Below are 41,395 nucleotides of genomic sequence, written 5' to 3' on the forward strand. Positions count from 1 at the left end.
GATGCAGGCTGCCGCTCTGGCCTGCATCGGCGAACCGCGCCGACTGCCTGAGGGAGCTCGCACGAATCCGCGACCCGGCGAGCCCCGTTCAGCTCCCCGCTGTAAAATCCAAGAAGACTCCCAAATAGCGTAGATCCTGACTGTCCGGCAGGTTACGCATGGGAATCATGCCGTCGGTGGTGGAGAGGGTCAGGCGGTAGTAGTACTCCGGCTTGCCGTACACGAAGCCATCCAGACTGCGCGCGTAGGGCTCCCCTAAGGGCAGGACAATGGGGGTGCCCTGGCGCTTGGCGGCGGTGTCGAAGCGCACCCGCACCTCCGCCACCCCGCTGTCCAGGGTCAGAACGTTGCGACCGGAGAGCGACTGGACGCTGAAGCGCAGGGCGTCCAGCGGCTCGCTGGAGACCACGAAGACCTCTGACTGCGAGCCACCGCGCACCCACACGCCGGTGGGATTGTCCTCTTGAGCAAAGAAATTCTGCCGCGGAGTGATCCACACCCCGCCCCCCCAAGGCTTGATCCAATAGCCGGGAATCATCCCCGAGCGCAGCAACGTCAGCTCCAACGGCAGCGCCTGGAATGCCGCCGTGCGGGCATGGACCTGCAACCCGAACTCCGGCGCGATCTGCTGCACCGGTACCGCCAGCACCGGCGCGATCCACAACGCCGCCGCCGCGAACGGCGCCACCAGCGCCCCCCGGACCTTGAAGGTCGCGGGCAGGAAGAAGAGCGCCGGGTAAATGCTGGCGAAATAGCGATTGCCGATGAACCCAGCACCGCCGTGGTAGTTGTGCGAACGCACCAACAAGAGCAGCAGGCAATAGCCCGCTACCGCTCCCAACAACAGCCATCGCCCGCGATCCCGGGGGCCGGCGAGGAAAAGCGCTAGAGCAAAGAGGGCGAAGGGGAAATACGGCAGCAGACCGGTGTGGCGACCGACGAAGAAATACAGCACGTCCCGCGCGATGACCCGCGGGTTGGTCTCGATGGGCAGCCGATTCCACGAGCCAAAGCTGGTGCCCTTGTACAGATCCCACGGATCACCGGCCATCTCCAGCGGATAGCTATTCTCGAAGGATCGGCGCTGCACGTCCCGATAGGGGCTCCAGCGGTCGCTCTGCTGAAGCTGGAGCCCCACCAGCGCCGTCAGCCCCAGGATCCCCGCCAGCGTCGCCACCCCCAACGCCGGCAAGGCCTTGAGCCTCCGCGACCACAGCAGATCGATGCCGATGGGCAAGGCGAAGATCGCCACCGGCTCCTTGGAAACGAAGGCCGCCGCCAGCAGCAGCCCCACCAACCCCATGCCCAGATAGTGGCGGCGGGTCCAGGTGGCGGCCGCGCGCACCTGCAGCCAGATCGCCAGGGAGAAAAAGACGCAGGCCATGTTGAAGACTTCCGGCTGGATCCAGAAGACATAGATGAAGGCCGCGGAGGCGAAGAAGAACCCAGCGACGTAAAGCCCGCCGAGCCCCTCCTGCCGCCGCAGGAACCACCAGCCGTAGCCGGCCATAGCGAGGAAGAGGAACATGTTGAAGATCAACATGCCCTGCACCCCGAAAAGTCCATAGAACGGCAACGCTGCCAGGCTGTAGACGAAGGGCTTGCCATAGAACATGGTCTCGCCGCCGTCGGTGGTGAAAAGGATCAGGCCGTGGGGGCCAAAATCCCAGAGGTTGTAGGCCCGGGCCAGATCCCGATCCTCGTAGCGCAGATCGTGGTCATGCCACAGGCTCTGGGCCATCATCACGTAGGTGGCCTCGTCCGCCACCGGACCAGGAGGAAAGTGCACCTTGTACAGGCCGCCGGCGATGCCCAGGAGCACCAGAGCGGCACACAGAGCCGGGATCAACCTCTGATTCATGGCCGGGAATGTAGCACGGGGGGAAGTAAGATACCCACCCATGACCGCCCTCCCCACCGTCGCCGTCGATCTGCGGGCCCTGGTCCCGGAGGCCACCGGTATCGGCGTCTACACCCGCTCCTTGCTCGAAGCTCTAGTAGCCCGGGGCGGCGCCCGCTACCTTGGGCTGAGCCATGCCCCGCCCCGGGATCCCCAGGCCTTGGAGGGAGCCGGCGTTCCCTTCGAGGTCCAGTCGGCGCCCCTGGGAGTCCTGTGGCAGCAGATTCGCCTCCCCCGCCGGCTGCGTCAGGGCGACGTGGACGTCTTCTGGTCGCCCCTCCACACGCTGCCCTGGAGGACCCCGGTCCCCAGCGTCATCACCGTCCACGATCTCACCGTGTGGCTCTACCCCGAGGCCCATACCCGCAAAGTCCGCCTCAGCCAGCGCCCCTTCTTCCGGCGCTCCCTGCAACAGGCCGAAGCCGTGATCTGCGTCTCCCAGGCCACCGCCGACGACCTCCAACGCTTCTTTCCCGACGTCGCCCGCCGGGTGGAGGTGGTGCTCTCCGGGGTCGATCCCTTCTTTCATCCCGCGGAGGAGGAAGAAATCGCCGCCATCCGCCACGACCTGGGCTGCCCCGACGGCTATCTCCTCTACGTCGGCACCCTCGAGCCGCGCAAAAACCTGGACCTGCTGCTCACCGTCTGGGAGCGGCTGCGTCGAGACGACGAGAACACACCACCCCTACTGCTGGTGGGCTCCTCCGGCTGGCACAGCGGCCCCCTGCGCCAGCGCATCGCACAGCTCGAGCCCCTCGGCCTGCGGCACCTCGGGCACCTCGACCGACTCGGCCTGCGCCGCGCCTACCAGGGCGCCCGCGCCTTTCTCTACCCGTCCTTTTACGAGGGCTTCGGTCTACCGCCGCTGGAGGCCATGGCCTGCGGGGTGCCGGTGGCGGTATCCAACGTCTCGAGCCTGCCGGAAGTCGTCGAAAACGCTGGACTGCTGCTCCCACCCCAGGATATAGACGCCTGGGCCACGGCCATTCGTAGACTCCTCGATGAGGAAGCCTTGGCCCAAGACCTCCGCCACCGCGGCCTCCAACGCGCCGCCACCCTCACCTGGCAGCGCACCGCCGAGACCATGGAGCAGATCCTCCTGGCGAGCTGCTGACAACCTGCGCCGACGGCCCGAGGGAGTGCGAGACAGGAATCCGCTCCGCGGCGAGCATCCTCCAAGTGGGCTACAATAGGCTGGATTCAGGGGCCTGCGCCGGACTCCTGCTTCATTCGAAACTCAGCACCGCTCGCCCAACACCATCGGAGCCCCCCGACCTTGTCCTACACCATCGGTATCGACGCGCGCAAAGTCCTCGACTTCGGCATCGGCACCTACATCCGACACCTCGTCTTCGCCCTCGCGGAGATCGATTCCGAGAACCAATACATCCTGTTCAGCGGTGCCCAGCGGCAGGAGGTTTGGAAAGGGCTGCCGGAGAACTTCCGGGTCGTCACCACCCGTTCTCCGGTCTACTCCGTGCGCGAGCTCTTCAGTCTCTCCTGGAGAATGTTCCGCCTCGACCTGGATCTCTACCACTCCACCCACTACGTGCTGCCGGCCATCAACCCCTGCCGTATCGTGGTCACCATCCACGACATCATCCATCTCCTCTACCCCGAATATCTTCCCAACCGCCTAGCCTTCTTCTACGCCCAGCAGATGATCCGCCGCAGCCTCACCCGCGGCGACCGGATTCTGGCCGTTTCCCAGAACACCCGCACCGACCTGATGGAGTACTTCCGGGTCAGCGGACGCAAGATCCAGGTCGTCTACAACGGGGTCGACGACTCCTTCCGCGAGAAAGTCCCCGACGACGAGCTCGAACGCTCCCTGCGCAACCTGGGGATCCGCCGCCCCTACCTGCTCTTCGTCGGCAACCCCAAGCCCCACAAGAACCTCGACAACGTCATCAAGGCCTACGCCCAGGCGCTCAAGATCCACGACTTCGACGCTCCTCTGGTGTGCGTCGGCGACCGCGGGGACCGCGAGTTCAAAATCCGCCAGCGGGCGGAGCATCTGGGCATCGGGGACCGCATTCAGCTCCTCGGTCACGTCGCCCAGGAAGCGCTGCCGGCGATCTACCAGGGAGCGTCCCTCTTTCTCTACCCGACCCTCTACGAGGGCTTCGGGCTGCCGGTGGTGGAAGCCATGGCCTCCGGACTGGCGGTCATCACCTCCGACAACTCCTCCCTCAAAGAGGTTGCCGAAGGCTATGCCCACCTGGTCAACCCCCTCGACGTTCAGGGCATCGCCGAAGCCATCGCCCACTGCATGGCCGACGACGAGCACCGCGCCGCCCTCGCCAAGCTCGGCCTGCGGCGCTCGAAAGATTTTCGCTGGCGGCGCACCGCGGAGAAAACCCTGGAGGCCTATATGAGCGTGCTCCACGGTGCAGACCGCAGTGGGGAGCGTAGCGGCAAGCGCCGTAGCGGAGACGGCGGCTGATGACCCCGCCTCCACCTCAGGAAGAGCTGTCTCGGAAAGAACCGTCTCAGAAAGTGGGAGCCACCTCTGCCAACGATCCGGCGAACCCCCGGCGAGTCGCCCTGATTCACGACTGGCTCACCGGCATGCGCGGCGGCGAAAAAGTCCTCGAAGCCATGGCGGACCTCTTCCCTGACGCGCCCATCTTCACCCTCTTCCACTTCCCCGGCAGCGTCAGCGAGGCTCTCGAAAGCCACCCCATCCACACCAGCTTTCTCCAGCGCGCTCCGGGGCTGCGGCGCCACTATCGTCGCTTCCTGCCCTTCTTCCCGGCGGCGGTGGAAGATCTCGACCTGGCGGGCTATGACCTGGTTCTCAGCTCCAGCCACTGCGTCGCCAAGGGTGTGGTGGCGCCACCGGGCTCCCAGCACGTCTGCTACTGCCACACCCCCATGCGCTACGCCTGGGACCAGGAGCGCGCCTACTTTCCTCGCCGCCGCGGCCTCACCGCCCGCCTGCGGGGCCAGATCCTCAGCCGTCTACGCAACTGGGACGTCGGCTCCAGCCAGCGGGTGGACCGCTTCATCGCTAATTCCTCCTTCGTCGCCGAGCGCATCCGCCGCTACTACCGTCGCCAGGCGGAGGTGCTGCCGCCGCCGGTGGACGTGGGCTTCTTCACTCCCGGAGAGGGTAGGCAAGGAACGGATCGAGACGACGACTACGCCCTGGTGGTCAGCGCCCTGGCCCCCTACAAACGGGTCGACCTGGCCATCCAAGCCTGCGAAGCCCGTGGCCTCGAGCTGCGGGTGGTGGGGAACGGCCCCGAGCGCCAGCGGCTTCAAAGCCTCAGCAAAGGGGGCACGCGCTTCCTCGGCCGAGTCGATGACCAGCAGCTCCGCGAGCTCTACCGCGGCGCCCGCTTCTTCCTCCAGCCGGGCATCGAGGACTTCGGCATCGCCGCCGTCGAAGCCCTCGCCTGCGGCACGCCGGTGGTAGCGGTGGGACGCGGCGGCGTGCTCGATATCGTCGATTCCGGCGTCCACGGAGTGCTCTACGAAGAGTGGGATAGTATCGATTCGATACAACAGGCAATTGACATGGCGCGAGAGATCCGGTTCAATATCTTGGACCTTCGCCAGCGGGCGGAGAGCTTTTCCACCTCGAGATTCACCGAACGTTTGCGCCAATACCTCGGGGTCGGCTCGCCGCCGACAACGCCCCGACGCCAAGCGCCCGCTGGATTGGGGAACCGACACCCTTGATTAGCCAACGACATCGCCAGACGTCCGCGCTCTATCTGATCGGCGATCTGGTGGCCCTCACCGGCGCCTTCTTCCTCGCCTGGACCCTGCGCTTCGAGCTGCAGGTGGTGCCCCTGATCAAGACGCCGCCGGACTTCGGTCCCTATCTCGAGCTGCTGCCGGTGATCCTGGTGTCGTGGCCGGTGGTCTTCTACTTCCACGGCCTGTACCAAATTCGCCGCTCCCGCAGCCGGGTCGACGAGTCCCTGATGGTGGTCTCGGCGGTGGCCCTGTCGAGCATCGTGCTCCTGGCCTTCACCGCCGGCTATCGCCCGACGGTGGCGCCGGACAGCCAGGAATACTTCACCTTCAGCCGCGCCTTCCTCGCCCTGCTGGCCTTCTGCTCGTTGGCGGTGGTGGTCTTCACCCGCATGAGCATCCGCGAGGTCCTGCGCTGGCGCCGGCTGCACGGTCACGGGCTGCAGCGTATCCTGGTCATCGGCGCCGGCAAGCTGGGCAAAGAGATCACCCAGAAGCTCATCGCCCACCGCGAGTTCGGCTTCGAGGTCATCGGCTTTCTGGACGACGATCCGGGCAAAGCCGGCTCGTCCTTCTACGACGTGCCGGTGCTGGGCAATCTGCGGTCGGTGGACGAGGTGTTGGAGAACCACCGGGTGGACCAGGTCTACATCGCCCTGCCCCTGGAGGCCCACCGCAAGATGCTGCGCCTGCTGCAGCGCTTCGGCCGCGAGTGCGTCGAGGTCAAGCTGGTCCCCGACATCCTCCAATTCGCCACCCTCAACGCCGCCATCGAAGAGCTCGACGGCTGCCCCATCATCAACCTCTCCCAGGTGCCCATGCAGGGCTGGCAGAGCTTGGCCAAGCGCGGCATCGACATGGCCATCGCCGCCGCCTGCCTGCTGGCGCTGCTGCCCTTGCTGCCCATCGTGGCGGCGATTATCTGGTTCGAGGATCACGGCCCCATCTTCTACAGCCAGGAGCGCATGGGCCTCGACGGCCAGCCGTTCATGATCTACAAGCTGCGCTCCATGCGGGTCAACGCCGAGGCCAGCACCGGCCCGGTGTGGGCGGTCAAGGACGACCCCCGCCGCACCCGCTTCGGCAGCTTCATCCGCCGCACCTCCATCGACGAGCTACCGCAGCTGTGGAACGTGCTCAAGGGCGACATGTCCATCGTCGGCCCGCGCCCGGAACGCCCCGCCTTCGTCCACGAGTTCAAGCACAAGATCCCCCAATACATGATGCGCCACCGGGTCAAGGCCGGCATCACCGGCTGGGCCCAGGTCCACGGCTGGCGCGGCAACACCTCGATCAAGAAGCGCATCCAATACGACCTCTACTACATCGAGAACTGGTCCCTCGGCCTCGATCTCAAGATCCTCTGGATGACCCTCCGCAGCGGGCTCTGGCATAACGCGCACTGAAGCCAGCCTTCCTGTCTCAGCCTTACCTCTCTCTCCCACCTCCAGCCCAGATCTTCGCCGCACCCACCAAGACCAAGCCTAGGCTTGGATCGACTAGCTAGATGTAGAGAGCTCCCCCATGGGCCCCTGCTTGCTATAGTTCTAAGAGATGCTGAGACTCACCTGAAAGGTAATCAATGCAGCGATTCACTCCTTACCTCGGCCTCTTCGCCCTAGCACTCCTGATGCCCTTCGCCAGTCACGGAGAGACTGAAGAAACATCAACGTCGCAGAGACCGATCGAGCTTTCCGTCGAGCAGATCGAGCAGATCCTGACGCCAGGAGTACTCGAAGAGAAGAGTAGCTACCGAGGTGACCTGCCGCAGGACTTGGTTGACCGGGTAGTGCACCGAGCACAGTCTCTCCTCCACTTCAAGACTGTCCACGCAGCAGATGGCAACCTCGATGCCAATGAGTGCGTGATGGGCACTTGGGACGAAGCAGCCTATCGCTACGCACCGGACGATCTTCAGGGCAGTCTCGAAGAGGTCGTCAGCGCCGCCGATCTAGTTTTCGTTGGAGAAGTGCTTTCCAGAGAGACCTTCTTTTCCTACCGGAACTTCAAGACCAGGGTGTTCGTGCAGATCGAGGAAGTCTGGCCGCCTGCCCCTGAGGCAATCGAGCCAGGAGATATTGTGCGGTATACGACCTTGGACTACGACTTGATGGCTGGGGAGGAACGGCTTTGCACTACCCCCCGCGAGGGAGCTTTGCCATCTCCTGGAGAGCGGCTCCTTTTTCTGGGGTTTCCCATAGATGAAGCCGTACGTAGCAAGGGCCACTTGCCCAAGTCAGAGCTGGCGGTCACCAACTTTTTTCGGATCGATGGATCTTTGGCCATCCCAACCCAGTATCTTTTCCTACAAGATGCGGAGCCCCAATCCCTAGAGCACTTGCAAGACGAGCGCGCGGGGAGCGCGCCAAACCCGAAGCACGAAGACCTGTCCATCGGATCGGAGCAATGAAGCCGCTTGTGGCGTTCGGTTCAAAATCGATTCTGATCCCTTCCACGCTGGCGCTATGTCTGCTCTGGTTGCATCCTGCAACGGGCCATCCGGTCGCCTCCATAGGCTCCTGCACCGAGCAGGCCATCGTCACAACCTTAAAGGGCGACTCAGAATTGGACGTCTGCGGCTGGGCTCATCGGGAAAAGAAGTGGCAGAAAGGCCGTCGCGGACAACCCTTGAAGGTGTACATCCCCAACTCGGGGCCTGATTCAGACACCTACGACAACCTAGCCTGCCTGTTCGAAGCTGCCAACGATCTCTGGCAGGAAGCTTGTCCTCCACCGGGCTCTTTGCCCGTCAATCCCATCGTACCTACCTTGGAAATCGTACGTGGTGATCGACCTGCCGGTGAAGACCACAGTCTGCTGGTCGATTATGACCCAGCCTATACCGGCGCAGTCGCAACCTGGGGATCCAACAGCAACAGCATTACTTTCTCGGCTAGTGAAGACTGGAACTGTGCCGGTGCCCCAAGCACGGCGGACCCCCACCACAAGGTCATCACTGCCCACGAGATCGGCCATGCCCTGGGCCTGGAGCATGACTTCTGCACCACTCCCTCTACCCCGAAATCCATCATGACGACCAAACCCGAGCGAGGCACCGACTACGGCGTCCGCCCCGAGCACTGCGAGGCCATCGAGGAGATCAACTGCCGGGAGGATTGCAGCTCGAATCTCACCCTGACCGAGGGCGAGGATTGCCCCTGCTGCTTCTTCTGCACCATCCCGCCGCTCCAGGACCGCTGCCTGCTGGCGCCGGCGCTGTGCAGCGGTGGGTATGCGGATCCGTCGGAGGGGTATTGCATCTATCGGGAGACCACCTGGGTGGTCATCGGCGTGGTGGAGGAAGAGCATCTCATCGGCACGACCCTGACCTACTTCACCCTCTCCGAGATGACCTCCACCTCCATCGACTGCTACACCTGGAATTTGGGTGGAGATCCACCCCAGGAGACGTCCCAGGAAAGCGTCCAGCCGGGAGAGGGACCGCTGCTTTTCGTCCGCAGCCGCTACCCCGAGGGGCTTGCCGGCGCCATGCCGCTGAGCGGCGTCGCCCGCGACGACACCTACGGCATTGCCTCCTTGAGCTTCTGGATCGATGGCGTGCCGGCGGCGGTGAGTGGATTGCAGATGGGGCTGTACGATCCCCACACCTGCACGGAGCGACCGGCCACCGGCTGCGACGCCAATAGCCGCTTCGAGGCGATGCTCGATGTCTCCGGCCTGGCGGACGGAACCCACACCCTGCAGGTGCTGGCGGTCAATAACCGAGTCGTGGATCCCATCCCCACCTACTACGAGATCCCCATCGAGGTGCGCAACGCCGGCTCATGCTCCGGGGACGGAACAGGTCCTACGGTGAGCCTCAACCAGCCGGCGGCGGGCGCCAGCATCCAGGGTACGGTGGGCGTCACCTGCTCCGCCTCCGATTCCTCCGGCGTCGAGCAAGTCGAGCTCTACGCCGCCGGTGCCTGGAAGCAGAGCGACCCGACGGCGCCTTACTCCTTCTCCCTGGACACCACCGGCTACCCCGATGGCCCCCTCGAGCTGCGCTGCCGAGCCGAGGACGCCTGCGGCAACGCCAGCTTCTCGGCTCCAGTCGCGGTGACGGTGGCCAACGGAGCTCCCACCACCGTGACCTTCAGCCCCACCGACGACACCTTCGCCCACCAGGACCAGCCCACTTCCGTCTTCGGTGCCTACAACTTCCTACGCCTGCGCACCTTCGACGGCGGCCATGGACGCCACGGATACTTGAAGTTCCAGCTCAGCGGCATCACCGGAGCGGTGACCTCCGCCAAGCTGCGATTCCGGACCCAGGACATGGTCCTTCCCGAAGCCCTCAGCCTCTACAAGCTAGCCACCACCGGCTGGAGTGAGCAAACCCTGACCTGGAACAACGCTCCCCTCGACGTAGTCCAGTCGACCACCCTTCCCGGTCCCTTCGCCGCGGAAACCTGGCACGAGCTCTACATCACCCCGCTGGTCACCGGCGACGGAACGCTCTCCCTGGGCCTCGCCACCACAGCCAACCAGGGCAAGCTCGACCTGTGGACCAAGGAGTCTCTCTATCCTCCGAGGCTGGACGTCACCTTCGTGCCCTCGGCGATACCGGTCGATCCGAGCGGTCAATAGGCATCCCGACCAGTGAGCCTACAGACGAGGACGGGTACCTTGACCATTGGTTCTCTGCACCTACTCGTCAGCGTACGCAAGGCCCTATAGCAGCCTGCTCAAAAGCCATCTGCAGAAGTCAGAGACGAAGTCGCTGCGAGCCGAAGACCGAAAGACTTGACGAGGGTCGCGCATCAATATACTTTTTCAGAATGAATAATATTCCTACAATTTGGATCCTTCTCGTCATTATTGTCACCTCAATGGCCCCCGCTGTCGTCGCCCAGCAAAACCCTGACCACTGCCAAGGAGACACTCATCACTTCTCCCACGACTTCGACGATGGCTGTGGTTTCCAGGTCAATCCTCATTACCCGGTCACCATCGCTGATGATCAGGGCGGCCAGGGCTGTCAGCAGCGTGGTAAAACCTGTGTCGGCTGCGAGGATTGTTGTGAAGGCCAAGAGTCCGAAGCCATTGAATGCGAATGCAAGTCTATGACTGCTACCGGCCAGGGAGTATGCATCGATTACGCCGTGAGAGCTGCAAGTCGTTGTCGTCAGCTCTGCCAAGGCCACTTTGCTGATCTCGGTGGATGTCCCGCCTCATGAACCCAATCATCCAACCAGGTCACCGACTCTTCGTTTGGCTATTCCTAGGGACTTTGATTTCCAGCGGACCCTCGGCCGCCATCGACATACCCGACGTCGAGCGCCATCTTGTCTTTCGCGATTCAGAAGGAAGCGTCTTGGCGGAATGCATCGAGACCCTCACAGCCGACGACGAGGGCGGCGCGACCACCTGGAAAATCCTCACTCCAGAAAAACATCGTGCGATCTGGGTCTCCGACTACGTGGCCGACGAAACGCTCTTTTCTGGGAAGTTCATGGATCTTGAAACCGGGTGGACCGCCAGTCTGGCTATTGTGAGCGACACTCCGAGCGGGCATCCCAACACACCCTCTGTCGGCACCTTCCTATCCGATTTGAAGGCACGAGATGCGATGCTCACGGTGAGCCTGGAAACCAGCGACGGCTTCTATGCGGAGCACCAGGCGTCTATCAATGCTTCACCGGACGAGGATGTCGATTGGCAACCTGCTTTTGGGCACAAGTTAGCGCAGAGTGATATTGGGCTGGACCTTCCTGCCTCGGTTTCAGAGGAGATCCGTTTCATCCACAAAGTCGGCTCGAACTTGACTCGGGAAGGATCGCTGGCTTTCAAGCTCATCGAGCTCCTTTACCAAGAGCTGGAGCGGGCTCGGGAACGCGATTCGCTGAACGATTCCGACCCCTACGAAGCCTCGAGGTGGGAAGTTGGAGTCGGGACCGTCGAAGTGGGTAGCGAGGACGAGCCGCGCGCCACTCATCGCGAGCTCGCAGAGCGCTTCAAAGAAGCCTCGAGCGACGCGACGCAGTCGTCCGACGAGCAGTCCCCCGAGGAGCAGTCCCCCGACGGGTAGTCGCCGGTCGGCACGACGGAACGCTCTCCCTAGGCCTCGCCTCCGGGATCCATCAGGGCAAGCTCCACCGGTAGAAAAAGAGTCGATTTACGCTCCGTAGCTGGTGGGGGGCACCTCGGTGCCCTCCACCTCGCCGGTTCAGCTCGCCTTGCGCTGCCGCAGGCCGCGGCGGGTCTGGGAGAGGGCTTCGTTGAGCTCGCGGCGACGGGTTTCGTCGAGGACTTCGCCGCCGAAGCTTTCGTGCAGATAGAGATCGACGACCCGGGCGGTGGGCTCTGCCACTTCGGGGAATCGCTCGCCGGCCCGCTCACCGAGAGTGCTGGCGGTGGCGTTGGGGGGCAACTCCAGGCCATGGTGTTCCAGAAGCCGGCGGAGGCGCTGGAAGGCGCGGAGACCATCGGGAGAACCGCGGCGAGTGTAGAACCAGGAGATGACGCCCACCGCCACCGCCAACAACACCCACAAGGCCGTGAGCCCACGGCGCCGCGGCGGCTCCGATGGGGCGATCTCTTGGGCGTCGGGGGCTGTCTCCGCAACCGCTGGAGCTTCCGCCGCGGCCGGGCTCTCCTCGGAGTCGTCGCCGAAGCCCCGCAGCCAATTGCGTACCTTGTACCAAAGCTCCCGGGCTCCCCAAACGAAGGAAAGCTGGTCATCGAAGCCGTAGGTGATGATGTAGCGATCCCAGCGGAAGAGGATGTAGTCGTAGGCCTGACGGAAGATGCTGAAGCCGGTGAAGTCGCCGGAGGCGGGACGGCCTGCCGGCGGCGTCGGATCGAAGATGGTCCAGCCTTCGTCCGGCAAATAGGCCTCGACCCACGCGTGAGCGTTGCTCTGCCGCACCACGTAATAGCCGGTGAGGGGGTTGAGCTCCCCGCCCAGGAAGCCGGTGGCCAAGCGCGCCGGGATTCCCTGGGAACGCAGCATCAACACCATGGAGGAGGCGAAGAGCTCGCAGTGGCCTTGCTGGTGGCGGAAGAGGAACTCGTCGATGGGCGCCTGACCGGTGAGGCCGACGAAGTCCAAGGAGAACGAATACGCTTCCGTCAAGTGCCGTTCCAGCCGCCGGGCCCGTTCCTTCGCCGAGCCCTCCCCCGCCACCTCCGCCGCCAGCGCCGCCACCTGCGGGCTGACCTTGGACGCGTTGAGGGTCGGATCCTTGAGGTCCGGCTCCATGGCCAGGATCTCCGGAATCGCCGACAGGGGACGATGGCCGAAGAGCACCGGTTCCCGGGCCAGCCCGACCCGGTAGGCGGTGACCCCCGTCGGCTTGCGCCACAGCGACGCAACGCCGCCTCGTTCGAGGTTGAGCACCGGGGCCTCCAGCTCCACCGTCAGCGCCTCCACCGGCAGGATCAACGCCTTGCTGCCCAAGGGCTGGAGCCAGATCTCCACCCACTCCCGAGGCTCCCGGCCGCTGAGCTGGAAGAGGCCGTCGTTGGAGCTCAGCACCGACGCGTCGCTGCTCCCCCCGTTGAGCCAGCGCCGACCATCGAAGCGATCGAAAGTACCGCCCTTGAGGCGTAGCTCGGGACGCGGCGGGAACGAGCCGGAAAATTGCAGTCGCACCGCCACGTTGGGGTTGTTGCGCTGCCCGCCGATGGAGTCGAGATTGACCTCGTCGGTAAACCCGGCGGCGTAGATCTGGGTGCCGGTGCCGGTACCGCGGAAGCCCACGAAGGGATTCGCCATGCGGGGGAAAAGCACGAAGAGAGGAATTCCCATCAGGACCATGGCACAGGTGGCCGCCGCCACGAAGCCTGCAACGGGGGTGCGTTCCAGCACCTCGCCGGCGCGATCGTAGCGGCTCAACACCCGCAGCATGGCCAGCCGTACCAGCAGGATCAACGCCGGAACGGCAAACCCCAACAGATAGAAGAGGATGGTGGGATGCACGCTGGTTCCCATGGCGGCGAGGAAGAGGAAGAAGACGGCGCCGAAGGTTTGCCATACGTCCCGGGGACTACGAAGGGCGAAAAGCTTGACCACCACCGTGAACAGGCAGATATGGATGACGGTCTGGACGATCTGCCCACGAAACGCCACCATCTGGAGGTCCAAGAAAAGAACCGGCAGATAGATCAGGCCCAACAGGTTCATGGCCCACTTGGGTAGCGGCGGGGCCTCTCGCCGGGCGCGCCGCAGGTAAAGCACGATGAGCAGCAGATAGAGCCCCAGCACCGGCCATTCGAGGACGCTGTTGAGGGGGAGCGGCAGCGGCGCCAGCAACGCCAGCAGACCCAGCAGCCGAGGTACCGAAGGCAGGGAAATCATGCCGCCACCCGCCGATCCATCACCAGCCGCAATTCCGGGGCCCGAGGGTCCCCGGCCTGCAACGGCTCCGGCTCCGGGGGCACCGCCTCGACCAGCGCCAACACCTCCAGCAGAGCGAAGCGCTGGCGCCGACCGGTGGCGAAAGGCAGCCGCCGGTCGCGGGTCACCAGCTCCACCTCGTAGCCTTGCTCCAGATGCTCGCAGGCGGCGGTGGCGGCCTCGCTCACCAAGCGCTCGAAATGCGCGGCCTTCTCCTCGTCGCCAGCGGCGTCGAATCCGTTGTCGAGCAGGATCGACAGCCGCCGGGCCTCCTCGTCCTCGCGCTCGACGAAGATCTGGCGGCCGGTCTTCGCGGTTTGCTTCCAGTGGATGTCCCGCGGGTCGTCGCCGGGCTGGAAAGCTCGCAGCTGGTGCAGCTCATAGCCACGCCCCCGCCGCGACGATCCCTCCTCACCGAAGGAGCCGGAAGCCCGAGGCACGTTGCCGGCGGCATCGAAGAGCTCCGGGTAGACTAGCAACTCGCTGTCCAAGGAGTAGCGCTGGGCTTTGGTGAACAGGCCAAAGGGAAAGAGGCTGGTGACGGTGGCAGAGGTCAGCCGGTGGACGCCGCGGGTGGGAATCAGCAGCTCGAGCTCACCCCGGCTCCGCCCCCGGCGCGGCAGGTAGGGGATCAACCGCGGCCGGTCGTGCCCCTCGAGGGAGAAGAGGAGCAGCCAGCGGGGCAACCACCAGCTGCGGTTGGTGACCTTGAAACGTAGACTCGCGGGACGCTGGGCGTAGATTTCTCCCGGCTCTCGCAGCTCCACCCGCAGACCGCGGACGTTCCAGCGCGAGACCAGGCCGGAAACCACCAACATGCCCAACATCAGAGCCAGCACCATGAACAATGCGTTGTTGCCGGTGTTGGTAGCCGCCACCGCCACCACCAGGGCCAGCAACACGAACCACAGACCGGTACCGGTGACCCGTACCGACTGGGGCCGGGAGGTTTGGCGCTTGCTGCCTGAACGCTGGGCAAGCCGACGAGGGGAGGTCGAGGGTGGGACCTTCGGACGCTTCCGGTCCGCTTGCTCGCTGTGGGAGCGCTTCCGCCGTCTCATCGATGGATCATCCCTTCGCCACCTCCCCGTGAACCGCGAGGCGCGGCTTCAACAAGCCTTCAACGCGGGACCGGAACCGACTCCAACAGGCCTTCGATGGCCTGACGTTGGGCGGCCCGGTCACCGGCTCCCCGGCGCAGCAGGATGCGGTGAGAAAGCACCGAGACCGCCAGCCGGTGTACGTCCTCCGGAATGGCGAAGGTGCGCCCCTCGCACAGCGCATGGGCCTGCACCGCCCGGTACAGACTCTGCACGCCGCGGGTGGAAACGCCCAACAAGAAACTGCCGGTCTTGCGCGTTTCCACCGCCAGATCGAGGATGTAGTCGGCGAGCTTGTCCGCCACCTGCACTTGCGGCACCTGCTGCTGCAATTCCAGCAGCTCCTCCCGACTGAGCACCGGCTGGAGATCGTGCAGCAAGGCCTCCACGCCACCGCTGAGCAATAGATCCCGCTCCTCGTCCCGAGGCGGGTAGCCCAGCTCCAGAGACATCAGGAAGCGGTCCAGCTGCGACTCCGGCAGCGGAAACGTTCCGTGATACTCCAGCGGATTCTGAGTGGCGATGACCAGGAACGGCTGGGTCAAGGTGTAGCGCTTGCGATCCACCGACACCCGCCCTTCGCTCATCGCCTCCAGCAGCGCCGACTGGGTCTTGGGGGTTGCCCGGTTGATCTCGTCCGCCAGCAGCACGTTGGCGAAGAGCGGTCCGGGAACGAATTCGAAGCGCTCGTCCCGCTGGCGGTAGATGGAGACCCCGATGATGTCCGAGGGCAGCAGGTCGCTGGTGAACTGGATGCGCTGGAAGGACACCCCGAGAGAACGGGCCAAAGCCTGGGCGAGGGTGGTCTTGCCGACGCCGGGGACGTCCTCCATCAGCACGTGGCCCCGAGCCAGCAGGCACACCACCGCCTGGCGGATCACCTCCTGCTTGCCCCGCAGCACACGGCTGACGTTGGCCTCCAGGCGGCGAATGCGCTGCCACGGGGAGGCAGCGGTTTCGGTCTCCGGTGTTGCGGAGAGCTCGGGGGAAGCGGATGGAGTGGGCTGGGCGGAGCTCGCGGGCTTGGAAGTCAATGTCATCGTTGTGGTCTACGGCCGAAGCCGCCAATTGGTTTATCGCTCCCGTCGGTGATGGAGTTCGCGCGCGGGTCTCGCCGCGAAGGGCTTACATGCTATCAGGCGACCGCGGGCCGGAACCGCCATGGCCAGCTCTGGAAAGCGCCACAACGAAGAAACCCTCCCCTCCGCCCAAGGGTTCCGCAGAACCGAACGACGGAGTCGGGAGGGTTTCGACAGGCCCGGGAGCGGGCGGCCTACTCAGTTGGCGCTGCCGTACTCGGGGTAGTCTCCCCGCTCCTCCGCCGGCACCTGACGGATCTCGGCGGTGAACATGTCGCCCTCCTCGTAGGGAATGCCCTTGAGCTCCTGGCTGAACTGGGAAGAAGCGCCGGGAAGCACGTTGGAGGTGTCGAAGACCACCTGCAGGCGGCCCCGCTCGTTCTGGTTCGAGTCGGCGTGGATCAGGTCCACGGTGAGCTCCTGCAGGGAGTCGTCGCGGTTGCCGTTCTTGATCAGCAGGTCGAGCACCACATCGTAGCTCTCGGGCTCCATCTGCTCCTGAGCCATGTCGCCCTCGCCGGCCATCTCACCGTCACCCATCTCATCGGCGGCCATCTCATCGGCGGCCATCTCGTCGTCGGCGGCCATCTCCTCATCGGCGCCCTCTTCACCCTCTTCCATCGGGGGCGGCTCGGGATAGTTCGGGGTGGCGGAGAAACCGCTGGGGTTGACCTCGACCTCATATCCGGCCCGGAGCTCGTCGATTCGCTCCGCGGGGGACTGAGGCTGGCAGGCGACGAGGGAGCCGAGGAGCAGAACCGCGGCCAGAGCGACGAGCAATTTGGGAGTTTTGGCTTGTAGCAGGGTCATAGAGATCTCCTTCCAAGGTATTTCACAAAGTACAGGCGAGGAACCTGGGTTGCACACCGACCTCAGCGAGACCGACCTCCAGCGAGGCCGGAAGCGCGGTCGCAAACCTGGCGAGGACTGGGGAAGGCGTCGGGTCCAGCATCACGAACGCTCTTCACGTCGCTCCTCCGATGAGCTCCTCTCACCGGTTCTTCTCTCACCGGCTCTTTCGCATCCCCCGCCAGCCAAACCGGCGGGGACAAACAGAGCTCGCATCCCAGGCAAATAAGCCTAATTCGGACCTAGATTATAGCGAAGGATGGCCCAGATGGCCGCAAAGCCGTCGCGCCAGCCGATTTTCTTGCCCTCGGCATAGGTCCGGCCGCAATAGGAAATAGGCACCTCGAAGATGCGAGCTCCCCCCTTGGCCACCTTGGCGGTGAGCTCCGGCTCGATACCGAAGCGGTTGGAGTACAAATCCAGCTCCTGCAGCACCTCGCGGCGAAAAACCTTGTAGCAGGTCTCCATATCCGACAGGTTGAGATCCGTCAGCATGTTGGAGAGGGTGGTCAGCACTTTGTTGCCGACGTAATGCCAGAAGAAGAGCACGCGATGCGGGCCGCCGAGGAAGCGAGAGCCGTACACCACATCCGCCTCACCGGCGAGGATCGGCGCCAGGAGCACCGGGTAGTCCCGCGGGTTGTATTCCAGGTCGGCGTCCTGAACCAACACGATGTCACCAGTGGCGAGGCCGAAGCCGGTGCGCAGGGCTGCTCCCTTGCCGCGATTCTTCTCGTGCTCCCGGTAGATGAACGGTACCTCGCTCTCGTCGGCGAGACGCCGCAGGATCTCCCGGGTGCCGTCCTGGGAGCCGTCGTCCACGACCACGATTTCCAGCTCCATCCCTTCCGGGTAGGGAGCGTCCAGAACCCGGTCCAGCAGCTCCACGATGGTCGCTGCTTCGTTGTATGCTGGAATAACTACGGAGAGTCGCGGCATGGCTTCGGGAATGTTAGCTGAAATTCCGCGTCGGTTCTGGAATTCTTGGCGAGAGTTCCTGTTTGGAGTGTAAGTGAGAGCGTGGAAAGCGGGACTGGAAGGGATAGGAGCAACGGTACTCTTCGCCGCCTGGACCCTGGTCACCCTCAGGCCGCCGTGGAGCCTCCTGGACCGGCGCATCGCCCACGACGTCGGCGATCCGGTCCTCAATCTCTACCTCCTGCGCTGGGTCTCGGAGCATCTCGGTGCCGGTTTCGAGGCGCTGTGGAACGCTCCGTTCTTCTATCCTACTCCCAACACCCTCTCGCTCTCCGACCACCTCCTGGGGCCGGCCCTGCTGGCTCTGCCCCTGCGCGCCCTGGGGACTGACGCCACCACCGCCTTCAATCTCCTCTTCCTGCTCAGTTTCGTGCTCAGCGGTCTCGCCGCCGCATGGGTCGGACGAGCCGCCGGCCTCGGGCGGACGGGAGCCCTGATCACCGGTTTGGTCTTCGCCTTTGGGCCGGGCCGCTGGCTGCAGGTCAGCCACTTCCAGATGCTCCAAACCCAGTGGATCCCCATCCTCCTCTGGGCCTTTTACCGCCAACTCCACCGTCCCACCGCCGGGCGTTGCGCCGTCTTCCTCGGGATCTACGGCCTGCACCTCACCGGCAGCCTCTACCTGGCGCTGATGATCCACCCGGCGCTGGCGGTGATGGCCCTCGACCGCTGGCCCCGGCTCCGGCGGTCCTCACCGCAGCGGCGGCGCCTGCTGGGCATCACGGCCTTGCTCGCCCTCGGCCTACTGGGCACCGTGATGCTGCCCTACCTGATCTTCGACAGTGGCTTCGAGACCCACCGTGGGGCCCACGAGTGGCGCTACTACTCCACCACCTTCGCCAGCTATTGGACGGCTCCGGAGTTCGGCCGCTGGTCCGGCGCTTGGAGCGAGCGGTGGCAGCGACCGGAGAACGCCCTGTTCCCGGGAGTGCTGGTCACCTTGCTCATCGCCGGCTGGATCCTCTACCGGCGCCGACGCATGCGAGCCAAGGCCAGGGCGCTGGACGCCAATCCGGCCCAGTTCCCACCACCGCTGCCGCTGCCCAGAAGGTTCATCGTGGGAGGCCTCACCGTCGCCGGGCTCGCCCTCCTGGTGGGAGATCTCATCGTGCTGGGCACCGCGGGAAAGCTACCGGCGGTGCTGCCCCCGAACAAGATCCCCCTGCTGGCAGGCCTCGGCCTCCTGGGCCTCCTCATCGCTGGATTCGCCTACCGCAGCGGCACCGACATCTGGCCGTGGCCCCGCCTGCCCTGGCTACGCCCCTGGGATCGGGGCCTCCTCCTGGCCGCCGGAATCAGTCTGCTCCTCGGCCACGCCGTCGCCTTCGAGGCGCTGGCGTGGTTGGTGCCGGGCTTTGATCACCTGCGAGTACCGGCCCGCTTCTTCCTGGTAGCCAGCTTCCCCATCGCCTTCTTCGCCGGCCGTGGAGCCGATGCCCTGATTCGCCGGCTACGGCCCATCCGGGGCGGACTCCTCGCCGTCCTGTTGATCGCCGGTGTCGCCCTCGAGACTCTACCCCTCGGGATACCCTGGATGCCGCTGCCGGAGGCCGGTGACGCCGCTCCCGCCTATCGCTGGCTGGCCGGTCGCCAGGACGTCAGCGCCCTGGTCGAGTTGCCCTGCCGCAACCGCGACGAGGATCTGGCCTGGATGTACCTACAGCCGCACCACGGCCATCCCCTGGTCAACGGCTTCAGCGGCTTCTATCCGCCCTACTACGCAGAGCTGCGCGAGCATCTGTGCTCGCCGGTGCCGGACGACCGGGCGGTGCCCCTGCTGCGGCGCTTGGGAGTCAGTCACCTGCTGGTACACCACCCCCGGGTCTTCCACCGAAGATGGATGCGCCGCACCCTCTGGGCCCTCTCCGATGACCCGGAGCTGGAATTGGTCTTCGAGCAGAACGGCGTCCAGGTCCTCCGCCTCCTACCGTCCGCGGAGGTCCCCCCTCGACCTGTTGACCCGCCGCCCTGAGGCGGGGTATCCTACGCCTGCTTACCGCCTGTCCCTCGGGCGCTCGACCACCGGCGACGAGACACCAGTGACGGGACACCAGTGACGAGATACCGGTGCAGAGACACCCTCAGGCCCTGAAGGTCGCCTCCACAGGATACTTGCCGCGACGCTACTCGCGGGAGACGACCCCTTCCGGACCCGCCGGCAGGCCGCCCACGGTGTCCTCCGAGCAGGTCGCCTGCTACCAGTCGCCTAAAAAAAGACTGCACTCCAAGCTCAACCGATACGAATCAACGCTGTAGGAGCAAATACTCATGGCAAAGTCCTCCGCCCAGAACGACAAAGGCAAAGCTGTCGAAAGCGCCCTGACGCAGATCGAGCGCCAGTTCGGCAAGGGCGCCATCATGCGCCTGGGACAGCAGGAAACGCTGTCCATCCCCGCCATCCCCACCGGCTCCATCGCCGTCGACTACGCCATCGGCATCGGCGGCTTCCCCCGCGGCCGCGTGGTCGAGGTCTACGGGCCCGAATCCTCGGGTAAGACCACCCTCGCCCTCTCCGTGGTAGGCCAGGCTCAGAAGGCTGGCGGCGTCGCCGCCTTCATCGACGCCGAGCACGCCCTCGACGCCGAATATGCCACCAAGCTCGGCGTCGACATCGACAACCTGCTGGTCTCTCAGCCGGACAGCGGCGAGCAGGCCCTGGAGATCGCCGAGATGCTGGTGCGCAGCAACGCCATCGACGTGGTGGTGGTGGACTCGGTGGCGGCGCTGGTGCCGCGGGCCGAGCTCGAGGGCGAAATGGGCGACTCCCACGTCGGCCTCCACGCCCGGCTCATGTCTCAGGCCCTGCGCAAGCTCACCGCCATCGTGGCCAAATCCAAGACCTGCCTGGTGTTCATCAACCAGATTCGCGAGAAGATCGGCGTCATGTTCGGCAACCCGGAGACCACCACCGGCGGCCGGGCGCTCAAGTTCTACTCCTCGGTACGCATCGACATCCGCCGCATCGCCGCCCTCAAAGACGGCGACCAGGTGGTGGGCAGCCGCGCCAAGATCAAAGTGGTGAAGAACAAGACCGCCGCCCCCTTCCGTCAGGCGGAGTTCGACATCGACTATGGTGAGGGCATCTCCCGCTTCGGCGAGATCCTCGACCTCGGCGTCGAGCACAAGCTGGTGACCAAGACCGGTGCCTGGTATAGCGTCGGCGACGTGCGGCTGGGGCAGGGCCGAGAGAACTCCAAACAATTCCTTCGGGAGAATTTGGACCTCGCCGACGAGCTCGAGGTGAAGCTGCGGGAGAATCTGGGTTTGCCCCAGCGGGTAGCTTCCGCCGACGAAGGCAAGGACGACGCCAAAGACGACAACGGTAAAGACAAAGACGGCAAAGACAAATAACACCGCGGCTCACCGGACTGAACGGTGAGCCGCGGCGCAGGGAGACGAAGATGGGTGGAGCTAGCAGCTCGAGGATTGCGTCGAGAAGCCGAGTCCCCGGGTGGAACCGGGGCCGGCTACCCACCCACCGCTGGGCCGGAGCCTTGGCTCTGCTCCTCCTGTTGCTCGTCGCCGGCATTCCTGCAGTCGCCCAAGGCACCACAGAGGGCGCCGAGGGCCCTGGGAGCGCAAAGATCTCCGTCCGGGCCGACGGCGCGGCGCTGCGGGGCGGCCCGCTGCACCTCGTCGTCGGTCTTCAGAACCTGCCCGGTGAAGACGAGCAGGCGGTGCGGGTGCTGGCGGACGGCGAGCTTCTGGAAACCCTGCGTCTGACCGAGGGCGAGCACACCGTCAAGGTAGCGGCGGACCTCGGCGGTGGGGACCACGTCATCAGTGTCCAGGCCGCTGGGAGCAGCGCCGAGACCACCGTCCGTCCGCTCCCCGGCTGGCTGTCCATCCTGCCGCCGCTGGCGGCCATCCTGCTGGCGCTGATCTTCCGCGAGGTCATCCTCTCCCTGGTCGCCGGCATCTTCCTCGGTGCCCTCTTCCTCACCGGCGGCAACCCCTTCGCCGCCTTCGGCCGCACCATCGATCAATTCATTGCCCCGGCCCTGGCGGACCCGGACAACGCCAAGATCCTCATCTTCTCGGCGCTGCTGGGGGCGATGGTGGGAGTCATGGCCAAGAGCGGCGGTACCCGCGGCATCGTCGAGCGACTCAGCCCTCTGGCCACCAACTCCCGCCGCGGCCAGGTAGCCACCTGGCTCATGGGCGTGGTGATCTTCTTCGACGACTACGCCAACACCCTCATCGTCGGCTCCACCATGCGCCCCATCACCGACCGCCTGCGCGTCAGCCGCGAGAAGCTCGCTTACATCGTCGATTCCACCGCCGCGCCGGTGGCCAGCGTCTTTCCCATCTCCACCTGGATCGGCTTCGAGGTCGGCCTCATCGCCGCCGCCTTCGCCGACCTGGGGCTGGGCTACGACCCCTACGTCACCTTCGTGGCCTCCATCCCCTACCGCTTCTATCCCATCCTGGCCCTGGTGCTGGGCTTCACCGTCGCCTTCTCCGGCCGTGATTGGGGACCCATGCTGCGAGCGGAACGCCGGGCCCTACACAAGGGAGAGGTGATCGCCGAAGGCGAGGTGGCGCTGGCGGACTACTCCACCTCCGAGCTCGAGCCGCCGGAAGGGGTGAAGCATCGGGCCCGCAACGCCTTGCTGCCCATCCTGGTGGTCATCGCGGTGACCGTCTGGGGGCTCTACCACACCGGTTCCAGCGGGCTGCAGCGAGCCGACTATGACGGCCTGGGGACCTGGCTGCGCACCGTCTTCTCCAACGCCGACAGTTTCAACGCGCTGCTCTGGGCCAGCTTCGCCGGCGTCGCCACCGCCATCGCCAGCTCCATGCTGACCCGTGCTCTGGGCGTTGCCGACGCCCTCAAGGGCTCCATGGAAGGGCTCAAGGCCATGACCATGGCCCTGGTGGTGCTGATCCTGGCGTGGTCCATCGGCGACGTCTGCGGCGCCTTGCACACCGCCGACTATCTGGTAGGGCTGACCCAGGGCGTGCTGGCGCCTCAGTGGCTGCCGGTGCTGACCTTCCTGCTCTCGGCGGCGGTGGCCTTCGCCACCGGCACCTCCTGGGCCACCATGAGCATCCTGGTGCCGCTGGTCATTCCCATTCTCCACGCCCTGGCCCTGAACGCCGGCCACGCCGCCGGCAGCAGCCAGTACACCGGCTTGCTCCTGGGCACCGTCTCCTCGGTCCTCGCTGGCGCCGTCTGGGGCGATCACTGCTCGCCCATCTCCGACACCACCATCCTGTCGAGCATGGGTGCGGGCTGCAATCACATCGCCCACGTACGCACACAGCTGCCCTACGCCCTGAGCATCGGCGTGGTAGGCATGATCGTCGGCGACATCCCCACCGCCTTCGGCCTCAGCCCGTGGCTCTCCATCCTCGCCGGCTGCGCCGTGGTGGTGGGAGGCATGCTCTGGCTGGGAAAGACGCGGGCGGAAGCGGATGCGGAGGCAGAGGCGAGCAGCGAAGCTTGAGGGAGCTTCAATCCCCCGAAAACAACCGCTGCCACCAGCCCTTGGTCTCCCCCTGGGCACGCTTGATGAGCGCCTTGGGAGGCAGAGGAATGAGGGCCAGGTTGCCCTTCTTCAGCTGCTCCAGCAGATAATCCCAGGCTTGGCCGTCGGCCTCGTCCTTCTCGATCAGCCGGCGGAGAGGCCGGTGGCCGTTGAAGGCGGTGGCCACTTCTTGGAGCTCGGCGGGCAGACGGGCCAGCTCGTCGGCGGTGGGCTCCTGGACCCACAGAGGACGGAAGCTCTCGAGGATCCCCATGGGCACCGCGGGCTCGGGCTTGACGGCCCGGTTCTGCTCCTCCACCGCCTGCTCCAGAAGCAGGTCGTAGACGCTGATCTCCAGGCTCGTGCTCTCCGTCGCCTCCCCCATGGGCCCGAGGTCCAAGACCTCGCTCAGGCACAGGTCGTAGGCCGCTTCCAGGAAACGGAAGTAGGCGCCCTTGACCTGCCAGTGGATGCGCTCCAGGGTGGTCTCATTGTCCACCGCTTCAGCGATGCGCTGCTGGAGGAAGGAGAGATCTTGCCCCGGCCAGGCGGGGCCGCGCCGCAGCACCAGGTTGTCGTGGGGAAAGACCTTGCGGATGCGGTCGAGCTCGTCGATCCAGCGCGTGCCCTCGAGCACCAGGGTCATGACGTCCACCGGCCGCGGGGTGATCTCCGCCGGTGCCGGAGCAACCTCCTCGTAGTAGAAGACGCCGCTACGCCATAGAAAAAGCCCGCAGACGGAATCGATGATCTGGCGCCGCAGGGAGGTACGAACCTCGTCCTCGGAGAGCAACTTGAGCTCCGCCAGCACCTGCCCCAGCTGGTTGCCGGTGCGCACGCACTCCCCCAGGGCATCCACCAGCTGAGGCTCGGTGAGATAGCCGTTGAGCAGCAAGTGCTGGCCGTAGTAGTCCGCCGGATCGTCGGAAAGGCACCCTACGACCTTGCCGTCGTCGAAGTAAACTCTCTTCTGGCGGCGGCTGCGCCGGAAGACCAAGCATCCGGTGCGGCGCTCATTTTGAGCCCACTGAAGCAACTCGCCAGGAGGAAATGCGTTTAGCCGCCCGGAAAATTCCATATCCAATCAATCATATCCTCCAGTCCCGAAAGGTGACAATCGGGTTCGCGATCAATATCCTCACGCCTATGGAATCATCCCTCTCGACACGAACGCCGTCGGCCCGCCGGAGTCGCCATCGCGAAGCCGGGCCCTGGTTCGATGTCGCTCGGGCCGCGGCGCTGGCCCTCCTGCTCTTGGCCACCGCCTCGGCCTCGGCTCAGGGACCGCCGTGTCTGCCCTGCATCGGTGTAGTCACCGACGACCCGGCGAAGCTCGCCGCCGTCCTCGCCGTGCCGCCGCGGGTGGCAGGGGAAGCGCGGCTCTATATCGCCTGGGATGTTGCCGTCGCCTGGGATGTTGCCAGCAACGCCGCCTCCAGCGAGGCTGTGGCCGCCACCGCCCAGGCCGTGCGCGACGCCGGCGCCCGGCCGTGGCTGCGGCTGATCTTCGAGACTCCCCGCCCCCTGGACGAGCACCGTGAGGAGCTGGCTCAGGAGCTCGAAGCCGCTGCCGGCCTCGCCCGCGCCGCCGGTGAGCATGCCCACTTCCAGATCCTCTGGCAACCGAAGGAGCCACCGGCCGAGGGCGACGCCGCGGCAGTGGCTCCGGTTCCAGCGGAGGGAGCCCAGGCTCCCCCCGAGGACTATGCGCGCCTCTTCCAGCAGGCGACCGCCGTGCTCGCCGCAGCCCACCCGGGAGCCCCGGTGATCAGCCGTGCCCTCGATCCCGATCCGGAACAGCTCCACCGCCACCAGCCGGAGCTGTTGGCCACCAGCGGCCGGGGCATCGCCCTCGATCCCCGGTCTCCGGCCGGACTGGCAGAGCTCGAACCGTCCGTGGGCCGGCTGGCGGAGCTCGGGCCGCGGCGGCCGGTGGTGGTGGACGCCATCCCCTGGCCGGACGACCCACGGGAGGTCTTGGTCCTCGCCGCCCGCAGCGCCGAGGCGAAGCTTTCCCTCCTCTTCTTCCGGTTGGCGAAAGGACAGACCGAGACTCTGGCCCCCGAAGACTTGACACCTCTCGAGCTGCTGGCGCGGGAGTTTCAGGGTGGTGGATTTCTCGATCAGCGGCAGCGGCCGGCGGGTGGTGAGGAAGCCTGGAGCTTCCTCCACGGCGAGGCGGGCCGGCTGCGCACCGTGGTTCGCCTTGGCGCCGCCAAGGGAGGTGAAATGCTACGCTTCTCAGATCCACATCTCGGCGATCCCGTCGTCCTCGACCTCGCCACCGGCGAAGCGCGGCCCGTGCCGGGGATTCGGCGCACCGAGGAGGAGCTGTTGGTGCCCCTCGCCACCGACGATCCGGTGACGCTGCTGGTCTTTCCCGAGACCGCGGTGGGCTCCAGCGGAGGCTGAGGTTCAACGGGCTGCCGCAAGAGCGAAGGAATCGAGCCATGCCCCATCGTTCAGAGACCGAGGCCGGTGAAGAGATGATGCCGGAGGAAACCTTCGAAATGGAGATCACCGACATCCTCGATCTCCACAGCTTCCCACCGCGGGAGGTCAAGGATCTGGTGCAGGAGTATCTGGAGGTCGCCTACCAGCGGGGCCTGAGAAACCTGCGCATCATCCACGGCCGAGGCATCGGCGTACAGCGCAAGACCGTGCGCCGCATCCTCGAACGCCATCCGCGGGTCCAGGCCTATGGCGACGCGCCGGCGGAGGCCGGCGGCTGGGGCGCCACCTGGGTCGAGATGGAATGAAGCCATGGCGCTTTCCCGCTGGCTCCACCCCCTGCTCCGCAGCTGCCGGCTGCTCCGCCGCCATTTGTGGCCCGTACCGGTGGACGTGGTGTACTCCGAAAAGTACCAGCTGAGCCACTCCACCGCCCCCCACGACCCTCAGCGCTCGGAGCACATCCTCACCTTTCTCCTCGCTGAAGGTCTGGTACTGCCCAAACGCCTGCATCGTCCTCGCATCGCCTCCGTGCGCAACCTGCGGCGAGTGCACACCGACAACTACCTCGAATCCCTCCGGGATACCGCGGTGCTGCAGAAGATCACCGGTATGACCGCCTCCCAGGCGGACCTCGACTCCTACGTGGACATCCAGCGCTACATGGTGGGGGGCACCCATCAGGCGGTGAAGCTCGCCCTCGAGCAGCACAACACCGTGATCCATCTGGGGGGCGGGCTGCATCACGCCCACGCCGACCGCGGCCGGGGCTTCTGCATCCTCAACGATGTGGCGGTGGCGGTGCGTGACGCCCGCGCCGGCGGCTTTGCGGGCCGAGTGCTGATCATCGACCTCGACCTGCACCACGGCGACGGCACCGAAGCGATCTTCGCCAAGGACGAGACGGTCCACACCTTCTCCATCCACAACCGATCCTGGCAGGACATACCGGCGGTGGCGAGCACCAATATCGAGCTCGGCAGCGACGTGGACGACGATACCTACCTACGGGCGCTCCGCCGCCACCTGCCGCCACTGCTCGAAGAGCTGCGGCCGCGGCTGGTGATCTACCTCGCCGGCGTCGACCCGGCGGCCACCGACGCCCTGGGAGACTGGCGCATCACCACCCAGGGCATGCTCGCCCGGGACCGCTTCGTGGCGCAGCAGATCCACCGTCTGCGCCAGGGAGCCACCCCGTGGGTGATCACCCTCGCCGGCGGCTACGGCACCCGGGCCTGGCGCTACAGCGGCCGTTTCTTTTCCTCGCTGCTCAACGGCGGCCGGGCACTGGAGCCCCCGTCCACGGACGAGATCACCCTCGAGCGCTATCGGCGTCTCTCCAGCCTGCTGCAGCCGGAGGAGCTCACCGGCATCCCTAGCACCGGCAGCTCCGGCGGCGACGATTGGCAGCTCACCCCCGAAGACATCTACGGCGCCCTCGGTGACCGCCGGGAGAGTCGCTTCCTGAGCTACTACTCCAAACACGGCATCGAGCTGGTGCTGGAACGTTCCGGCCTGCTGGACCGCCTGCGCTCCCTGGGCTTCCGACACCTGACGGTGGATTGGGATCTGGACAACGCCGCCGGACAGACCATCCGGGTGCTGTGCATCGACCGCGGCCAAGAGCTCTTGGGAGAGCTGCGAGCCCAGCGGGAGCGGCGGCTGATTCCCGGGATGGAGCTGCTGCAGGTGGAGTGGTTGCTGCTGCAGAATCCCCGCGCCACCTTCGAAGATGGGCGGCCACCACTGCCCGGCCAGGAGCACCCGGGGCTCGGCATGCTGCGGGACGTCGTCGCCATGCTGCTAGTGATGTGCGAGCGCCTTGGGCTAGACGGGCTCTCCTTCGTGCCCTCCCACTACCACCTGGCCGCCACCTCCCACAAAGTGCTGCGTTTTCTGGAGCCGGAGCACGAGCGACTGTACCGAGGCCTCCACAAGGCCCTGGCGGAGCTCTCCGTCGCCGAAGCCAGCCGGGCAGTAGATGAGGAGAGGATAGTGGACGCCGAAACCGGGGAGCCCTTCCGCTGGCGCCCCATGCCCATGGTGCTGCCGGTGAGTGACCGGCTCAAGGAGGAACTCGCCAACCGCTGGCAGAAGATGGACGAGGAAGAGCCTTCGGCGACGCCACGATTCATCCTGCGCCGCTGACCCTTCGCGCCCTGGAGAAAGGGAATCACCGGGAGAGCCCGGCAAAGCCGAGGAAGCTATCGGCCGCAATACTCTTGGTTGGAGTGCACCCCGCGCACCGTCACCGGCGAGCCGGCGCGGATGATGAACTCGCTCAGCCCAACCTCGGTGCGCGGATTGCCCCAGTCATAGGTGTAGCCCAGGCGGGTCCATGGGTAGCCGTCGTCGGAGTAGGAGGTGCTGTGGTACTCCTCGAACCATGCGCGGTACTCCTCGCTCACCGCCACCACCGCCGGCGGCCCCGGAAAGACCAGCCCGCATTGGGTATCGGTGATTTCCGGATCCGGGCAGGGACGCATGAGATCGTCGGGAAAGACCCAAAACTCGACGAAGCGATCCTTGCCGACGAGCGGCGGCAGGCCTAGCAACTGCTCCAGCCGGAGCTCCAGACCGACACCGTTGGTGGGCTTGTAGTCCCGGCAGAAATCCTGCACCTCCGGCACCAGGGTCACCCAACGCCCCGTCGGCAACTGGATCTCGTTGCCTACCTCGTCGTCGAAGCTGCGGCTGCGGGTCCAAGTGACCACCAGTACTTCGCTGGCGCCGGGCTCGCCGCGCCACACCAGCCCCGGCGTGTAGGGCATCACCGCCCGCAAGCGGCGGGAGATCTCCCACGGCTCGGCGGTGGCGGCGTCGCGGATGGCACCGAGGTAGCGATTGCGGAGTTGCTCCGGGTCCGGAGCTCGCTGGGCAGAGCAGGCAGCGAGGAGCAGCACCGCCAGCAGCGACGCCAGCAGCGACGGGACCCGCGGGAACGACACCCAGGCGAAAGAAGATCCTTGCGGCTTCACGGGCCGAGTCTATACCCTCGGAGCAAGAATGCTGAATCGTAGGTAGGGGCCTGACCTGAGACTTCCCGGTCAGGCTAGTGGGCTGGCGCCCACCCTACGGCCCGCTGGTAGGACTCCGCGAGTAGGGTGGGCGCCAGCCCACCATGCTTCGCGCTCATCTTCGGCAACTTCGCACCGTTCGACCCGGCAGGCTCCTAAGCGCCCGTGCTGGCGAACCATGACCTGGGAGGGCTATGAACCGCACCGTGACCCTACCTCTGTGGCTGGTAGTGATTCTCGGCGTCTTTGCGCTCTGGGCCCTCCTCGACCGGCTGCTGATCCCGAGCATTCGATGGTATTTCCGCCGCCGCATCAACCGGGTCATCGATCACTTCAACCGGCGGCTGGCCATCCGCCTCCAGCCGTTCAAGCTGACCAAACGGCAGGTTCTCCTCGACCGCCTGACCTACGATCCGGAAGTCCTGGAGGCGGTCGAGGCCTTCGCCCAGGAGCACGAGATGCCCCGGGCGGTGGTGATGAACAAAGTCCAGCGCTACGCCCACGAGATCGTTCCCGCCTTCAACGCCTACGTCTACTTCCGCGTCGGCTACCTCATCGCCCGTACCGTCGCCCGGCTCCTCTACCGCGTACGCCTGGGCTCCGCCGACGAGCGAGCCCTGGCGACAGTGGATCCCGAGGCGACGGTGGTCTTCCTGATGAACCACCGCAGCAACATGGATTACGTGCTGGTCTCCTACATGGTGGCGGACCGCAGCGCCCTCTCCTACGCCGTCGGAGAGTGGGCGCGTATCTGGCCGCTGGAAACCCTGATCCGCTCCATGGGCGCCTACTTCGTCCGCCGCAAGTCCCGCAACGCTCTCTATCGCAAAGTGCTCCAGCGCTATGTCCAGATGGCCACCGCCAACGGGGTTACCCAGGCGGTGTATCCGGAGGGTGGCCTGTCCCGGGACGGCGCCCTACGCCCCCCCAAGCTGGGCCTGCTGGACTACATGCTGCGGGACTTCGACCCCGACGGCGAACGGGATTTGGTCTTCATCCCGGTGGGGCTCAACTACGACCGCACCCTGGAGGACCGAACCCTGCTGCGGGATCTCGACCCCGGGGCCGAGCGCAAGGACTTGAAGTCCACCCTCGGCACTACCGTTCGATTCGTCGGCAAGCAGCTGCGACTGATGGTGGCCCGGCGCTGGCATCGCTTCGGCTACGCCTGCGTCAACTTCGGAGCTCCCATCTCCACCCGCGCCGAGCTCGAACGCCTGGGGGTCGATCTGCGGGAGCTCTCCCGGGATGAACGCTTCGCTCGGGTGTCGGAGCTCGCCGAGCGCTGGATGGCAGCGGTGGGGGACGTGGTGCCGGTGCTTCCCGTCTCGCTGACGGCCACCGTCTTCGCCCGCAGCCCGGAGCAGGCGCTCTCGCTCCTCGAGCTCAAGAGCCGAGTGCAGGAGCTGATTCAGCAATTGCAGGGGCAGGGGGCAGCGGTTTACGTGCCCCGGCGGGACGGCGATTACGCCATCAACGTCGGCCTGCGCATGCTCACCCTGCGACGCCTGGTGGAGGAAGAGGACGGCCTCTATCGGCCGGTACCGGAGGAGCTCCCGGTGCTCACCTACTACGCCAACTCCATCCGCCACCTGCTGCCGTCGGCCACCGCCGACGAGTTGCCGGCAGCCTAGCGGCCCGGGCTCCTCAGCGAACCAGCGTCAGCGTACCGGGCTCGACTCGGTTGCGGCCGTCGTCCTTAGCCCGGTAGAGGCGGCGGTCCGCCAGCTCGATGAGCTGGCGACCGCGCGGTGATTCCTCCCCATCGAAGCAAGCGATGCTCGCCACGCCGACGGTGAGGGTGATGTACACCGGCTGCTCCTCTCCCTCCACCAGCAGGGGTGTTTTCGCCACCAGCGAGCGCAACTTCTCCGCCACTCCCACCGCACCGGCCAGCTCGGTCTCGGGCATCACCAAGAGGAACTCCTCGCCGCCGTAGCGCCCCAACATGTCGGCGGAGCGCACGTTCTGGCCGAGGGTCGATGCAATGCGCTTGAGCAAGGCGTCCCCCACCAGGTGACCGTGTTGGTCGTTGACCGCCTTGAAATGATCCAGATCGAGCATGGCGAGGCTCAGCGGGCGGTTGTAACGCAGCGCCCGCTGCAGCTCCCGATCCAAGTGCTCGAGGATGGCCTCCCGCCGCAGCAGACCGGTCAAGCTCTCCAGCGTGGCGGACTCGAAGAGCCGAGCATTCTCCAGCGCCGAAGCCACATGATCCGAGAACAGCCCCATGAGGTCCACCTCCTCCATGGGGAAGCGTCCACCGCTGCTGCGCTGCCCGAGGAGCAACAGCCCCACAAGCCGCTTGCGATTCACCAGCGGCACCGCGATCTGCGCCTCGAAGGCCGCGAGACGCTGGGCCAGAGCGGCGCTGTGGGGAATCAAAGCCTCCGCCGGCAGAGGTGTCTCCGCCGCCGTCAGCACCTGCACTCCGGGATCGTCGGGAGCGAGGAGGAAGGTCTGGTCGAAGTCCCGTTCCACTGCTTCCAAGGTGGTGGCGGAGAAGATCAGAACCCGGCTCTTGGGATCCGCCAGCAGCAGGGTGGCGGAACGCAGATCGAGGATCTCCGCCATCCGCCGCACCAGCGCTTGGCCCATGGCGGGCACCTTGCCCTCGCCGGGCAGATCCGCCGCCAGCTCCCGCAGCTGCCGCCGCAGCGCCACCCGGCCGGGAAAGAAGCGCCGCTCCACCGAACGTTGGATCAGCCGCCGGATCGGCGAAAAGAGCAGGCCCAGGAGCAACGAAACCCCGGAGATCAGCCACACCGACAACATTCCCGGCGCCGCTTGTTGCAGCACCGCCATGCCCACGAAGACCAGCAGGAGGTACAGGCTGAGCACCACCGAAGCGGTGAGCAGCGAGTACATCAGCCAGCGGCGAAAGCGCTCCTGGGCCTCCAGCAGGTCATAACGAATGATGGCAATGAAGATCGCCGGCGGCAGGAACGCCGACGAGACCGGCAGCCCTACCTCCAGCCAGGGCAGGGAACGGCCGAAAGCGGCGGCGGCGGTGTCCAGCCACACCAGGCCCATCCACGGCAGCAGCCCGGCGAGCACCAGCGCTGCCTGATGACGGCCCTGGGCCCGGGGCCAGCGGATCGCCGCCGTGGCCAGCAAGAGAGCGGAAATCAGGGCGCCGAGGGGAACCAGGAGCCGATCGAAGACGAAATACAACACCGACTCCGTGGTCGCCCCCAATGGCACCAGCTCCGGTGCCAGAGCGTTGAGAGCCAGGGGCGTCACCGCCCCCATGGATAGAGCATAGACCGTGGGAATCGCCCAGCGATTGCGCGCGATCCACGGATTGCGTCCGGGGATCAGCGCCGCCAAATGCAGCTGCAGAGGCTCCTCCAAACCCTGGAGCAAGAACACCAAAGCCCATAAGGCCCCGGACGGTACCGGTGTCATCAGCCAGGGCGCCGGCAGCGAGAGCTCCAGGGCGATGGCGGCGGCCAGGAGCAAGAGCAACCGGCTGCGCAGGCTCTGCCGCGGCATCAACAGCACCACGAAGGCGATGGCCAGGTGGACGAGCGCGGGGATGGCCCAGGCGGCGTAGAAACCCCACTCGGCGGGCCGGCCAGGGATCACTTCCTGCTCCAGCCGCTGGCCTTCCCGCACCACCGTGAAGACTACCGACGGCTGGCCGCGGCGACTCATGATCACGCGGTCGTAGTCCTCGTAGGAGGCCACTGCGACCCCATCGATGGCCAGCAGAAAGTCCTCCGGCCGAATGTCTCCAAGGCTCGCCGGACCGTCCTCGAGGACTCCCGTGATCCGAAGGCCGTTGACCTCCTCCTCCACGTCCATCCCCACCCGGACGCTCGCCGTACGGGCTTCCCAGAGTGCCGAAAGCCCTAGCAAGAGCAAGATCGCCACGACCAAGAAGGTCGCGGGGATCACGCCAGAAGTTCTGTAAATGCGCAATTTGAATTCCGAATATGGGGGGAAGGTTCGTCCAAAGTATAGCAATACATCGGCGAACATGTCTCTTCGTCCACGTCGAAAAGCAAACGACCCTGCTCAGCCGAAGCCGGGCAGGGTCGTTGAGAGGGGCCTTCGGGAGGGGTCGCTATTCGAGGCGAATCTCCACGCGGCGGTTGGCCGCTCGGCCCTCGGCGGTGTCGTTGTCGCCCACCGGATCCGCTTCACCGCGGCCCTCGGCGGTGATGCGCTCCGGGTCGATGCCGTGGCGAGTCACCAGATAGGCCTTCACGGCCTCCGCCCGCAGCTCGCTCATGCGCTGATTGGCCGCGTCGGAGCCGCGGGAGTCGCTGTAGCCGACCACCGTGGCCCGCAGATCCAGGTTCTGCTTCATCTGCAGCGCCAGCTCATCCAGCTGTGCCTTGGCGATGTTGGTGACGTGGTCGCTGCCGGAGTCGAAGAGCAGAGTGTCCTCGATCACCGGAGCCGGTTCCGGAGCTTCCGGGGCCGCCGGCGGTGGCGGCGGTTCCGGGGCCGGCGGCGGTTCCGGAGCCGGAGGCGGCGGAGCGGGAGCCGGAGGCGGTGCCGGAGCCGGTGGCGGCTCGGGGGCTGGCGGCGCCGGGCGGCCCCGATAGGTGATGCCCACCAGGCCACCGAGCTCGTCGGTACCCTCGCTCCAACCGGAAAGGTTGTTGCGCAGGGCGACGTTGAAGCTCCACTCGTTGCGATCACCGAAGAGATAGCGCAGGCCGGTGGTCAGATCGACGTGATCCGGCTCGTTGGGCGACGCGGAGCCCACGGCGGTGTAGCTGGTCCACTCGGTGATCCAGCCCAGCCGCTCGGAGATGGGCACCAGGTATCCGATACCGGCGACCACTTCCTCGTTGATCTCCATCGCCTCGGCGTCGCCGGGATCGGTGTAGCCGACGTTGAACAACCAGTTGTGGACGTTGTAGCTCAGACCCACGCCAAAGCCGGTATCGCCGGTGACGATGGCTTCGTCCTCGTCGCCGGTGGAGGCGTCGACGAAAGCATTGAGGGCCAGCGCGCTGCTGCCGTCATCGGCACCGGTGAGCTTGAACTTGGCGGCCAGCCGCAGATTGCCCAGGCCGCTGCCGTCGATCTCCTCGCTGAGCTTCTGGCCGTTGACGATACCGATGCGATTCTCACCGGTCGCGTCGATGCTGTCGTAGGGCACCATCAGGCTCAGGGACAGCCGATCGGTGACGCCGTAGCCGATGCTCGCGCTGAGCCGGTCCTGGTCGTAGTCCCAATCGGAGGTCAGCGGCGCGATCAGGCAGGACACCGGGGTCACCACCCGGTCCCAATTGTTGTAGTAGGCGCCAAAGGACCAGGTCCCCTGGGTCAGGGTCTCGCCGGAGAGCAGCGAGAAATATCCCACCCCTCCCTCGGTCGTCGCCGCTTCGAAGTCGTCACCCTGCGCCAGGGCCGGAGTGGCCACACAGAGCAGGGTCAGGGCCAACATCGCGCATATCGTTCTAGTCAATGGGATCCTCATCCTCTTCCTCCTGCCACCCCCATCCGTGGTGGCCTACTGTCCTCTTCGCTCGAGGGATCTCGAAGCTTCTCGTAGTCACTTTCGTGTGTGCCAACCCGTCTCGACCCGAGCACCGCAACCCCAAGAATGATCGATTCTTGGGGAGGCGGTTATGCACGTTGGACGAAAGCCTAACACAGGATCCGCGCCGGATAACTGCAGTCTCCTCAGCTTTTTCGATCCTACCGGCGCTCCCGGACGAAGCCCGGCGAAGCGGATCCCTGCCCACTGAACCGAGGTGGCCTCGGCAGCCCGGGCCTCAAAGATCCAGTTCCACCTTGGAGGTGAGCATCTCGTTGCTCAGGGTGTCCACGAGGGAGACGGCGAGGGTCTGCTTCTGGCGCCGGAGCTCCACTTCGGTCTCATAGACCGCCACCTCACCGGGCGCCGGCTTCTCACCCTTGAAGCGCACCGGCACCACCGCAATGTCGGAGCGGTTTCCCCGCTTGTCCACCACCGCCACCCGCAGCCGCAAGCTGGCATGGTGGTAGCCGTCAAAGTTCACCATGGTCACCCAATCCATGGGGATACGCACGGTCATGGGCACCCGGGCGGGCCCGAGGCGAAGCTTCTTCGCCTGGCCGAAGGCGACATCCAAAGTGTTCTTGGTGGGAGCGTCGAAGAGCAGCGCCGCCTCCGTCGCCATGGATGCCTGGGTCCGCTGGGTCAGGTCCCGGTAACCGCTACGGTGCCGCGCCTCGAGCCCCTGCCCACGCACCCGCACCTCCACCGAATGCTTGCGACCGTCGCGAACGATGCGGGGAGAGAAGCCCAACACATAATAAGAACGAGTCTCCTCCCGCAGCCACTGCACCGGCAGAGTCGGTTTGGCGATGGCGTAGGTCATCATCTCCCCGCCGGTCTCGTGCGCGAGATAGCGCAAGGAGTCGCGCTCCGTCAGCGAGCCCACATCGAGGGACGATCCGCCTCTGCCCTGGGAGTTGGCAGCATCGACGGGGCTCCCGGCAAGCCCCAGGTGGAGCGGATAGATGGTGTATCCCACCAGGTTGGCGACATCCGCCACCTGATGAATTCGCTCCAAATTGGTCCTCTGCAAGCGGTCGCCGAACAAGGAACGTTCGGGCACCGGACCGCCGGCGAAGTCGTAGGGCCAGCCGCTGGAGACCAGCACGAAGAGCTTGCGGCCTTCCGCCTCGGCAAAGCTACGCAGGGTGATGCTGGCGGCGTTGACCACCTTCGACACCTGCTGGGAATTGAGGCGGGCCCGTTCCTCGAAATACGCGCCGGTGGTCGACACGGCCCGCAGCTGCGCCAGGCGCCTCTGGTCTCCGGGCTTGAGATCTTGGGCGTTCTGGATCACCCGCCGCAGCTCCGTCTTCGAACGAGTCCAGGGGCTCAGCACCTCGAGCTTGTGGCCCGCATACCGAACCACCGCCATACGGTCTCCGGGTCTCAGAGTCTCCAGATCCCGGAGCAACCGCTCAAAGAGCGCCTTGCGATAGCGCCGGTCGGTGTAATAGTCGTCAATGAACACCAGCCAGCTGTGCACCGGCTCCCGGGCGATATCCTGGGCGACCTGTTCGCCCAACGCTTCGGCGGGCTCCACCACCAGCTTCTCGAACGCATCGTTCTGCCCCCCCGTCGCCTGCACCCGCTGGTTGTCCTGGACCTCGCTGAAGTACTCCACCGGCTCCAGTGCACCGTCCACCAGAAGCTCGAAGTCCTCCGCCTGAAGCCCCGGCACCCGCTGACCCTGGGCGTCGGTGACCACCACCTCCACCTCCACCAGCCGCACCTCGATGAGCTCGCCGAAGGTATCCATGGGCTCGTCCGCCGGGATCTGCTCCGCCTCCTGGGCCAAAGCGCTTCCGGCCGAGACTCCAGACCAGACCAGCCCGACGATCAGGAGCAGAGTCTTCAGCGACCAGCGCCGCCTCCAGTTGCGGGTCATTTTCCAAGTTGCGGCCACGGAATGGGGCTGAGACATCGTGAACTCCTTTCGGCAGTGGTTTGCACGAAACGTCCAGTGCAAGAGCCGCGCCACCAAAATAATCAAAGCAATCGTTTAATATAACACAATCGATATCCACCCCGAAACCCCACTGCGCGGCTGCAACTCGGGGTACGATCCTACGTACGAGGAATTCGGACGCTCCCTGCCACTCCGGTAGCCCTTCAGGCCGGCGGCAGGTGAGCCCGCAACCAACCTCGCTCAGCTTTCAGCCATCGACCGACTCGAGGAAGAACCCCTCTATGCGAAAGCCCTCTACGCACAAGACCGTGCCCAGCATCGCCCTCCTGGCCCTCGGGGCCCTCCTTGGAACCAACCTGGCCTGCAACGGTCAGAATGCGGAGAGCGGGGCTGCCGGTGCGGGGAGCAAGGACGCCATGACCCAAAGCGCCATGACCCAAGACGAAATCCAAGCCAATCCTCTGCTGCACGAGTGGACCGGCCCCTACGGCGGCGTCCCTCCCTTCGACCAGATGGAGCTGAGCTCTCTGGAGCCGGCGATGGAGCAGGCCATTCTCGACAACCTGGCCGAAGTGGAGGCCATCGCCAACAACCCCGAACCGTCCACTTTTGAGAACACCATCGTCGCCCTAGAGCGCACTGGCGAGCTCCTCGACCGGGTCGGTCCCTTCTACAGCATTTGGCGCTCCAACCTCTCCACCCCCGAGCTGCGGGAGATCCTCGGCCGCCTGGCGCCGCAGCTGGCGGACTTGCGCAACCAGATCATCCAGAACCGCGCCCTCTTCGAGCGCGTCGCCGCAGTCCACGCCAGCCCCGAGGTCGCCACGCTGCGCCCGGACCAGCAGCGGCTGGTGGAGCTGACCTACGACGAATTCGCCCGCAACGGCGCCACCCTGGAGGGTGCGGCCAAAGAGCGCTACGCCGAGATCAACCGTCAGCTCGCCGAGCTCCACACCCGCTTTGCCAACAATGTGCTGGCGGACGAGGAGGGTTATGTCCTCTACCTCGACGAGAATCAGCTGGGCGGTCTGCCGGACTCCTTCGTCAAGGCCGCGGCAGCCGCCGCCGAAGAGCGCGGCGAGGCCGGCCGCTACGCCGTGCTCAACACCCGCTCCTCCATGGACCCCTTCCTCACCTACTCCACCGAGCGGGCGCTGCGGGAGAAGGTCTGGCGCACCTACTACAGCCGCGGCGACAACGCCGACGAGCACGACAACAATGCCCTGATCCCTCAGATCCTCGCCCTGCGCCACGAGCGGGTGCAGCTCCTGGGCTACGACAACTATGCCCAGTGGCGGCTGGAAGACCGCATGGCCAAAACCCCGGAGCGCGCCCGGGAGCTGATCCTCACCCTGTGGCCGGCGGCGGTGGCGCGGGTGGACGAAGAAGTGGCGGAAATGCAGGCCATCGCCGACCGGGAGGGCGCCGGCATCACCATCGAGCCGTGGGATTACCGCTTCTACGCCGAGAAGGTGCGGCAGGCGAAATACGACCTGGACTCCAACGAGCTCAAGCAATACCTCCAGCTGGAGCGCCTGCGGGAGGCCATGTTCTTCGTCGCCGGCGAGCTCTTCGGCTTCCAATTCACTCCTCTCGAGGAGGGCACGGTGCCGGTCTTCCACCCCGACGTCCGGGTATGGGAAGTCACCGACCGGGACAGCGGCGACCTGGTGGGCCTGTGGTACCTCGATCCCTTCGCCCGCTCCGGCAAACGCTCCGGCGCCTGGGCCAGCACCTACCGCGGCCACGAGGTCCTCGACGAGCCCACCACGGTGCTCGCCTCCAACAACTCCAACTTCATCCAGGGCGCCCCCGGCGAGCCGGTTCTGCTCTCCTGGGACGACGCCGAAACCCTCTTCCACGAGTTCGGCCACGCCCTCCACGCCCTCTCCTCCCAGGTCGCCTACCCGAGCCTCGACTCCGGCGTCCGCGACTACACCGAATTCCAAAGCCAGCTCCTCGAGCTCTGGCTGCTCACCGAGCCGGTGCTCCAGCGCTTCTTGGTGCACCACGAGACCGGCGAGCCCATGCCGGCGGAGCTGGTGGCCAAGATCCAGCGCGCCAGCACCTTCAACGAAGGCTTCCTGACCACCGAGTACCTGGCCTCGGCGCTGCTCGATTTGGAGTACCACACCATGGATCCGGAGGGCCTCGACCCCGACACCTTCGAGCGCGAGACCCTGGAGCGCATCGGCATGCCCAACGAGCTGGTCATGCGCCACCGCTCCCCCCACTTCGGCCACGTCTTCTCCAGCGAAGGCTACGCCGCCGGCTACTACGGCTACCTGTGGGCCGACGTCCTCACCGCCGACGCCGCCGAAGCCTTCACCGAAGCCCCCGGCGGCTTCTACGACGACAACCTCGCCCAGCGCCTGGTGGAATACCTCTTCGCCGCCCGCAACTCCATCGACCCCGCCGACGCCTACCGCACCTTCCGCGGCCGCGACGCCACCGTCGACGCCCTGCTCCGGGCGCGGGGCTTCCCGGTGCCGGAGGGGGCGGGGGTTGGGGGTTGAGGTCGGGGCGGCTGCTCCGGCATTCCGTCCTGCCCGCGGAGGCGGGCATCCACGCGGTGATGAGGTCAAGGCGTTGCCCACTGACCTGAAACTCGCTCGGTTTGAGGGCTACCGCTCCCTACTCGCGAGCACCTCAAAGTTGGTCACTCCCGCGCACGCGGGAGTCCACGCGCTGGTGAGGAGTGACCGGTGAGTTTCTCCGAATGAGCTGATTCAGGTACCACCGGCTTGGATAGGAGACACTCACTCCCCAGTCCCGCGTAGATTCCCGCGTTCGCGGGAATGACGAAGGGATGGCGGGGAGGGTGAGGGCAGTAGGAAAGGATGGTGGTCTCAGCACCTCCGCCCGGGGGTCCAATCCCCGCGCTACTCAAACGCCGCCAGCTCCGCTGGCTCCGGAGGGAGTTGATGAAGGAGCAGGCTCTTGGAGCCGGATTCATCCGGCGATGTCCTGGGTAGTCCCGAGATGGATCCCGGGGCGGGGCCTTGAGTTTCGCCCTCTACGATCCGCCAATTCCCAGGCGGTGCCGGTACTAGGTAGTAATCAGAAGGTGGACATGACTCTTTTGGAGACGATCCTCTTCGGGCTCTCCGGAGAGAAGTAGAGTTCTAAGAGGGAGCCCCAATCTCGCAGATCCACTCCGCGAACAGCGGCACAGAAATCTGCCAACTGTCCTCGTCGGCTGATTTGCGGATGTAGAGCTCCCGCGCCAGGTCGGTCCGAGCCCGATTCAGCTCGGTGGTCGGAGAGGTCTCCCAATCTCCCCCTCTGGCCATCGCTGCCATCAGCTGCCGCTCAGCCTCGGTGAAATCGTCCCAGAGGTTTTGGAAGAGGTTGTTCTCCTCCAGCGCCCTGTCCAAGGCTGCCGTGAGGTCGTCATCCGTCGCCTTTAGCCGCTGGGCAGTGTTGAGCCTCTGCACGAGCTGATAGGCGGTGAGCTGCAGGAGATAAGGGTGGCAGCCAGTGGCCTCGATGAGTCGCTCGACGCCGCCGTCCGGGTAGATGTCCGGGAAATTAGGCACCGGCTCGGTAAGGAGCCTGCGCGCATCCTCTTCCTCCAAGGGTTTGAGCCGCCGGATCTGGGCGCTGATCAGGCGATCCGACCAATGCGGCCCCAGACGAGAGAAGGGCTGAGCGGTGATCAGCAAGAAGCGAGTCCGGAGCAAGCGGTCTCCGGCGGCGCGCACGAAGTCGAGAAAGGAAGGATCTCCCCATCCATCCTTGATCCCACGCTCCAGACCTTCGACCTCATCAATGGCTACCAGCAGCCTCAGCTGCCGAGCCTCGAGTGGCTCCTCCAAGCTTTCGAGCCAGCGCAGGGTCTTGCTCCAGGCGCTGCTCCCAGGTGGGGACGCCAGCTCCCGAAGGCCCGCCTTCATCAGCTCCGTCTGAACCTCCAGCTCTATCAGTCGATGAGGCTGATCCTTTAGCTCCTCGCCAGAAAGCCCCTGAAAGCTTCGAGCCACCACGCGAGTCCCCGTCCCTAGGAGCCGCGGCAGAAAGTTCACCAGCGTCGATTTCCCCAAGCGCCGCTGCCCCAACAGCACCAACGGCACCGGACGCTCCGTGGCCAGATCCTGGTCGAGCTGCTGAGCTACGTCTTCCCGCCCGACAAAGAGGCTCTGTTCCGTCTGTGAAACCGGCGCTCCCGGCACGAAGACCAGAGGTACTTGCGGGCTGTCCCGCTCCAGGCGAGCGAGGTCTGCCTCCTCGTCCTCGACCACGCCTAGCCAGGTTCGAAGAACGGGAAGAAAGCGCCGCTGAGCTCGTGAGATGGAAGGGGCAGCGGTCAGAGTGTCCACCTCGCCCTGCAAGCGTCGGCGCGACTTCCTCAAGAATTCTCTGCGCTGATGGTGAACTGAGGTCGAGCTAGCCGCGTCGAGATCTTTGGCCGCTTCTGCGATGACTTGGATCAGGCGGACCTGATCCGAGCCGGGCAGAGAGGCTTCGGGTAATTCCGCGTCGCTTTCCAGCGCTCCTGGGCGTTCCAAGAAGGGCAGAGTTCGCTCCGCAACGGCAGCGAATTGCCGCTCTCGCGCTGCCCTCTCCAGGCGGCGGGCTTGGAGCTCCAGCAGCGCCTTCTGGGCTGGGCGTCGTTGCCCAGTAGATGTCGCGGCCTCGAGGATGGCCTCACGACCCATCCTTGGATACGCTTCTCCAAGATCGACCAAAAAACCTGCCAAGAAAGGCAGGGGGACGTAGATCAAGTCGTGATGCCGGTGGGGCAGCCAGCGAGCCAGGGCCTGCAATCGGCCGGGGCGTATCCGGGAAACGAGTCGCAGCCCGGCGGTCCATAGAGTCTCGAGCGGAATAGCGGGTAGCCGGAACAGGACAAGAATCAACGAAGCGCCGACCGCAACGCCGACAGCAACGCCTCCAGCAACGCCGAAAGCAACGCCGACAGCAACGCCGACAGCAACGCCGAAAGCAACGCCTCCAGCAACGCCTCCAGCAACGCCTCTAGCAACGCCTCTAGCAACGCCTCTAGCAACGCCTCTAGCAACGCCGACAGCAACGCCTCCAGCAACGCCTCCAGCAACGCCGAAAGCAACGCCGAAAGCAACGCCGAAAGCAA

Annotated in this window: 29 protein-coding genes; 15 read left to right on the forward strand and 14 right to left on the reverse strand. The window is 65.6% G+C overall.

All coding sequences use genetic code 11. From position 1 onward, the window contains the following. Positions 1–88: 88 nt before the first annotated feature. Complete coding sequence (locus SX243_09260; protein ID MDY7093145.1) at positions 89–1,849, reverse strand: hypothetical protein; 1,761 nt, start codon at positions 1,847–1,849, stop codon at positions 89–91. 52 nt (positions 1,850–1,901) lie between these two features. On the opposite strand from SX243_09260, the gene SX243_09265 reads away from it, so the two are divergent. The 6 genes from SX243_09265 to SX243_09290 all read left to right on the forward strand — a co-directional run bounded on the left by SX243_09265 (position 1,902) and on the right by SX243_09290 (position 10,195). Next, the gene (locus tag SX243_09265; protein MDY7093146.1) at positions 1,902–3,014 is read left to right on the forward strand and encodes a glycosyltransferase family 1 protein; all 1,113 of its coding nucleotides are present in this window, start codon (positions 1,902–1,904) and stop codon (positions 3,012–3,014) included. Between the two features lie 162 nt (positions 3,015–3,176). Next, positions 3,177–4,346, forward strand: coding sequence for a glycosyltransferase family 1 protein (locus SX243_09270; protein MDY7093147.1), 1,170 nt, complete (start codon positions 3,177–3,179; stop codon positions 4,344–4,346). After that, the gene (locus SX243_09275) at positions 4,346–5,587 is read left to right on the forward strand and encodes a glycosyltransferase (protein ID MDY7093148.1); all 1,242 of its coding nucleotides are present in this window, start codon (positions 4,346–4,348) and stop codon (positions 5,585–5,587) included. Before SX243_09270 ends, SX243_09275 begins: the two co-directional genes overlap by 1 nt. Continuing rightward, entirely contained in the window at positions 5,584–7,011 is a 1,428-nt protein-coding gene (locus tag SX243_09280) for an undecaprenyl-phosphate glucose phosphotransferase (protein ID MDY7093149.1), read from the forward strand. Before SX243_09275 ends, SX243_09280 begins: the two co-directional genes overlap by 4 nt. A gap of 176 nt (positions 7,012–7,187) precedes the next feature. Further along, positions 7,188–8,015: a hypothetical protein gene (locus SX243_09285; GenBank protein MDY7093150.1), complete on the forward strand. Its 828-nt coding sequence runs from the start codon at positions 7,188–7,190 to the stop codon at positions 8,013–8,015. 620 nt (positions 8,016–8,635) lie between these two features. Continuing rightward, positions 8,636–10,195: an Ig-like domain-containing protein gene (locus SX243_09290; protein ID MDY7093151.1), complete on the forward strand. Its 1,560-nt coding sequence runs from the start codon at positions 8,636–8,638 to the stop codon at positions 10,193–10,195. Positions 10,196–10,434: 239 nt separating this feature from the next. Here the strand turns inward: SX243_09290 and SX243_09295 are convergent, their stop codons facing one another. Further along, on the reverse strand, positions 10,435–10,746 hold the full coding sequence (locus SX243_09295) for a hypothetical protein (GenBank protein ID MDY7093152.1): 312 nt from the start codon (positions 10,744–10,746) through the stop codon (positions 10,435–10,437). A gap of 35 nt (positions 10,747–10,781) precedes the next feature. Between SX243_09295 and SX243_09300 the strand changes: the two genes are divergently transcribed. Then, positions 10,782–11,636 (forward strand): hypothetical protein, encoded by an 855-nt coding sequence (locus SX243_09300; protein MDY7093153.1) that lies wholly within the window; start codon positions 10,782–10,784, stop codon positions 11,634–11,636. 138 nt (positions 11,637–11,774) lie between these two features. On the opposite strand, the gene SX243_09305 is transcribed toward SX243_09300, so the two are convergent. The 5 genes from SX243_09305 to SX243_09325 all read right to left on the reverse strand — a co-directional run bounded on the left by SX243_09305 (position 11,775) and on the right by SX243_09325 (position 17,913). After that, on the reverse strand, positions 11,775–13,907 hold the full coding sequence (locus tag SX243_09305; GenBank protein ID MDY7093154.1) for a DUF3488 and transglutaminase-like domain-containing protein: 2,133 nt from the start codon (positions 13,905–13,907) through the stop codon (positions 11,775–11,777). Then, positions 13,904–15,007 carry a DUF58 domain-containing protein gene (locus SX243_09310; protein ID MDY7093155.1) on the reverse strand — a complete coding sequence of 368 codons (1,104 nt, stop codon included), beginning with the start codon at positions 15,005–15,007 and terminating at the stop codon, positions 13,904–13,906. Before SX243_09310 ends, SX243_09305 begins: the two co-directional genes overlap by 4 nt. A gap of 59 nt (positions 15,008–15,066) precedes the next feature. Next, positions 15,067–16,086 carry a MoxR family ATPase gene (locus tag SX243_09315; GenBank protein MDY7093156.1) on the reverse strand — a complete coding sequence of 340 codons (1,020 nt, stop codon included), beginning with the start codon at positions 16,084–16,086 and terminating at the stop codon, positions 15,067–15,069. Between the two features lie 237 nt (positions 16,087–16,323). After that, on the reverse strand, positions 16,324–16,935 hold the full coding sequence (locus tag SX243_09320; protein MDY7093157.1) for a hypothetical protein: 612 nt from the start codon (positions 16,933–16,935) through the stop codon (positions 16,324–16,326). A gap of 270 nt (positions 16,936–17,205) precedes the next feature. After that, on the reverse strand, positions 17,206–17,913 hold the full coding sequence (locus SX243_09325; protein ID MDY7093158.1) for a glycosyltransferase family 2 protein: 708 nt from the start codon (positions 17,911–17,913) through the stop codon (positions 17,206–17,208). A 73-nt stretch (positions 17,914–17,986) separates the two neighbouring features. Here SX243_09325 and SX243_09330 point away from each other — a divergent pair, with 73 nt between their 5' ends. The 3 genes from SX243_09330 to SX243_09340 all read left to right on the forward strand — a co-directional run bounded on the left by SX243_09330 (position 17,987) and on the right by SX243_09340 (position 23,402). Further along, positions 17,987–19,924, forward strand: a complete 1,938-nt coding sequence (locus SX243_09330; protein MDY7093159.1) for a hypothetical protein — start codon at positions 17,987–17,989, stop codon at positions 19,922–19,924. A gap of 296 nt (positions 19,925–20,220) precedes the next feature. Then, positions 20,221–21,303: a recombinase RecA gene (gene recA, locus SX243_09335; protein ID MDY7093160.1), complete on the forward strand. Its 1,083-nt coding sequence runs from the start codon at positions 20,221–20,223 to the stop codon at positions 21,301–21,303. A 143-nt stretch (positions 21,304–21,446) separates the two neighbouring features. Beyond that, positions 21,447–23,402: a Na+/H+ antiporter NhaC family protein gene (locus tag SX243_09340; GenBank protein MDY7093161.1), complete on the forward strand. Its 1,956-nt coding sequence runs from the start codon at positions 21,447–21,449 to the stop codon at positions 23,400–23,402. 7 nt (positions 23,403–23,409) lie between these two features. On the opposite strand, the gene SX243_09345 is transcribed toward SX243_09340, so the two are convergent. Continuing rightward, positions 23,410–24,501 (reverse strand): DUF4388 domain-containing protein, encoded by a 1,092-nt coding sequence (locus SX243_09345; protein ID MDY7093162.1) that lies wholly within the window; start codon positions 24,499–24,501, stop codon positions 23,410–23,412. Positions 24,502–24,569: 68 nt separating this feature from the next. On the opposite strand from SX243_09345, the gene SX243_09350 reads away from it, so the two are divergent. From SX243_09350 to SX243_09360, 3 genes are read left to right on the forward strand one after another with little or no spacing between them, the layout of a single operon-like run. Continuing rightward, positions 24,570–25,835: a hypothetical protein gene (locus SX243_09350; protein ID MDY7093163.1), complete on the forward strand. Its 1,266-nt coding sequence runs from the start codon at positions 24,570–24,572 to the stop codon at positions 25,833–25,835. A gap of 38 nt (positions 25,836–25,873) precedes the next feature. Further along, positions 25,874–26,182 (forward strand): Smr/MutS family protein, encoded by a 309-nt coding sequence (locus SX243_09355; GenBank protein ID MDY7093164.1) that lies wholly within the window; start codon positions 25,874–25,876, stop codon positions 26,180–26,182. A 4-nt stretch (positions 26,183–26,186) separates the two neighbouring features. Continuing rightward, positions 26,187–28,022, forward strand: a complete 1,836-nt coding sequence (locus tag SX243_09360; protein ID MDY7093165.1) for a histone deacetylase — start codon at positions 26,187–26,189, stop codon at positions 28,020–28,022. Positions 28,023–28,078: 56 nt separating this feature from the next. On the opposite strand, the gene SX243_09365 is transcribed toward SX243_09360, so the two are convergent. Beyond that, on the reverse strand, positions 28,079–28,822 hold the full coding sequence (locus tag SX243_09365; GenBank protein MDY7093166.1) for a hypothetical protein: 744 nt from the start codon (positions 28,820–28,822) through the stop codon (positions 28,079–28,081). 263 nt (positions 28,823–29,085) lie between these two features. Here SX243_09365 and SX243_09370 point away from each other — a divergent pair, with 263 nt between their 5' ends. Then, positions 29,086–30,525: a 1-acyl-sn-glycerol-3-phosphate acyltransferase gene (locus SX243_09370; GenBank protein MDY7093167.1), complete on the forward strand. Its 1,440-nt coding sequence runs from the start codon at positions 29,086–29,088 to the stop codon at positions 30,523–30,525. Positions 30,526–30,538: 13 nt separating this feature from the next. On the opposite strand, the gene SX243_09375 is transcribed toward SX243_09370, so the two are convergent. The 3 genes from SX243_09375 to SX243_09385 all read right to left on the reverse strand — a co-directional run bounded on the left by SX243_09375 (position 30,539) and on the right by SX243_09385 (position 36,318). Further along, positions 30,539–32,791: a diguanylate cyclase gene (locus SX243_09375; protein ID MDY7093168.1), complete on the reverse strand. Its 2,253-nt coding sequence runs from the start codon at positions 32,789–32,791 to the stop codon at positions 30,539–30,541. A 169-nt stretch (positions 32,792–32,960) separates the two neighbouring features. Next, a complete protein-coding gene (locus SX243_09380) occupies positions 32,961–34,298 on the reverse strand; it encodes an OmpA family protein (GenBank protein MDY7093169.1) in 1,338 nt (445 codons plus the stop codon). A gap of 331 nt (positions 34,299–34,629) precedes the next feature. Next, the gene (locus SX243_09385; GenBank protein MDY7093170.1) at positions 34,630–36,318 is read right to left on the reverse strand and encodes a VWA domain-containing protein; all 1,689 of its coding nucleotides are present in this window, start codon (positions 36,316–36,318) and stop codon (positions 34,630–34,632) included. Between the two features lie 401 nt (positions 36,319–36,719). Here SX243_09385 and SX243_09390 point away from each other — a divergent pair, with 401 nt between their 5' ends. Continuing rightward, entirely contained in the window at positions 36,720–38,819 is a 2,100-nt protein-coding gene (locus SX243_09390) for a M3 family metallopeptidase (GenBank protein MDY7093171.1), read from the forward strand. Between the two features lie 609 nt (positions 38,820–39,428). On the opposite strand, the gene SX243_09395 is transcribed toward SX243_09390, so the two are convergent. Together SX243_09395 and SX243_09400 are read right to left on the reverse strand one after the other, a co-directional pair. After that, positions 39,429–40,655: a hypothetical protein gene (locus SX243_09395; GenBank protein MDY7093172.1), complete on the reverse strand. Its 1,227-nt coding sequence runs from the start codon at positions 40,653–40,655 to the stop codon at positions 39,429–39,431. Between the two features lie 503 nt (positions 40,656–41,158). After that, positions 41,159–41,395: hypothetical protein (locus SX243_09400; GenBank protein MDY7093173.1), on the reverse strand; the 237-nt coding region annotated here is incomplete at its 5' end.

The sequence above is a fragment of the Acidobacteriota bacterium genome, assembly GCA_034211275.1.
Taxonomy (GTDB): Bacteria; Acidobacteriota; Thermoanaerobaculia; order Multivoradales; family JAHZIX01; genus JAGQSE01.

Bases quoted from the DNA above. Each gene is read 5' to 3' on its own strand.
- SX243_09360 (MDY7093165.1), top strand. From the start codon at position 26,187: ATGGCGCTTTCCCGCTGGCTCCACCCCCTGCTCCGCAGCTGCCGGCTG.
- recA (MDY7093160.1), top strand. From the start codon at position 20,221: ATGGCAAAGTCCTCCGCCCAGAACGACAAAGGCAAAGCTGTCGAAAGC.
- SX243_09310 (MDY7093155.1), bottom strand. From the start codon at position 15,007: ATGAGACGGCGGAAGCGCTCCCACAGCGAGCAAGCGGACCGGAAGCGT.
- SX243_09265 (MDY7093146.1), top strand. From the start codon at position 1,902: ATGACCGCCCTCCCCACCGTCGCCGTCGATCTGCGGGCCCTGGTCCCG.
- SX243_09290 (MDY7093151.1), top strand. From the start codon at position 8,636: ATGACGACCAAACCCGAGCGAGGCACCGACTACGGCGTCCGCCCCGAG.
- SX243_09305 (MDY7093154.1), bottom strand. From the start codon at position 13,907: ATGATTTCCCTGCCTTCGGTACCTCGGCTGCTGGGTCTGCTGGCGTTG.
- SX243_09390 (MDY7093171.1), top strand. From the start codon at position 36,720: ATGACCCAAAGCGCCATGACCCAAGACGAAATCCAAGCCAATCCTCTG.
- SX243_09325 (MDY7093158.1), bottom strand. From the start codon at position 17,913: ATGCCGCGACTCTCCGTAGTTATTCCAGCATACAACGAAGCAGCGACC.
- SX243_09370 (MDY7093167.1), top strand. From the start codon at position 29,086: ATGAACCGCACCGTGACCCTACCTCTGTGGCTGGTAGTGATTCTCGGC.
- SX243_09345 (MDY7093162.1), bottom strand. From the start codon at position 24,501: ATGGAATTTTCCGGGCGGCTAAACGCATTTCCTCCTGGCGAGTTGCTT.
- SX243_09285 (MDY7093150.1), top strand. From the start codon at position 7,188: ATGCAGCGATTCACTCCTTACCTCGGCCTCTTCGCCCTAGCACTCCTG.
- SX243_09350 (MDY7093163.1), top strand. From the start codon at position 24,570: ATGGAATCATCCCTCTCGACACGAACGCCGTCGGCCCGCCGGAGTCGC.
- SX243_09320 (MDY7093157.1), bottom strand. From the start codon at position 16,935: ATGACCCTGCTACAAGCCAAAACTCCCAAATTGCTCGTCGCTCTGGCC.
- SX243_09385 (MDY7093170.1), bottom strand. From the start codon at position 36,318: ATGTCTCAGCCCCATTCCGTGGCCGCAACTTGGAAAATGACCCGCAAC.
- SX243_09355 (MDY7093164.1), top strand. From the start codon at position 25,874: ATGCCCCATCGTTCAGAGACCGAGGCCGGTGAAGAGATGATGCCGGAG.
- SX243_09315 (MDY7093156.1), bottom strand. From the start codon at position 16,086: ATGACATTGACTTCCAAGCCCGCGAGCTCCGCCCAGCCCACTCCATCC.
- SX243_09380 (MDY7093169.1), bottom strand. From the start codon at position 34,298: ATGTTGGCCCTGACCCTGCTCTGTGTGGCCACTCCGGCCCTGGCGCAG.
- SX243_09300 (MDY7093153.1), top strand. From the start codon at position 10,782: ATGAACCCAATCATCCAACCAGGTCACCGACTCTTCGTTTGGCTATTC.
- SX243_09275 (MDY7093148.1), top strand. From the start codon at position 4,346: ATGACCCCGCCTCCACCTCAGGAAGAGCTGTCTCGGAAAGAACCGTCT.